Here is a 57671-nt window from a genome sequence, read left to right as displayed (position 1 = left end):
CGTTTCAATCAAGAAAGGGCGAACGCCTTCTATGGCAGCGGCAATAGCTACCCCGCTCAGGCCTTCATGGTTTTGTGTCAGCAAAAGTTCCGAAGGGTTGCTTACTTTCCGCAGGCCATTCTGCCTCATCTCGTAAATACCTAATTCTGCCGTACTTCCAAAGCGGTTTTTAATGCTTCTCAGTATACGGTACATATAATGTTGATCCCCCTCAAACTGAAGGACGGTATCTACAATATGTTCCAGCACCTTAGGCCCCGCAATACTTCCTTCTTTATTTATATGGCCTATCAGCAAGACCGGCACACCGCTTTCTTTCGCATATTTAAGGATGGAAGCGCTGCATTCACGTACTTGCGTAACGCTTCCGGGAGAGGATTCTACCATCTCTGTATGTATAGTTTGAATAGAGTCGACAATCAACAAATCGGGCTGTACATTCTGCGCCTGCACAAAGATCTGTTCCAGATTCGTCTCACTCAGAATATAGCAATCAGGGTTGTTATGCTCAATCCTGTCGGCACGTAGTTTGAGCTGCTGGGTACTCTCTTCGCCGGAGACATAAAGCGTCTTCAAGCCCTTCAGTCCCAATACCGTTTGCAACACCAACGTAGACTTCCCGATACCCGGCTCACCGCCAATCAATACCAGCGAACCCTTTACCAGTCCCCCACCCAATACACGGTTTAGCTCCTCGTCTTGCAAGTCGATACGTGTTTCTTCCGTAGCCGTAATATCCCGCAGCAACACCGGACGCACCTTTTCCCGATCCGCAAGCCCCGGAATCACCCGCTTAGCCGTCGGTTCCTTTGCGATCAGCTCTTCTACATAAGTATTCCATTCGCCACAATTCGGGCATTTACCAATCCACTTGGGGGAGTCAGCTCCACAATTAGAGCAAACGTATACAGTTTTTGCTTTAGCCATTATTCAAACTTTGTTGCCTATTCCGATCATATTTCCTACAAAAGTAATTATCTTTGTTTAAAGTATGTTATGCGGAAATCTAAAGATTACATATTAAATAGCATGCATATGTTTTTCTAATCGCATGGGTGCTTTTTTGAAAACGTATGCATGCGATTTTTAAAACGGATGGGTGCTTTTTGCAGACCATTGTAATTGATTGATATGCAAACAAATGACAGACCCTTACGGATACTGATATATAGATGAAAAAAAATACAAGATCTTTACCTAACAAATAGAAATAGCTCACACGTCATTTATTTTAGCTCACGAAGAAATAAAAATAGCTCGTGGGCCATTTTTATTTGCTAACGTATAAATAAAATACCTATCTTTGTAGAAAACAACTAAGTTCATTTTGATCTTTCTCTCCTTTGCAATATTCCTGTATGCATACCGGACATTCCAACGCAGATATCGACATTTTTAACTTCTTTGTCCGGCTTATATATATTAACTAATAAAATTCAAATGGCAAGACCCGCTTCAACAAGCAAACGAGATAACGAAAAGAAGAAACAGTCAAAGCGTCTGGAGAAACAAAGACGCAAAGAAGACAGAAAAACGAATAATAACAAAGGAGCTACTCTGGAGGATATGTTCGCTTACGTGGATGAGAATGGCATGATCACATCTACTCCACAAGAAGCTAAAGTAGAAGATGAAAATGAAGACATGGGCTTGGACCATATTATGATATCCACCCCTAAAAAGACAGCTACAGAAGAAGACGCCAGACGTAAAGGAAGAGTAGAATTCTTCAATGATTCAAAAGGATACGGCTTTATAAAAGACCTTGACAGTGTGAAAAAATATTTCTTCCACATCAGTGCTGCGCCTAAAGACATAAAAGAAGGCAATTTCGTGAGCTTTGAACTTGAACGCGGAACACGTGATTATAATGCCGTGAATATACAATACAACGAGGGGGAATCCTCCTAATTTAAATAATTAATAATTAAAAAATGAACATTTACATTTCAAATTTAAGTTTCGGTGTAACTGATGCCGACTTAGGCGATTTATTTAGTGAGTACGGCGAAGTAACTTCTGCTAAAGTTATTACCGACAGAGAAACAGGCAGATCCAGAGGATTTGGTTTTGTTGAAATGGCTAACGATGAAGAGGGACAAAATGCAATTGATAAACTGGATGGCGTTGATTACGATGGCAAAACCATTACCGTAAACGTAGCTAAACCACGCGAAGAAAGAAGTGGTGGCGGCTTCAACAGAAACCGCAACAACAACAGAGGCGGCGGTGGCGGCTACAATTCCAGAAGATATTAAGAACAGACTTCTTATCTCTCGTATATAAAACAGAGGAGAAAGGCATCAAGCCATTTCTCCTCTGTTTCTTTTTAGTAAGCAGAGAACTTTTACTTTACAAATTGGTGGAAAAAAAGAGGAAATCACATTCTATTTATTACTTTTGGAAAATAAACTGCCACCTGTTATAAATGAGGAAAAATAAACAAACAGGGTATTGCAGGGTTTTTCCTCAGGGGTTCGATTCCTCGGTGCTTTGGATAAGGCAAGTCATGGTAGATGCAAACAGGCTCACAATCTGTTTAACAAAAAGAAAAGATGAAAAACAGAATGAAAAATTCAGACAAAATATAAGTTTGCAAACCTGGAGATACCGTCGGAACTATTTGTTTCGACTGAACCGGGTTTCCCTTCTTTTTTGTGTTTTTCATCTTTTCAGATTGAATATGAATTTAATTAAATATAAGTATGATTTTATTTAAGAAAAAACACAGCGTAAAACCCAATATGATTGGTTTTTTGTATAGAAATAATACTTTTGAAGAAAAACTATCTCCCGGGGTTTATAAAATCAGAGATTGGAATGATACAACCGAATTATTCTGTCTGCCTGAAACAGCTAAACTGGTAACTGTAACCAATCAGGAAGTATTATCCAAAGACAATATTGCATTCCGTTTTTCTTTCTATTATTTCTACAAGATAGTAGACGGAGAAAAGTTTCTGAGTAATTTTTCGCTCGACAGAAAAACACCTTATATCATAAACGAAGCAGAGGTAATTCTATCAAATATCATGCAACAGCAGATTCGTCAGATCATTGCTGGCATGGACAGTGAAACGCTCAATGAAAAAAGAAACGAAATAGCAAATTTCAAAAGCGAAGAAATGGATAAGCAGGTCGCCGTGTTTGGTGTTGAGATAGAACAGGCACTGCTAAAAGATATTACATTCCCTAAATCGATACAGGATTTGTTTGCCAAACATCTTGAAGCTAAGATCAGAGCTAAAGCCGAGCTAGAGAATGCCCGTACAACAGTTGCAACTGCCAGAGCATTGAAAAACGCTTCAGAATTGATGAAAGGCGACGAAAATATCAAATTCATTCAATGGATGGAAACCATCACCAAAATTGCAGACAAAGGCAAACATACCTTTGTTATCGGCGATCCGGAAAAATAAAAAAAGCTATGCGAACAATCACTGTCCGCATAGCCTAACCAAAAACAATAATTATGAAAAAAAAATTAATCTTGTACGCAGCGTACGGGATAGCCGAACGACCTACCAACATTATCTACTTTTAGACTAGATGTATCGAAGGCTAATCGCACAGCATACTTATCACCCGGGTCTGCTCCCCAACAGCGACCTATCGAACCTTGAAGTTTTGAACTACCACTTCCATGGTTACGATCCCCGGCTGCAGGAATATAAAGTGTTTCCGAGGGATTATCACCTTGAATTTCCAAGCGTTTATCTACGGCATTCCACATAACTTTACTATCCTCACTGCCATAGCCACTACCATTGGCAGTTGCAATGAGCCTCAACTCTGTTCTTGTAGGTACACGCCAGCCCTCCGGGCAAGGACCCTGTTTATTAACGCCCAACCAAAGGTCTTCCTTAGCGGGGCTCAACCAGTTATATTTTACCTCACTTACACCTTTAATATACTTATCCTTGGCATCTCCTGTTGTGGCTGTTTCCCAATCCAATGGACCGGGTGTAGGATAGATATCTGAAGGATTGGCGTTCTCTCCGCCATAGACAAAACCTACATTACGACCCCATTGGAAGAATAATCCATGATGAATAACATCCATTGTTGTACCGATCTCTGTAGCTCCTACGTTTACAGGTGCCCAATAAATATCACCAAACAAGACGGGCTTCTCATTTGTGGTGTCATAGTTCGGGATACCGTTGATATAGAGGGTATCTCTTTCCTCTGGTTTTGAGTTGTTAACCAGTTCTACCCGTGCATGGAGAGGTGCCTTCAATACTGGGATGCTTATACGGTGCTCTTGTACGTAGCTTGCCGAGTATGTCAGCTTAGGTTTAGGGGAGGTGACTGTTAATTTGCTGCTTCCCTGCCCTGTACCGTGTAGGTAAGTGACATCAATACGCGTGCCTACCTTGTTGAAGGTCGTTACCGGTATCCTTATAGTGCCTGCGGTTGTAGCATTAGTGACATCGTAGCTCTTGTCTGTTACCTGGATACCTGCGCCACCTGTCAGCGAGATGGTACCTATGGCCATATCATCCGTTTCCGGCTCGGCGGGAGAGGTACTGCTACCGTCAGTCCAGTCGTCTACAGAGATCTCCAGATCTATCTTGTTCTCGTCTACTTTCTTCACCTTCAATACATAGCGTTTGTTGGCTTCGATCTGCTGGTCGTTCTTCAGGTTGTAGATGCGGCGTTCGCCCATAAAGGTACCTTCAAACGAGATCATAGACTTGCCTTCAGCCATTTCCGTAGGGTACAGGTAGAACAGGCTCTCAAACGATACGGCTGTATTAGCATCTTCCATCTTGCCATATTCTATTTCCGGCAGGTTGTCTGTTAGAAGCTTCTGAACAGGTATGCCTGTAGCATCACCAAAGATATAGCCTTGCAGGTTTGCTTTCCGGATGAAAATCCGGTCTATCGTGAAGTTCGTATGTGTCGCATCATTTACGATGTCGAAACGAGCCACACGGCGTAAGAGCGTCACCTTTTTATCTTCTTCTTTAGGCGTTTCTACATTTTCTATTTTATGACAGGCTGTCATCAGAAGCGGGGTTTCAAGAAGTCCGCTTTGCACATCCGACAGACGTTCCAGAAAGTCTGCTTCCGTAGTAGATCCGGCATCAGCACTCTCTAATGAAGAGGCGTTACCTTTACCATTCGCTACGAAATAGAAGATATGTTTACCCGTACGACCAGTTACATCTATCGTAGCCGTCAAGTCTGTATCCTGCTGGCTAAGATCCGTACTACCTACGCGAAAGACCTTTTGCAATATGTTGGATTCACCTATAGCCGAGCGGTCGTTAAACATGTATATCTCCAACGAATCGATGGCGTTTTCGTTCTCTGAAGCTATCGGTGTGGAATAGCTCTTGATCTGCTTCTTTCCCTGAAACCGGAAGGTAATAGCCCCTTCGCTACTCACCCCTCCGCCCCCCTGAAGGGAGGGAAGTTCTTCCTGGCTGCAGGAAGGTGCCAACATCAGCACCCAAGCAGCCAGTAATATATTTAGTTTTACTATCTTATATTTCATTCTTTTGATCTTTATTTCAATTTATTAATCTTGTACACAGCGGACAGAGAGACCATTCGCACGGAAGTCATTAGCCCCCTTCACTACCGAAGAATTGAAATCCAAACAGATTGCAAGCGTCTTATTAGTACTGTATGACCAATAACGACCTTTCGATCCTTGGAAATACGAAATACCATTGCTGTAGTTCCGGAGCCCTGCAGCAGGGAAATAGAGGATATCTGTTTCGTTATCACCTTTGATTTGTATACTATTTTCAGTTTCATCCCATGTTACAATATCACCACTTCCATAGGCAGACTCAATTAGTATTATTTCATTCAAGTTCGGAACACGCCAGCCATCCGGACAGGGACCCTGCCGATTGTCATTACTCCAAAGACTGTCATCTTTAGGGCTTAACCAGTCAGATATATCCCTTGTACTAATAACAAATAAACCTGCAGCATCACCTTCTGTGGCGACTTCCCAACTCACAGGACCTACTGTGGCGTACACATCCGATGTGCTAACCTTCTCACCATTATACACAAAACCAGTGTTACGTCCCCATTGGTAATAGTAACCCGTGTGTTTCAGTTCTACGCTATTACCAATTTCCGTAGCTCCTACATTTAGGGGGGCCCAATAGATACCTCCAAACAGAACGGGTTTTTCATTCGTCGTGTCGTAGTTGGGAACACTCTTAACGTAGATAGTATCACGTATCTCCGGGCGGGAGTTGTTGATGATTTCTACTCGTGCGTGCATAGGGGTTTTGCCCGGCTTAGGGAGGTTCACCTTATACTCTTGGAAGTATCCGGCAGCATACGTCAGGACAGGTTTGGGGTTGTTGAAGGTTACCTTGCTGTCGCTGTTGCCTGTACCGTGTAAATAGGTAACTTCCATACGGGTACCCGATTTTGTATAGCTTGTTACAGGGATAGTGACTACTCCGGTGCTTGTAGCGTTGGTTATATCGTAGGTACGGCCTGCTTCTACAATGTCGTTACCGCCTGTTAATTCGGCTGCACCAACAAGCATAGCCCTGGCTTCGGCTTCTGTTATGTATTCGCCATTGTCTTCGCCCCAATCCTCTTTTTCCAAGATCACAGAGGGGGTGTTAACGTCTACCGTCTTTACCCTCAAGGTGTAGCGTTTGTTCGCTTCGATTACCTGGTCACTTTTCAGACTATAGATACGACGTTCGCCCATAAAGATACCTTCAAAGGATATTATCGATTTTCCGTCACCTATCTCTGTGGGATACAGGTAGAAAAGACTTTCGATAGGGGTAGCTGTATTGGCATTTGTCTCGCCGGCATAGTTGATCAAGGGAAGGGTGCCTGTAGCCAAGCTTGGTGCAGAAATACCGGTAGCATCCTCAAAGGCATAGCCTTGCAGCTTGACGTTTTCGATGATGATATTTTCTACCGTAAAGTTGGTTTGAGCCGCATTATTCGCTACATCAAAGCGGGCTACACGACGCATCAGCTTTACTTTCAAGTCATCGCCCTGAGCATTTTCCACGTCGGCTATTATCTTACGGGCAGTCATCAGAAGCGGTGTTTTCAACAGGCCGCTTTGTACATCCGACAAACGTTCCAGGAAGTCTGCTTCCGTAGTAGCCCCGGCATTGATATTTGTCAGAGACGAAGCATTATCCTTGCCATTAGCCACAAAATAGAAGATATGTTTACCCGTACGTCCGGTTACATCTACTGTAGTTTCCAGATCGGTACCCTGCTGGTTAAGATCGGTACCTCCTACGCGGAAGACCTTCTGCAGCAAGTTGGGCTGACTATCGGCCGAGCGATCGTTAAACATATATATTTCAATAGAATCTACTGCATTTTCATTGGCAGTAGCTATTGTTGCATAGCTCACAGGCTGTTTCTTTCCCTGAAGCCGGAAGGTAATAAAGCCTTCACGAGCCGGAGTGGCAGGAGTATCCACATACTCCTCCTCATTGCTGCAGGAAGGCGCCAACATCAGCACCAGAGCAACCAGTATCATTATTAGTTTTGTATATTTTGTTTTCATTTTATAAATGTTCTAAGTTTATTTTGTATCAAGGGGTTGGAGCACTTTGCACACAACGTAAAGAATAAGCACGTGCACGATAACCTACTCCAAATTTAAACGCCGAAGAGGAAAACTCCATCATATCTATCATTAGGGTATTTTTAGTATTTTTAGTTGATGACCAATAGAGGCCACTCGCATATCGATTGCTTGTAAGACCCGTTTCCCAGTGCCGAAATCCGGCAGCCGGAAGATAAAGTACTTCCTCATCATTATTTCCTTTGATTTCTACCCGTTTTTCCACAGCATTCCAATTAACCTTACCCGTATCAGAATAACCAATACCATAGGCCACTATCAACAAATTAAGTTCCGCCATTGTAGGAACACGCCAACCTGGAGGACAAGGTTCTTGTGCATTTTCTTCATTCCAACGATTTTCGTCTTGGATATCTAACCAGTCCCAAGGAGTTTTGGAAGCCAGGATAAACTTATTTTTCCCTTTACCTGTTTCGGCTTCCTCGGCACTCATTGGCCCCATTATCGTATCATTAACAGGCTTTAAACCGGCTTCATAAGCAAATCCAACATTACGTCCCCATTGATACAACAAACCATGATCAGTCACCTTAGCATCCGGGCCACTTACGCCTGCATTCACAGGAGCCCAATATATATCACCTACCAATATCGGATACAGCTTCGTATCTGCATAGCGGTTGGCATACAGAATAATCACTTTCTTCTGATCCGGATTGGCTGCATTACGGAGGGTTATCTCCATTTCTACAGGGACATTGCTACCGTCTATGTTCGGAATGTCTATCTCGTATTCCTGGTTGTATGAGGCGCTGCTGTAGGTTAATACAGGTGCTGGGGTATTTATCTTCAAATCGCTATAGGAAGAGGCGTTTCCCCAGTTGTACTTTACTTCTGCCGTAGAGCCCTTCTCATTGAAGGAGGTAGCTGTAAAGGTTAGTTTTCCGGCTTCGGTTACACCTGTCAGGTCGTAGGTATCGTTCCCTTTCGAGACGATGCCTTTTACTGCGGAGTGGTTGATGGCAGAGAAGGTTACCAGGTCTGTTTCAGGATTAGCTGTCTTCTCGCCTTCGTCTTCCCAGTCTGCAACTTTGATCTCCATATCTACCTTGTTCAGGTCTACCTTCTTTACTTTCAGGACATAGCGCTTGTTGGCCTCAGCGGAGACATCCGTGTCTATTTTGAGATTGTATACCTTTGTTTCGCCATTGAAGATACCTTCCAGGGCGATTTCAGTTTTGCCCTCACCGATGATCGTTGGATACAGGTAGAAGACACTATCCAAGCGTACAGGGGCAGTCTCATCCTTTGGTTTGATCTCGATTTCATCGTAATTACCTTCCTCGAAAGACTTTTCAGAGGTTCTGTTCACATTTTCGAAGACATACCCACGTAGCTTGGTTTTAGATACTAATATCTTCTTTACGTCGAAATTAGACACCGAAGGGTCGTTATCGATATCCATACGTGCCATGCGGCGCTTCAACTGCACTTTCAGTTCCAATGGCTTATCGCCAGGGGTGCTAACTTCCGTAATAGTCGTTTTGCCCGACATCAAGAGCGGCGTAGCTAAAGGTTTGGTATGCTTGTTGGTAATCGTCTCGATAAAGTCAGATTCCAGCGTAGCACCTACATTGAGGCGCTCCATATCAGCCAGGCGATCTTTGCCGTTACCAACAAAGTAAAAGATCTTTGTTCCGCTCTTACCCGTTACGTTGATCTTGGCTGTCTGGGCTCCAGCATCATCACCAAACTCTATGTCATCGGGCGTGTGGAATACCTTTTCCAGCTTTTTAGACGCGTCGTTAAACATATAGATGCTAAAGTTGTCGAGGAAATTTTCGCTATTATCGGCTATAGAAGCATAAGACACTACACCTCGACGAAGCGAGGGCAATGTGAAGGTCACTATTCCTTCACCCGATTGTTCAATGGGAGAGGAAAACTCAGTTTCATTGCTGCAGGCCGACATTAGTAAAAGACCAAACAGCAGGCATAAAAAAACGGTCTGTTTTATCATACACGTTAATGTTAATGGTTAATAATTCACAACCCATACCCCCACTTGGCAGTGATGGCAGGTGATGCGGGAACATTCCCTAATCTGCTGCAAACGTACTCTTTTCCGCTTATACGATTATTAACAAAATCGTCCGATTGTTTAAGTAGGCAGAAACAAGCAGCAGATATTTTGCAACCATTCCCTACCCGAATTGTTTTATATTTATAGGTATACATAAATATAGAATCAAAAAATAAATATAAAACAATGAAAGAAATAGCAATTATCGGTGCCAGTGGCTTTGTAGGAAAAGCAATTACTGAGGAAGCATTGAACAAAGGTCATAAAGTAACTGCCATAGTGCGTAATGCAGGAAAAATAAGTATCAAAAATCCCCGGTTGAAAGTAATAGAGGCAGATGTATCCAGCCAGGAAACCGTTGCCGGAATATGCAAAGGCTTCGATACCGTAATCAGCGCCTATAGCCCCGGATGGACAAATCCAAATATCTACGAAGAAACGCTCAAGATATACCCTACCATCCTGCGGGGAGTAAAAGAAGCCGGAGTTAAACGCCTATTGATTGTTGGCGGAGCCGGAACCCTATTTGTTGCTCCCGGCCTGCGCGTTATCGACTCAGGCGCCATCCCCGAATCAATCATGCCGGGCGTAAAGTCTTTAGGCGAATTTTACCTGAATATCCTGATGAAAGAAAAAGAAATAGACTGGGTATTCTTCTCACCCGCCAGAACCATCGCTCCGGGCAAAAGAACCGGAAAATTCCGCCTGGGGAAAGACGACCTGATCATCGATGCCGAAGGAAACAGCAACATATCAGTAGAAGACTACGCAGTAGCTATGCTGGATGAAGCAGAAACGCCCCTACATCATCAGGAGCGTTTCACTATCGGCTATTAAAACAGAAGGTTTTATAAGCGAATATCTAAACGGAAGCTGATTCCGCCCGGGGTTCTGACGCGGCTATACAGATAGTCTTGATAGGCGTAGTATGCTCTGCCCTTGTAGATTACTTTCCGGTAATGCGGCAGGTCGGGGATAATCATCCCGATTTGCGGCCGGATCACTTCGTAGTATCTGTTCGGAAGGGCTCTGTAGTAATTCCCCTGAGCATAATAGTAAACCCCGTTATTATGACGTATCTGACGATATCCGTGAGGTAATACCGTTACTGTCCTTTCGTATCTGTGAGCAGGTGCTCTGTTATTATATCTTTTTTCTACAGTAACCGGCTGACGGTTTTTATTTTTGTTCTTCTTCCAATTCTGAGCCTGCATCCCAATAGGCAATGCTAATACGGCAACCAACAGAAATATAACTTTTGCTTTCATGACTTCTAAGTTTTTAAAGTTAAACCTCCTTTGTTACTTGTTTAGACTACAAGGAAAGCAGAAGGTTTAGTCTATTCAGAAAAGCGTTTGCTGTTTATATACCGGCGGCTCATAAAAACGCATCCCCATATCCAAACCCAGCTTAGCTGTCAAATTCATAAACATATCCGTTAGCACCTTATACTGAGGAGAATTACACATATACTGATCGCCAAAATAAGACTGATACCTCTCTTTACATCCGGCAAAACGCTCGTCTAATGCCTGATAAAAATACTCACGCGACCCTTTACGCAAGGTCACCCCAAACATAGGTATAATATAAGAAGCCCCCGCATCCTTCGCCTGTTGAACAATATGCGTTATATTTTCTACCGTATCATTGATAAACGGAAGCAGCGGCATAAGCGTAACACCTGTATAAATCCCCTTTTTAGCCAATTCCTCCATTGCCTTAAAACGTTTGGAAGAAGGCGGCGCCAAAGGCTCTATCTGCTGCGAAAGGGAATCATCAGCCGAAGTAATGGTAAAGCTAACAGCCGCATACACCTTGGCAATATCCTGTAAAATATCCGCATCCCGCTCCACCAGATTACTTTTAGTTATAATGTGCACCGGAAACCGCTCACGAGCAATCAATTGTAACGCACTACGAACCAATCCTATCTCTTTCTCCAGCGGCATATACGGATCGTTCATAGAACCGGTACCTATCGTAGCTCTGTTTTTCCTCTTCGGAGGCAGCTCTTTTGCCAGCAACTTCAAGGCATTCTTCTTTACCGAAACAGTCGAAATATCATGTATCCCATAACATTCACTCCTGGTATCACAATAGATACATCCATGCTGACAGCCCCTATACAAATTCATATTATAGGCAATACCAAAAAAAGTATCCGCCCCCTTCAACTTAGACAAGATACTCTTCGCCTCAACATATTTCACCTCCAACCCCATTTCACAAAAATACAACATTCCACAGATAATACGACACATTATCCTGTAACGTACGATACATTTTCCCAGCAGCCTTGAGCACTTTTGAGAGAGGAAGTTTCAGATTTGTGTTGAAAGTATCTCTGTTTTTATTTACACCTACCTCTAAATCGGATTACACCTACCTGTAAAATGATTTAGAGGTAGGTATAAATTAATTTAGAGGTACGTGTAAATTATTTCCGGGCATATTTCTGCTACAAAGTATTGGATAAGTGCTGGAAAATCACTACATTGTAGCGAAAACGGATTTTTAACCTATTAGATTTATTGTACTATGGCGATTCTTTATAAACCCCGCAAAATGGTATGCGCCATACCGGGAAAGAAAAAAACAGGGTATTTTGCCGGAAAAGTAACCGGTAATACTATTGATACCAACGATTTATGCAAACGAATCTCGGATAAATGCTCGATTACTGCTGCCGACGTCATGGGAGTGGTTGAGGCACTTATCAAAGAGATGGAACTGGAACTTCTTTCGGGAAGTAATATTCAGGTGGGAGATTTAGGCTATTTCTCGGCTTCTATTACAAGTAAAATAGTTGATAATAAGGATGATCTGAAACCCAAAAAGGTAAGGGTAAAAACAATTACTTACCTGCCCTCGGTTCGCTTGAAAAAGATCATGAGAACAGCCAAATTCATGCGTTTACGCGACTTCAACCGAATATTTAACGGAATAGATGAGGAATAAAAAAAGCTGTCATTGAGACAGCTTTTTTATATGGTAAGGAGTATGTAACCTTATTTAATAAGCTTGGCCTTCAGGTTGGGCATGGGCATGTCTTTGTCCAAGGGGAACATGGGGCGCCTGATGCGTTTGTAGGGCAAATTGGGTAAATCCTGATTTACACCTCCCAAGGTAAGCGCCATCATCCAGTCGGCCTGTATATCATATAGTTCGGGCACTAAATAGCCTAGTTTTACTACTACGATGTCGGCCTGCTTGAGGTCTATATTATGTTTGGTAAATTCCTTTACATAATGGAAGCCTTTCCGCTTCTCTGTAACAATCACATAGATGCTTCCTATCTTGACAACAACTTCCTTATTATCAGGATTATCTAAGTAGATAGAGGTAACCGTTCCTTCCAAGGGTACGGGGGGTGCATAGCGGTTGTCAACGGCAGCTCCGGCAGTTCCTTTCACTTTATTACCTACTCCGGCTTTGATGGCTTTGGCCACAAACTCAGGCCCCGGGATAGAAGCATATACCAGCGTTTTACCTTTATCGGACTTAAATTCCGGACGTTTCAAAAGTTCGGTGATCGTCCATGTAACGTCACCCGCTCCACCGGCTGTAGGGTTATCACCCATATCACTGATGAAATAAGGCTTTTTGGTGCTTGCGATAGCATTTGCCAGACACTCTTCGAGGGTTGCCGTAGGAGCCACAAACTCAAACTGATGTCTGACACTCCAGAAGTGGTGAGCCAAATACTCAGCCGTACGCACCACCATATCTTTATCGTCTCCATAAGCCATCACTACAGCATGGTTACGCGGTTCATCAGCCCAGGCATAGCCAATCCAGATAGCAGCATCAATCACCCCTACCTGTTTGGTAGCCGGGTCGATAGAAGCATACAGCGACTTTCCGGGTTCTACGCGCGTACTGGTCTGTTCGCCTGGTAATAAGATAGGTACAGGTACCCAGGCTTTGTAGGCAGGGCGTCCCTTTCCGGACTCCAGGCGCTCTATCAGGTTTACAACTGTTCTCTCTCTAGAGTCCATCGAATCTTCATGGGGAGCTAGTCGGTAGCAAGTGATCAGGTCTGTATTCTCAGCCAAGCGTTCGGTTACATTCCCGTGCAAGTCCATACAGGTAGAAATCAAGGCGTCTTTACCTACCACTTCACGTACTTTCAGGATAAAATCACCCTCCGGATCATCCATCCCTACAACACTCATCGCCCCGTGAATATCAAAGAAAAGAGCATCATAAGGCGCATTGGCTTTCAGTAGCTCAAGTATCTGTCCGGTAAGCGATTCATACGTTTCCATAGTAAGCGCTCCACCAGGAGTGGCACTGGCCACCATAGCCGGAAACCATTCCGCTTTTTCCCGCATGGGAGCCCCTTCGCGCAGGAAAGGATACGAGTTCAGCAAAGCCTCCCCTGTCCTCTTGCGAAAAGCCTCTTCTGCCGTCCGTGCTGGAGAAAACGTGCTACATTCTATAGCAATCCCCGCAATAGCAACGCGCGGCTTCTTCTGCGCAAAAGACACTGATATTGATGCAATAAGATAGATTGGAATTAAGAGTAGTAATCTAAATTTCATTGTGTTTTTAATTATTTAAATTAGTAAATAAATAGTTTTGATTCACCCGCAAACTTACACAAGAAATCCCATTCCGCATAGCGAAAGACCGAGAAAAACACTAAATTGTAGACCAAATTCAATAAGAATATGAATACAAAAATACCTTGTCAATACTCAATAGAAGAGTTGAAAGAGCGCCTCCGCAAAGGCAGAGACGCCGCTAAAGCCGGAGCCTATAAGACACAAGCTAATATTTTATTTAAAAAGCATCGGAGCTAGCTCTGAAAGGTATAATCTCCAGTTGTTCCATGTATGTCCACCTTCGCTTTCACGATAGGTATATTTCAGACCTACCTCATCGTACAATTTCATTAAGTCAAGTACGCCTTGATAAACGAAATCCGACGTTCCGCAGCCAATCCAATATAATTTCGGATTTTCTTTTTTAAGTGCCTTCAACTGAGCGATATGTGCATCTTTGTTGTAATTGCCGAAGTTTGAAAACGTACCGATACTCATAACTCCTATATAATCAAATGCATCGGGGAACATATTTGTTGTCATCTGCGTTTGATAGCCCCCCATCGAAAGGCCTGACAATGCCCGGTATTCTTTGGTGGTTTTCACCCGGAAATTTGCTTCAACAAAAGGAATGACATCTTTCACAAGGGCTTCGGGGATTGAACCTCCTGCCATGGCACGTGGCATGCCCGCGCCGGCATCCCGTTCTTGTTCTAAGCGCAAGGATAAAGGCATTTCGCCCGGAGCAGAAGTGGAACCTGCATTTCCGTTAGGAATTACTATGATCATTGGTTTGGCTTTGCCCTGTGCAATCAAATTGTCCAGGATGTAATTGGCACGTCCTCTATTGATCCAGCCTTCTTCATCCCCGCCGCCGCCATGGAGCAGATACAAAGTAGGATAGGTTTCATTCGATTTGTCATATCCGGGAGGTGTGTATACCAACATTCTGCGTGTCTTCCCTAAAGTAGGCGAAGGATACCAAACGGAGCTCACCTTTCCATGGGGGACATCCTTTACGTCGTATAGCTCGGTAAGCCCACCGGGAATCATCAAACGGCTCTCAATATGTGAACCGTCACGCATAACTATATTATTGCTTGGATCTAACGTTTTCACTCCATCTACAAAAAATACGTAAGCATACATGTCCGGTTCGAGAGGCCCAACTTTCACTTCAAATATTCCCTCATTATTCTTTGTCATTTCCAAATCGGAAACACCCATCGTCCCATATAATTTCACAGAAGAAGCATCAGGTGCTTTCAGACGGAAAATAACAGAATTATCACCCATGATTTCGGGCGAAATCACTTTTTGTTGTGCTGCTTGTTGAGCAAAAATAGGAAAACAGAAAAAAGCCAAAAGGCATAAAATCAATAGTTTCTTCATGGTTGTTACTTTTAAATTTGTTTTACTCACACGCAAATATAAAAATAAAAGTACAACATACAATTTATTGGGGACATTTCAGGGAAAAGGCATTTTACTTTCGGCGGTCTCTGTTTGGTAATTAGAAGAGATAAGTTATCTTTGTAAGAGTAAATACATGCAATATGGGAAATCTGATTTCATATATATCAATAGATCCGGACATACGATTTGGAAAACCTTGTATTAAGGGTACACGGATTACTGTGAGCGATATTTTAGAATGGTTGGCTTCCGGTATGACTCCTGAAGAAATTATAGAAGATTATCCTTCATTACAAGATGTACACATTCGTGCGGCTTTGTACTTTGCAGCTAATAGGGAAGCACTAATCAAGATCATCACTGCAGCATGAATATTCATTTATTACTTGATGCAAATATTTCATGGCGCTCTGTATCAATACTGCAACAATCATTTGATGGCTGTTCTCATGTAGACAGTATAGGATTAAAAGTTCCGGCCAAGGATAAAGACATTTGGGAATACGCCAGAAAACACGATATGGTAATTGTGTCTAATGATGAGGACTTCCTCAATCTGCTGCTAATAAAAGGCTTTCCTCCAAAAATAATCTTGTTAAAAACAGGAAATCAACGTCGAGATAGAACAGAAAAGTTATTGATAGACGCAAAAAAACAAATAGAAGACTTCATCAACTCCTCTGAATATGGATTATTGGAAATAGTCTAATACTCATCTTTCATAGCATCATTCAATTTATCTACACATCAGACCCTAATTGATTCCATATTTTTGCGTAAATTCGCAGCATCATAGAGATTTGAAAACTTTTATACAATATAACAACGTATGTACAGGACTAAGACTTGCGGCGAATTGCGCGCTTTAAACGTAAATGAAACGGTTACATTGGCCGGATGGGTACAGAAAACACGTAAAATGGGGGGGATGACGTTTGTTGACCTCCGCGACCGGTATGGTATTACACAGTTGGTTTTCAACCAGGATGTGGATGCTGCCCTTTGTGAAAAGGCGAATAAACTGGGACGCGAATTTGTTATCCAGGTTACGGGCGTTGTAAAAGAACGTTCCAACAAGAATATGAATATCCCTACCGGTGAGGTGGAACTGATTGTTTCTGAGTTGAATGTATTGAATCAGTCTATTACGCCTCCGTTTACAATAGAGGATGAAACAGACGGGGGCGACGACCTCCGGATGAAATACCGCTATCTGGATTTGCGTCGCAATACGGTTCGTGCCAATATGGAACTGCGCCACAAGATGAGCATTGAAGTACGTCGCTACATGGATAGCCAGGACTTTATGGAGGTGGAAACGCCGGTATTGGTTAGCTCAACTCCCGAAGGGGCACGCGACTTTGTGGTTCCTTCCCGCATGAATCCCGGACAGTTTTATGCGCTTCCACAATCTCCGCAAACACTTAAACAGTTATTGATGGTGTCGGGCTTCGACCGCTATTTCCAGATTGTGAAATGTTTCCGCGACGAAGACTTGCGAGCCGACCGTCAGCCTGAATTTACACAGATAGACTGCGAAATGAGTTTCGTAGAACAAGACGATATTCTGAACATGTTTGAGGGACTCTCCAAATACCTGTTCAAGACGATACGAGGTATTGAGATAAACGAACCGTTCCAGCGTATGTCTTGGCACGACGCTATGAAATATTATGGTTCGGATAAGCCAGACCTTCGCTTTGATATGCGTTTTGTGGAGTTGGATGATATTTTGAAAGGACACGGATTCTCCGTATTCGACAATGCGGCATATGTAGGTGGTATCTGTGCTAAAGGAGCCGCTCATTATACCCGCAAGCAACTAGATGCCCTGACAGACTTTGTGAAACGTCCGCAAATCGGCGCCAAAGGCATGGTATATGCCCGTGTGGAAGAAGACGGCAACGTGAAATCAAGCGTAGACAAGTTCTATACGCAGGAAGTATTGCAACAAATGAAAGAAGTATTCGGAGCTGAAGCAGGCGATTTGATTCTGATACTTTCCGGAGAAGATGTAATGAAAACACGCAAGCAGCTCAACGAGTTACGCCTGGAAATGGGTAGCCAGTTAGGACTTCGCGACAAAAATAAATTCGTCTGCCTGTGGGTAGTAGACTTCCCGCTATTGGAGTGGAGCGAAGAAGACAATAGATTCTACGCCATGCACCATCCGTTTACCTCGCCCAAACCGGAAGACATCCACTTGCTGGATAGCGACCCGGGCGCTATACGCGCTAATGCCTACGATATGGTAATCAACGGTGTGGAAGTAGGCGGTGGCTCCATCCGTATCCACGACAGCGGATTACAAAACAAAATGTTCAAACTGTTAGGCTTTACCGAAGAACAAGCCGATGCTCAATTCGGATTCCTGATGAATGCCTTTAAGTATGGTGCTCCCCCTCACGGAGGTATCGCTTATGGATTAGACCGCTGGGTATCCCTCTTCGCAGGTCTCGACTCTATCCGCGACTGCATCGCCTTCCCGAAAAACAATTCCGGACGCGATGTAATGCTCGATGCCCCTTCGGTTATTGCACAAGCTCAGCTTGATGAATTACTATTAACGATTAATGAAGATTAAGGATGTAATAAAAGAGATTGAGGCGTATGCACCGCTGCCTTTGCAGGAAGGATTTGATAATGCGGGAGTACAGGTGGGTGATGTGAATCAGTTGGCTACCGGGGCGGTATTGTGTCTGGATGTTACCGAAGAGGTAGTTGATGAAGCATTAGATAAGGGGTATAACCTGATTATCTCACATCATCCATTGGCTTTCAAGCCTTTCAAATCGTTGACCGGACGTACATACGTAGAGCGTTGCATCATGAAAGCCTGCAAGCACGATCTGGTGATTTACGCAGCGCATACTAATATGGACAATGTAGCCGGAGGTGTGAACTTCCGGATTGCAGAGCTGATCGGTCTTCAGAATATCCGCATCCTTAGTCCCCAGAAAAATGCCTTGCTGAAACTGGTTACTTTCGTACCCGAAGACTATGCAGAAACGGTACGAAATGCCCTCTTTAACGCAGGAGCTGGAAGTATCGGCAACTACGATTCATGCAGTTTCAACCTGAAAGGTGAAGGTACTTTCCGAGCCAATGAAGGGAGCAAACCCTTTGTGGGCGAGATAGGTTCGGTACATTACGAAAACGAAGAACGTATAGAAATCATCCTGCCCTCCTTCCGCAAAAGTTCTGTTATGCGAGCCTTGCTATCCGTACATCCATATGAAGAACCTGTTTTCGATTTTTATCCGCTGGAGAATACCTGGAACATGGCAGGCTCGGGCATTGTAGGTGAACTACCTGAAAGTGAAGACGAATACAGTTTCCTGTCACGTATTAAAGATATCTTTAACGTAGGCTGTGTAAAATATTCGCCTTTGACAGGAAAATTGATCCGCGAAGTAGCCGTATGCGGCGGTAGTGGCGCTTTCCTGATACCGGAAGCCATCGCTTTCGGAGCCGACGTCTTTATTACCGGAGAAGCAAAATACAACGATTTTTATGATGTAGAGGATAAAATACTCCTGGCTGTAATCGGACATTACGAGTCTGAAGTATGTACAAAAGATATCTTTTATAATATTTTATCGAAAAAATTCCCTACCTTTGCGTTGCATTTTTCAAATGTTAATTCAAACCCTGTAAAATATTTATAGAATGGCAAAGAAAACATCAGCTGAAAAAGAATATACAGTTGAAGATAAACTCTCCAAGATGTATGAACTTCAGACCTTGGTGACTGAAATAGATAAAATCAAAACCCTACGCGGCGAACTTCCTTTGGAAGTACAGGATTTAGAGGACGAAATTGCCGGTCTGGAAACACGTCTACATAATTATCAATCCGAGATAAAGGAGTTTGATAATTCGGTAACGGATCAGAAAAATAAAATCGTAGATTCCACTGCATTGATCGAAAAGTATAAATCGCAGTTGGACAACGTACGCAACAACCGCGAATTTGACAACCTTTCAAAGGAAATTGAATTCCAGGGACTTGAAATCGAATTCTCAGAAAAGAAAATCCGTGAATTCGGTGAAGCCATTAATAATAAGAAAGAAGAAATAAAAACGCTTAGTGAAACGCTGGAAGGAAGAAAAGCCGACCTGACACAAAAGCGTGGCGAACTGGAAGAAATCGTTTCCGAAACCAAGCAGGAAGAAGAAAAGCTTCGCGAAAAAGCAAAAAAGCTGGAAGCAAGCATAGAACCCCGTCTGCTTACTGCATTTAAGCGTATCCGCAAAGGAGCACGTAACGGTTTGGCCGTTGTTTATATCCAACGTGATGCCTGCGGTGGTTGCTTTAACAAGATTCCGCCTCAAAAACAAATGGATATCAAACTACGCAAAAAGATTATCGTTTGCGAATACTGCGGACGTATCATGATAGACCCGGAACTGGCGGGCATAGAAGAATAACAAAAAAAGCAAGGCACAGCGCCTTGCTTTTTTTATGACCTTTAGTTTATCTCTTTCGATTGGGATGCATTCACAAACAGGACATCCCCTATGTCCTGGAAATCGGTAAAGAATTCTCCGGCATTATGCTTAATCATTTCTTCCCTAAAACCAATGAGGGTTAATCCCGCGTGTTTGGAATGATCTCTGATAGCCTCGCTTACAGTCTGATGTTCGGAAAGCATTACGATTTCGATATTGGCCAACGTTATAGGCAAACGTCCATTCGCTATGCGCTCCTGCAGTTCTTCTTTCGCCAGCTCTACATTGGCTTTTGAACTGGTTATGAATATTTTGATCTTGCTTTTCCGCCAATCGTGGTGCGCCAGGATAATATATCCGAGCAAGATCATCAGATTTGTATTCTTTTCGTCGGTATCCCGTATCCAGACATGGATGCCATTCTTATTGCGGATAGGATAAGTAGAAGACGCAAAAATACAGACATCAAAGTTCCCGGCCCGGGCCAGGTTGATATTATCCAGGATACGGTTTAGTTCTTCGGGATGGTTCTTGTCGAACTCAAAAATTACCATGTTATTCTCCATCCCTGAGATAGAGGGCGTTTGTATCACCTGCGCAATCGCCGATGTATACGAGGGCGAGATCATCGTATCAATATACAAGGCACTTTCATTCTCCTTTTGCAGCTCGACAAGCTGTCGTAAGATTTCTTGTGATTCGGTATATGTTTGCTTACTATAATAGCCTTCAATATAGTGGAAGTAGGTTCCGAAACCATGTTGATGACTAATCCATTTCATTAGCTCCAATACCTTATCCCGTTCAAAGGAATTGGGCGAAATACAGATAGCCGAAGGCCTCCATTCCTCATTCTCAATAGAGGATTGATGCTTCTGCATGAAGACTCTCAAACGCCTGTTGAGCTGAAACAAGGCACCTTCAAAAATATCGACAAGCCCTTTTTCCGCCTTATTATAATGCTCTATAATAATGTATATAATGATAAGCAAGACATAAGACAATATAGTATAAAAAGGATTGATCATAAACATCACCCAAACGGACAAAAGGAAACCTCCTAAGGAGAAGAACCATTTAGATTTAAAGCGGGGACGGTAGGAAGGCGGAGAACCGAAATGGTTCAAAAACGAGATCAGACACAAAACCCCGTATGTAATTAAAAAGAACATAGAGATAATTTCCGCCACCATATTGATACTACCAAGCATCACAAAGCCCAAAGCTATCAGGAATGAAACAAGAGTAGCATTGTATGGCTCATTGCTTTTCCCTTTCCCTCGCGAAAGAAAAAGATTAAGCCGCCTGATAGGAAAACTATTATCCATAGCCAAAGCTTGCAAGGTACGGGGAGCTACCAGTATAGAACTCAGCGCCGAAGAAGAGGTACAGGCGGCAAGCCCCAGAGGAATAACCAAGCTTCCGAATATAGCAATCCGTGCCATGATCAGCTGATCTTCAAGCAGGTCTGCCTGCGACGAAGAAACGGACAGTTTCCAAACCACTAATATATAGACTATCAGACCGGTAATCGTTGCCCCCATCGTACCCAAAGGGATGGATTTACCAGGGTTCTTCAGGTCGCCGCTTAAGCCTACTCCTGCTGTCATTCCGGTAAAAGCCGGGAAACAAATGGCAAACAAAATAAAGAAGTGTTCCCGGTTGAAGAAGCCAAAATTATTACCCGGCAGGCGAGTTAGATCTTCACCCGGATCAATAGGACTCCCCATAAAGAAAAGCAACAAGGCCAGGAACAACATAATATTTACGATATATAGCATCTTCATTCCTACACCGGCTCCTTTTTTCAGGATCAATAAAGCCAGTATCACTAAAGACGGAACACTAATAACCTGACGGGGAAGTTCATAACCAAAGCGATTCTGCCACCAGTCAAAAAAAGGAACAAATGCCTCCGTAAAAGCTATAATGTAAAATGCGACACTAATAACCTGGGAAAAAAACAACGTAATACCGATGGTTGAACCAATCTTTAACCCGAAAGAACGGGATATAATAAAATACTCCCCTCCCCCTTCTACGCGTGTATTGGTGGCTATTTCCGAAATAGCCAGAGCCGTTGGTATCGTGATAAGATGTCCCAGTAGTATGATACCGATAGCTCCCCAGAAACCCAAGGTACCCACTGCAACTCCAAAACGAAGAAACAAGATGGCTCCTAATATTGTAGAAATGGCGGTAAAGTAAACGGGTAAAGTTCCAAATCCGCTACTATTTAATTCCTGTTTTTTTTCTTGTTTCATTCTTGTTTCGTTTTTCGCTGCTTTTTCTTTCTACAAAAATAAAGAAATAAAGTGTTCCCGGTGTACTTCCTATTCTATATATTTGCCTAATGATTCATACGGTACATACCTTTATACATAAATATAGCTTATTGGTGGACGGTAAACCGGTAGTTGTAGGTCTGAGCGGAGGTGCCGACTCCGTAGTTCTACTGGCTATATTGGTGCAATTGGGCTATCCGTGTATAGCGGCTCATTGTAATTTTCATTTACGGGGAAAAGAATCAGACAGGGATGAAATTTTCGCCACGAATTTTGCAAAAAAGCTCCATGTACCCTTTCATAAAAAGGATTTTGATACACATCAATATGCAGAGAAAGAAGGGGTTTCCATTGAGATGGCGGCACGCGAGTTACGCTACCGATGGTTTGAAGAACTACGTCAGCAAACTGATGCACAAGCCATTGCCGTAGCCCATCACAAGGACGATCAGGTAGAAACCGTATTGATGAATCTTATACGCGGAACAGGGATACGAGGGGTACGAGGCATGCTACCGACAAATGGGTATATTATCCGCCCTCTGCTGTCTGCTAGCCGGAAGGAGATTCTATCATGGCTCGAAAAAGAAGGCCTTAATTATGTAACAGACAGCACGAATCTGTCCGATGCTTATACACGTAACTTTGTTCGTTTACGAGTAATTCCCTTGCTGGAAGAAATCAACCCGGCTGCCAGAGAAACAATCTTTCGCACAGCAGAGCATCTAGCTTCCGTAGAGCTTATTTATCAATCGGTTATAGAAGAAGCCAGATCGTCTGTATTAAAAGACAACCGGATTTGCATAGAAAAATTATTGGCCTATCCGGCACCGGAAACCATTCTGTACGAAATACTGACACCTTATAATTTTACACGAACGCTAAGTGAAAGTATCTTTGAAGCATTGGATAAGGAATCCGGCAAAACGTTTTTTTCATCCTCTCACCGCTTAGTAAAAGACAGAAAACACCTGTTGCTCTCCCCTATTGAAAAAAAGGAAATCCCCATTGAACTTTCTTACCGGAAAGTTGTTTTAAAGGAAGAGTTCACTATTGAAAAGGATAAAAATATCGCTTACTTCGATTATGATAAACTTACATTCCCCCTTAGTGTACGAAACTGGCAACCAGGCGACTGGTTTGTCCCATTTGGAATGAAAGGCCGTAAAAAATTAAGCGATTTCTTTTCAGATCAAAAATACAGCCTGCCGGAAAAAGAACAAGCCTGGCTACTCTGCAGCGGAGAGGATATTATTTGGATTATAGGTGAACGAACCGACAACCGCTTTCGTATCGATAAAACAACTAAAAGTATATTGATTGTGAATTTTTCAGTAGGAAAACAGTGATATTCTAAAAAAAATTATACCTTTGCACAAAATTACTTCCGCATTGGTGTTGCTAATATTCAAATTAGTTAAACTATCCGGTTATTACATGAAAATATATTTACCTATTAATTTTTAAGATAACACATTGATTGCATTGTACAAAATAAAGGTACCTAGACCTAAATATGTACAAATTGATTTACACATTTCTTACATATGCAGAAATATAACATTTTAGAGCTAAATGAAAAACTTTTACCCGAACTACAAAAGATTGCGGGTGAGTTAGGAATAAAGAAGATTAGTTCCTTTAAAAAAGAAGAACTGGTATATAGAATCCTTGATGAACAAGCTATTTCTATAGCCGGTATTCAAGCCGAGAAAGCAAAGGAGAAGGAAGCAAAGAAAGAAGCCCAAAAGGCTGAAGCCAAGGCTAAAAAAACCACCAAAGCCAGCACTCCTAAAACGGCAAAAGAAACATCTAAAAAAGAAGAAACAACAGTAACGAACAATTCTCCGCAAAAAAAAGCAGTAAGCAAGAAAGAAACGCCTAAACCGGAAACGGTAAAAGCGGAACCGGCCGAAGCTACCCAAGTGGCAAATCCTGAAACAGAACAGAAAGAACAGCCGGAACGCAAAAAAAGGAATCGTATTGAAAAGAATGAAAAGGTAGCTGCAGCCGCATTGCCAACTGCTAAAAACGAAGAAGTTATAGTTTCAAAAGAGCCAAAGCCAGCAGAAGAAAAACCTGTGGCAAAGGCGGCTGAACAACCTAAAATAGTAAAACAGGTAGAGAAGCCTTTACTTCCTCCGGTAGTAGCTGAGTACGAAGAAGAGATCGTACCGGAAACAGAAGCGGAAGTAAAAGAAGAGATCGCAGAAACTTCGGCTCAAACAGCAGAAGAAAAGAAACGTATCGTATTTAAACATCCAAGTGCTAATTCTTTACTGGATCAGTTATTCCCTTTAAGTCCGTCTAAGCCCGAACCTAAAAAGGCTCAGAAAGAACAAAAGGAACAACCGGAAAAGAAACAAGTCAATCAGCCCCAACAACAGCAACAATCACAACAACAAACGAATAATACTCCTCCTGCACAACAGGAAAAACAGTATGAGTTTGATGGTATACTGACTGGAACAGGGGTACTTGAGATTATGCAGGATGGATACGGATTCCTTCGCTCTTCAGATTATAACTATCTGACTTCTCCCGACGATATATATGTATCTCAATCTCAGATAAAGCTATTCGGACTACGGACTGGTGACGTAGTAGACGGCCCGATACGTCCGCCCAAAGAAGGCGAAAAATATTTCCCCTTAGTAAAAGTAGATCTTATCAACGGACGTACTCCAGAAGAAGTACGCGACCGGGTGCCTTTTGACCACCTGACTCCCCTCTTCCCGGACGAAAAGTTCATGCTTACTGCCCGGAAAGCTCCGAAAGTACATGATAACATCGCCGTACGCGTAGTAGACCTCTTCTCTCCTATCGGTAAAGGACAGCGCGGATTGATCGTAGCTCAGCCAAAGACCGGTAAAACAATGTTGCTGAAAGATATTGCAAATGCTATTGCCGCCAATCATCCGGAAGTATATATGATTATCCTTCTGATTGACGAACGTCCTGAAGAGGTAACCGATATGGCTCGCAGTGTAGATGCAGAAGTTATTGCTTCAACATTTGACGAACCGGCAGAGCGCCACGTAAAAATTGCCGAGATCGTGCTGAATAAAGCTAAACGTATGGTGGAATGCGGACACGATGTGGTAATCCTGTTAGACTCTATTACCCGTCTGGCTCGTGCATACAACACCGTTCAACCGGCATCCGGTAAGGTTCTTTCCGGAGGTGTGGATGCCAACGCCTTGCAAAAGCCTAAGCGCTTCTTTGGTGCTGCCCGTAACATTGAAAATGGCGGTAGCCTCACCATTCTGGCGACAGCTCTTACAGATACCGGCTCTAAAATGGACGATGTTATCTTTGAAGAGTTTAAAGGTACAGGTAATATGGAGCTTCAGTTGGATCGTAAGTTGTCTAACAAGCGTATTTATCCGGCTGTAGACATCATTGCCTCAAGTACCCGTCGCGACGACTTGCTGCAAGACGATGCAACCGTAAACCGCATGTGGATATTACGTAAATACCTATCTGATATGAACTCTATTGAAGCAATGGAATTCGTAAAGAAACGGATGGAGCAAACGTATGATAATATGGAGTTTCTAGCCTCTATGAACGGCTAAACACTTAGATATTTCAAATGGGAAGGTGAAAATTATTCAGATATATACTGAAAATTTTCACCTTTCAATTTTCAATTTTCAATTAATTGTCTATCTTTGCACCGCAATAACGCGAAAGTAGCTCAGTTGGTAGAGCATAACCTTGCCAAGGTTAGGGTCGCGGGTTCGAGTCCCGTCTTTCGCTCTTTGACTTCTTAGATGCCCGGGTGGCGGAATTGGTAGACGCGCTCGTTTCAGGTGCGAGTGTCTTTGCGGACGTGCAGGTTCGAGTCCTGTTCCGGGCACACCTCATTATTATCACAAAACTATGCGCAGGTGGTGGAATTGGTAGACACGCTACTTTGAGGGGGTAGTGCCGGTTACGGCGTGTGAGTTCAAGTCTCATCCTGCGTACGTGTCTAAAAAAACAACGTGTGCGAAAATGAATAGGAAGCATCCTAATTATTTTCGCACACGTTTTATTTTTAGCAGGACGTGAGTCCTGCTAAGTCACTTGTTACAGCGCAAATGCCGGTTTACGGTGAATCCATTGTCCACGAGTAAAGTCCGGGAAATCAACCAGAGCACCGCCACGGGCTATTGACATTTCAGAAAGCCCTGAAATGGCGCTCCAGGCAGCTGCATCGTAGCAGTCCATTGGGGCTGGTTTCTTATTGCGGATAGCATCTATCAAATCATACATCATGATGAAGTCCATACCGCCATGTCCGGCTTCTTTTGCTTTTGCTTCCAAAGAACTCCACAACTTATGGTCGTATTTCTTGAACCACTCATCTGATTCATCCCAACGGTGAGGTTTAGACTGTCCTTCTACATATACATGATTGCCATCATTCATCCAAAGCCCTTCTGTTCCCTGTACACGGAAACCTAAGGAATAAGGACGTGGAGAATTGGTATCGTGCGTTACGATAATAGTCTGTCCGTTTGCACATTTAATCATGGATGTTACGATATCTCCCAAGTTGAAGTTAATCTTTGCATATTCATGATTTGGGCCGCCATTATCAACAACAAACTTATGCAATCCACGAGCTTGAGTAGCCATGGCTGATAAAGAAAGGAAGCGGTTTCCTCTGTTGATATCCATGCAGTTGGCAACCGGTCCTATGCCGTGAGTAGGATATACATCCCCATTGCGAGTGATGGAATGCTGCGTACGCCATTGAGCTTCGGCATAAGCAGTTGGCCCCATACGTAATTCGCCACCTTTTTGGTAAGTATATTTCTTTCCATCGTTGAACTTTACATCGCGTAAGTCATGCTGATAGCCGCAAGTACCATGTAGCAGTTCTCCGAAAAGTCCTTCGCGAGCCATCCGCAAAGCAGCCATCACATCGCGGCGATAGCATACGTTTTCCATGATGTTCAGGTGACTACCTGTAGCTTCAGAAACATTCACCAAGTCCCAGCATTCTTCTACTGTATTGGCGGCAGATACCTCTACGCCAACGTAAGGAACGCCTGCTTTCATGGCAGCTACCGACATGGGTACGTGCCACTCCCAAGGGCTGGCGATAATTACACAATCAAACTCTTCGTTGTTGAGCATTTGCTCGTATGCACGTTCGCTGCCTGTGTAAACTTTAGGCTCTGCAACATTAAACTTTGAAATATGCTTCAAGGTACTTTCCAGCGGGCCTTTTTGTATATCACAGATAGCCACTATTTTATTGTCTGGAATAGCCAATACATTATTGATATGTTCCTTGCATCTGGAGCCTGTTCCTATAAAACCAAAACGAAGTTTGCCATCATCTTTTCCGGTTGTTTTCTTCTTCTGAGGTTCTCCTGCCAGAGCAGCAGTAGCACTATTACTTAGTGTAAGACCGGCTGTCCCTATACCGGCAGCAGTCATCTTTTTAATAAATGAACGACGAGTGTTTTCCATCTTTTATGTGTGTTTTAAAAATTATGCTCAGTTATCAAAGGTATAATATATTTGATAACTGAGCATTATATAATTTAAAATAGTTAATTTGAAGTCGGATTTTGCGTCAACGTACTTCCTTCAGGATATGAATCAATAGCCTGTTGAGGAATAAAGTAGATTGAGCGGTAATCCGTTGGCTGGATAACATCCATAGCGTTGTGAGCTCCCGGATAGTAGCGTGTCAAAGCCCTGCCATTGCGATAAACATCATAACTACGTTCTGCTTGGAAAGCCAACTCCAAGGTACGTTCCTTGTCTATTCTTTCTTCTGCATTACTTGCATTCAAAGATGTATATCCTTCTCCCGGCAATGAGCGTTCACGTATAGTGTTCAGTGCTGCCAGAGCAGTAGCATAATCACCTATTTTGGCAGCAGCTTCCGCTTTGTTCAGATACATTTCAGCTAAACGGGAAATAACCGGTGAATGCAGGTGAGACTCTTCTCCTTCACGTGAACATTTCAACACATAAAACATCAGTATCGCACGATTCAGTTTAATGAATTGATCTACATATCCCTGATAGGTTTTGCCATCTTTATATTTAATACTCCAACTACCCTGTTCTACATCTATCGGAGTTAATGTGTACGTGTTTTCACTGTCAGCACAAGTAGCTGTATTGCCAGTTACTTTTACCGGTAACTGAGTATAAAGAAAACCTGTCTGAGTTCCGCCATCATTGTATAAATCCGAAATAAAACGGAAAACCAATGAATCTTTCGTCTCATACTGAGGTGCGATGAAGTTTGCGCGGGCATCAACAATCTTACCATTGCGCCAATCATTGCGGCCTGTTTCATCCAACAAAGCAAGGTATTTGGCACTGGCATACATTTCGCCCCATCCCATACCGCCTACAACAGCATACATACCATTGAAGTTGTAGTAATGATCGTATCCTGAAAACTCAGAAGCTACACGTTTTACGGCAAAAATAGTTTCCTTGTTATTCTCCGGAGTAAATGTATTATACTTCATAAACGTCTCACGATCCAATAAGCTATATGTACCCGAGTTTATCACTTTGTCGGCATATTCAATGGATTTACGAGCATATTCCTGATTCGGCAGATCATAAGTACCACTCATGAACAAATACACCTTAGAAAGTATTGCCCAGGCAGCTTCTCTGGATCCAAAGATAGGCCCGTTGTTTTCAGTCATCATCTCAGCGCCTTTTTCCAAATCCCTGATAGCTTGTTCGTAGGTTTCTCTTACGTTTGAGCGGTCGGGCAAGTCGCCAAATACATCATCCGGAGTTCCGTTTACAATAGGTACCCCCAGATTTGTTTCCGGACTCTGGTAGAAGGGACGGCCAAAAGCACGCACCAGGTAGAAATAAGACAAGCCGCGCATGAAATAACATTCGCCCAGTTTGTTATCAATATAGGTGCTCTTTCCTTCATCCACTAATTTGATGATATTGGAGGTTTGAGCAATTACTTTATAGCTATAGTTCCAGAAGTTGTTCAAACGATAATTAACCGGGCTTCTTGAATACGAAATAAAATCGAAAAAGGCATCCGTTGATGTTCCGCGAATGGTTATATTATCACCTGCATATTCGCCGCAACGATGCATCGCATCAGACCAGTTTTTCATTTGGGAGTAAACACCATTCATCAGAGGCTCAAAAGAGCCATCCGGGTCATTTGCAATTGATTCGGCAGGGAGGTCTGTATAAGGCAGACGTTCCAGATCGCAAGCTGTAAATGTACAGATAAATGCAACCAATATAATTGATATTATTCTTTTCATGTCTTAAAGTGTCTTATAAAGTAATGTTGATACCAAACATAAATTTACGTGTAGTAGGATAAACAGCAGGTCCAGCTACGTTTACTACAGCATTGTCGCTTGACTTAACCGGTAATTCGGGGTCAACACCTGAATATTCTGTAATAGTAAACAGGTTTTCAGCTGTAAAGAACAAGCGAAGATTAGAGATAGACCATTGAGTCAAATCAAAGTTATATCCTAATGACAAGCTACGCAATTTCAAGAAATCTCCATCTTCCAGATAACGTGACGACATTTTCTGCGATTCGGATTTGTTATTATAAGAAGCAACCGGGTGAGTTGCAATATCGCCTGGCTTTTCCCAACGGCTCCAGCCTTTTTTCAGTTTCATCTGGTTTCTGTCTACATACGCTCCGTCCGAGTCATATTCCTGACGTGCATAGTTGTAAAGCTGTCCGCCTACAGAATAAGAGAATACAGCATTCAGATCAAATTTCTTCCATGCAAAATCAGTAGAAAATCCACCGAAGAAGTCCGGATTCAATGTACCCAGAATAACCCGGTCTGCATCTGCGTATTTAGAAGTAATTTCGCGGGTAACTCCGTCTTCTGCAGTCTTATACCATTGAGGAGCTCCGTTTTCAGGATTTACACCTGCCCATTCATATCCATAGAATGTATCGATATCCTCGCCTATTTTAATCAAACGGTCTACACTACCGGCCGGTCCTCCGAATCCTTGTTCTACAATACCGTTTTGATTGGCTTCTCCATACAGTTTTTTCACTTTATTACGGTTTACACCGATATTGAAATCAACTCCCCAATAGAAATCTTTGTTTTTCAATATATCAGCACCTATGGTAAATTCAAATCCTTTATTTTCTACTTCACCAATATTTTGCCATACCCTCTTATCAACTCCCGTTACACTGGCAATAGGTACCTCAAACAATACATTGCTTGTATATCTGTTATAATAATCAATAGTAGCACGTACACGATCAAATACAGCTATATCCAGACCGATACCCAAGGTGTAGGTCTTTTCCCATGTCAGGTCTTTATTCCCGATTTGATAAATCAAAGTACCCGGCACTCCTTTATATTTGGCATTGGCAGCATATAAATCGTATTGCGGATAATCTTTTCCGGGTAAGTTACCGGTTGAACCATACGAAGCACGAAGTTTCAATTGATCCAGCCAGTCATATTCCATAAAGCTCTCCCGGTGGATATTCCAACCGCCACTGATAGAGAACAGGTTTCCATATCTAACATCTTTGCCTAATTTGGATGAACCGTCACGACGGAAAGAGAACTGTGCCAAGTATTTATTATCGTAGCTATAATTCACATTAAAGATATAAGATTGAACTGCGTTCTCATAGATATAACCGGCAGTTTTTTCAGGAATAGCAGCTACATTCAACACTTCAAATCCCGGTACAAATCCTGTACCAATTGCTTGCAAGTACTGAAATTTATAATCATTAAATTCATAACCAAGAACACCGTTAACCGAGTGCTTATCGAATGACTTATTGAAACGCAACAGTTGGTTTGTATAGCGGCGGATAGTTTCCTGTCTTTGCTCTTCCATACGTCCGTCTACGCCACTACCTGCATTGGAACGAGGATCGGTGTAATTCTTATAGTCATACTCGTTAAAGCTATAACTATTGATTGAAGAGAATGTCAGCCAATCGGTAATACGAACATCAAAGTCAAAATTACCCATAAATGTATGCGTAAGCGATTGCGAATTATTCCACTGTAAATCATATAGATAATTGGTTGAATTGCTATTCACCCAAAGTGACGATTTATGTGGAACAATATTTCCATCCTCATCATAAGGGCTATCCCATGGAAGATTACTATACATCGCTGTAACAGAGTATTCCTTATTCATAATCTCTCTTCTCGAACCACTCATAGATGGTTTGATAGACAACCAGTCATACGGTTTGTATTCGGCATTAAAGCGGAAGTTATAACGTTTGAAATCATATCCTTTAACAGCTCCTTCTTCATCATAAAGATTTAAAGACAAGAAAGATCTGAGCTTTTCCGTACCTCCGGCAATAGATATGTTATAATCCTGTGTAAAGCCTGTTTGAGTGGCAAAATCCCACCAGTCAAAATTCGTGTTACGCAGTTCCTGATTCCAGCGAGGGAAAACAACCTCTTCCTGGTTTGTAAATGCAGCGAATTGATCATATAGTTCAGCACCGTTCATAACCTGCATTTTTCCGGTTGTCAGTGTATTTACACCCAGCTTTACAGATGCGCTGATATTCATTTTATCCGTACGTCCTTTCTTGGTAGTAACTAGAATAACACCATTTGAACCCTGCGCACCATAAATAGCTGTAGATGCAGCATCTTTCAAAATCGTCATGGTTTCGATATCGTTCGGGTTCAAAGCCTGATTAGCTCTATATCCTACGATTACACCGTCTACTACCCATAGCGGATCATTATTACCATTAACCGATGCCTTACCACGAATGATAATACTTCCTTCCGATCCGGGACGGCCATCACCAGGGGCAACCATTACACCGGGAGATTTTCCGGCAATCATATTCTGAACGGAGGGAGTAGTTATATTGGTCAGTTTTTCATTGTTCAGTGTTTGCAAAGCACCTGTTAAACTTTCGCGCTTTTGCACGCCATATCCTACAATTACGACTTCACTTAATGCCTGACTATCTTCTTTTATACGAATGGTCATAGGAGTGTTTGTAGCAGCAACTTCCAGACTATTGTATCCGATATACGATACAACCAGAATGGAACCTGCAGGAGCTTCGAAAGAAAAGTTACCGTCAAAGTCCGTACTTGTGCCGTTTGTAGTACCTTTAACAACAACATTTGCTCCGATAACAGGTTCACCGGTTACAGCGTCGACAACAGTTCCCGATACTTTCGTGGTTTGCTGTACAATTTGTTTTTCAACTGATTTCTCAGCTGGTTTTGTTGCCGATTTATAAACGATAATCCGGTTATCATTTACTACAAATTCGGCGTTTTGATTTTTCAAGGCGTTTTTCAGAATTTCTTCCACCGATTTGTCTTTGGTATCAACAGTGATACGCTCATTCAAATCGATGTCGTTATTCCGGATAAGGAAGGAGTAGTCGAACTTTTGCTCAATCATCTCAAAAAGTTCTTTTAATGTCGCATTCGTCATATCTACCGACACATAATGTGTCTGAAGAGAGGATGCGAAAACCTGATTGGGAGAAAATGGCATAGTCGCCATTAAAATCCCGGCAGCCAACAGTCGAGCTGTCTTCTTTAGATCTCTTACATTCATAAAATTAGATTTAATAAATAATTTAAAGTCCCTCTATCGTTTAAGTCAAAAAATGTATTCTGCTATTATACGTTTATGTAACTTATTTATCTTTAATTATAAAACTGTTTCCTTTCTGAAGCCATACATACTTTTTATCCACATCTACTTCATTCAGAATATCATAGAATGAATAATTGTTTGTAAAACTTCCGGAAAAGATTTCCTTTTTCAAAAAATCACTCTCTATCATTATTTGAATATTATATTTTCGTTCTAGCGTTTTAGCAATTCTTGCAAACGGTTCTTCCGTGAAACGCACTTTTCCATCTTTCCATGCGCTATAATCTTCACTCTTAACCTCTGCAATTTGTATATCGTTTGTTGTTTTATTATACGTCAGCATCTGATTGGGTATCAACAGGTTTTCGTTTGATTTCTCTCCTGTATTTTCTAAAAACACATTCACTCGTCCCGATACTAAAGCAACATCTACCGATTCATCATTATCATAGGCTCTCACATTAAACGAAGTACCCAGTACTTTTATATCCAAATTTCCCGATGAAACAATAAAAGGCTTCAATGTATCTCTTGCTACCTCAAAATAAGCCTCACCATTCAGAGTAACTTCTCTCCTGCTTTCAATCCTATTTTCTCTATACTTAAGAGAAGAACCTGCATTCAGCCATACGATCGAATGATCCGGAAGTGTTAGTTTCACTTGCGAACCATAAGGTACTTCTGTTTCAAAATGAGCCATTTCGTCAGAAGCCGCAGACGTCCCCTTTCCTACATAATAAAACGAAACACTTGTCATCAATAACAGTAAAACAGCCGCTGCTATCTTACCCCAAAGGCTTCTACGAAAAACTCCCTGTTTCCTGACTGCCCCTGCAGGCGTAAGCAAATCGGCAAAATGCTTTTCAAAGTCGGTTTTTACCCCAGACTCATAAAAAGGCACATGTGCCATAGCCCACCAGTCAGCCATGTCGGTTAATCTTTCTTTGTTTGCCTCATTTTCATTCAGCCATTGCACCAACTCTTGTCTTTCCGCATCCGTAAGTTGACCGGAAAAGTACGCCAAGAGCAGCGCATCTACTTTCTCGTCTTTCATCTCTTTTTATAAATTCAATCGTATGTTTACATGCTCCTTCACATAAATACACAAGTAGCATTCTTTTCGTTTAAGAAAAAAAACATTTTTTTCGCTTTTCTTGAAAATATGCTAAAATAAGGTATTAGGATATATAGTATATAAACAGCCCGAAGGGTTGAATTTTCATTTTGTCAAATTGTTAATTTAGCTATCGTTTGCGGGCTGTATTTCGGAGTAAAAACGGAAATGCTTGTTAGGAAGGTCTTAAATTGACACTTAAGGTTTATCGCATTGAAAGGCTATAGTGGCTCAAATTAAACAGACAGATTTTGTTTGTAAATATTCTTCATTCATCATTCTACATTCTTCATTAAAACTTTGTCTTTTTGATATTTTAAAAAGCAACGAAGTTTGCTGTCTTTTTGGGGTGAAGATTGGTTAAAACAGCTGTTTTTGGGGTGTTGGATAGTGGGGAAAATCGTTGAATGGAGAGGTGAAAGTTTTTTAGAGCTTGTTTGAGTGTGCTCGCTTGATGGAGGGGCTGCGGTTGTTTCAATGGTTCTGTGTGGATATTAAAATGAGTGAGTGTACTCATTTGGAGGTAGAATGGCTTATTTGGCTTTTAAAAGCTTCGTTTTTGAGTATAGAGGGGCAGAATTGCGTTAACGGGAAATGCTTATTTTTGAAATTATGAGACAATATAGAGGATTATAACATCAAAATGATAAGGAGTCAGAGTATGATATGGCTGAGTTGTTCTTTTAGTTTGGCTATACCTATTTTTATTTGTACGCGTACTGTGCTGGAGGCTATTTGGTTAATTTGGGCTATTTCGTCGTAGGTTTTGTTGTGATATAAATGTTGGATGAAGATATCGCGACATTTTTTGGGTAATTTATTTACGGCAGCCAGTAGTTGCTGCTCAAATTCTTTGTTTTCCAACTGTTTCAGGGGGTGTGCATCCTGGGCTATTAATTGTTCCTGCATAACGAATAAATGCTCTTGTACCTCCGTTAGCGGAACCTGCTGTAAGCGTTTTTGACGTAAGTGGTTTAAACAGCGATTCTGCACGGATTTTATCAAATAAGAATTCACAGGAGGTGCAAGCGATTGTCGGTTATTCCATACGCTAAGAAAAACATCGTTCACTATTTCTTTGGCTGCTTCGGCATCATAAATGAATTTTGTGGCAATAGCACATAAATAGACATAGAAGAGTGAATATAACTGTTCAAAAGCTTTGGCATCTCCTCGATTTATTCGTTTTATTATGTTTTCGTCAACAACAAGCACAATAAAATATCTAGTCTACAAAATTACGAATAATTTTGTAGACTAACACCAGAAATAGTAGAAAATGCGTTATTTGTATAATGACTTGGCAATCCCCAATTCCAAACCGCGAAGCTCAGCCAATCCACGCAAACGCCCTATACAGGAATAGCCCGGATTTGTTTTCTTCTTCAGGTCGTCAATCATCTGATGTCCATGATCGGGACGCATGGCGATGGAGCAAGCCCGTCTTTGCTGAAGTTCCAACAAGGCTTTCATTACGCCATACATATCTACATCGCCCTCCAGGTGGTTGGCTTCATAGAAGTTACCTTCTTCGTCCCGCTGTGTGCTACGGAAATGCACAAAGTCGATCCGGTCGCCATAGCGCTGCATGATACCTGCCAGATCATTATCGCTCCGTACGCCAAAAGAGCCGGTACACAGGCAGAGGCCATTGCTTTGATTCGGAACGGCATCGATCAGCTTTTGGAAGTCGGCTTCCGTGCTCAGAATGCGGGGCAGTCCTAAGATGGAATAAGGAGGATCGTCCGGGTGGATCACCATTCTAACGCCTGCTTCATCAGCTACAGGAGCTATCTCGCGAAGGAAGTAGATCAGGTTCGAGCGAAGCCTGTCTTCATCTATGTTGCTATAGCGATCCAACTCTTTGCGGAACTGTTCGATGGTGAAGCTCTCTTCCGAACCGGGCAGTCCGGCGATCATATTACGGGTAAGCAGTTCCCGGTCTGCATCCGTCATGGAGTCGTAACGTGCCTTGGCTTTTGCTTTCTCGGCATTTGTATATTCCTGCTCGGCTGCCGGACGCTTCAATATAAATAGGTCAAAGGCCATAAAGGCAGCTTTCTCGAAACGCAAAGCTTTTGAACCATCGGGCAGTGTGTAAGCCAGATCGGTTCGTGTCCAGTCCAATACAGGCATAAAGTTATATGTCACCACCCGGATGTCGCAGGCTCCCAGGTTGCGGATACTTTCTTTGTAATTCTCGATATAGCGTTTAAAGTCACCCGTTTGTGTCTTGATATGTTCATGCACAGGTACACTTTCTACTACACTCCAACGAAGGCCAACAGACTCAACCTCAGCTTTTCGTTTCAATATCTCTTCTTTTGTCCAGACTTCGCCATTCGGAATATGGTGCAAAGCAGTAACAACTCCCGTTGCCCCCGCCTGTTTGATATCCCACAAACTTACCGAATCATTCGGCCCATACCAGCGCCAGGTTTGCTCACATAAATACATATCTTTAATGATTAATACCCCCCAACCCCCTAAAGGGGGGGCTTTGTGATATATCCCCCCCTTTAGAGGGTTGGGGGGTGTTTCTTTTTAGATGGAGAAGGCATCGAAACCGCCGTCTATGGGGATGACTGTTCCTGTGACGAAGGCTGAGGCGTCGCTGGCGAGCCATTGGAGGGTGCCTAAGAGTTCTTCCGGCTGGCCTAAGCGTCCGAATGGGGTGTGAGCCATTACGGTCTTGCAGCGATCGGAAGGCGTACCATCCAGATTTGTCATCAAGGCCCGGTTTTGCTCTGTCAAGAAGAAGCCGGGAGCCATTGCATTTACCCGAAGCCCTTCGCCAAACTTAAGTGCCAATTCGCCTGCCATATATTGTGTAAAATTACTTACCGCCGCCTTGGCACAACCATAACCTACCACACGTGTAAGTGGGCGCAGAGCCGATTCCGAAGAGATATTGATGATACTTCCCTTCTTTTGTTTTACCATTACTTCGGCAAATACGATGGTAGGTAATACGGTGCCGAACAAGTTCAGCTCCACTACACCACGAAAGGCATCCAGATTCAGGTCGAAAATCGTCTTATCCGGCGGGATTGTTGCTCCGGCCTGATTGCCTCCTGCCAGGTTTACAAGTACATCGATGCTGCCGTATTTGGCCAATATATCTTGTTTGTTTTGCTCCAGTATATCCTTGTTCAATACATCCGACAACAAAAACAGAGCCTCTCCCCCATCCGCTTTGATTTCTCCGATTAACTGATCGCCTAATTCTTTGTTGCGATCCAAGATTACAACACGCGCACCCTGCTTTGCCAGATGCTTTGCCATACATGAGCCAAGTATGCCACTCCCTCCTGTCAGCAATATTACCTTCCCTTTTACACTAAACAATTCGTTCATCTTATTTATATGTAATTATTATAATATGATATATTTTCTTTTATCAGAATATCGATCGGCATATAGTTGACCGCTTCGTCTTTTACATTCAATATCAAGTAGCGGAACAATGCCTTTACACTATTAAGCCCCTGTACCTCCGGGCGCTGAGCGATCAAATGTGTAATCAGCCCGCTATTCAGATAATGTATATTTGCCTCCAGCACATCATACCCTATGAGTTTAAACTCCTTCGTTATGTTCAGCTCGTCAAAATACTCACCCAGCATGGAAGCCCTTGAATTGAAGATGATACCTGTTTTCAGTTGTTTGTTCTCTGTAAAAAAGGATCTTAGATGCTCTTTGTTGTAATCCGTTTCCTCCCCATGTATGTGCAACAGATGTATTTTTCCCTGGTATCCGTTCTGGGAGAGATAATTCCGAAAACCGTCTTCTCTTTTCGTCACCTGAGTAGACGCTTGGTCTCCTTTTCGTATAAAACGAAAAACAACAATATCTTCCTGAGGGTTAATTTGTTCCAACAGCAAACGCCCGGCAATATAGCCCGAATCATACGAATGGGTTCCATAATAGGTAATCGCGTTGGTTCCTTCAATATAGGCATCAATCAACACATAGGGGATCTTCAGATCGTCCAGGCAAACGGTCAGATCCTTCACACCCTCCTGAAAGAGAGTGGAAACAACTACCCCCTGGCAGTCTATCTGTTTAATCTTAGGGATTAATGCATCAAAGCTACTCTTGTCGTACTGGTTGAAATACAGATGCTCTACCGTGATATTATAGCTGAATAGTTCTTCCTGAGCTTTGTTTACCCCTTCGGCTATCTTGGCCCAGTATTCTCCTTCGGCATATTGCGGTATAATGATCAGGAGATGATAGTTTTTCTTTAACGCTAATGAACGGGCTATCAGATTAGGCTGATAATTAATCTCTTTCAACACTTTTTCCACCTTGGCCTGTGCTTCCGGTGAAACCTTTCCTCTATTGTGTAAAATCCGGTCAACCGTCCCGGTAGATACTCCCGACAACTTAGCTATGTCTTTAATTCTGTAGGTTTTATTCATCCTAACATATGTGTTTTATATGTGTTCGAGCACATAGACAAATATAGAGTAAAAATTTAAGGAAGCAAAAGTTTACTAACAAATTTCACCCCCTGAAACAATGATCCCGAAGACAAAAGCCTTCGGGACTATCTTTTATTATATTATATACAGATTATATTCTACCCTCTTCTATTGACTGCAAAGGGGAAGTTAGTTTTCTGAAAATGTAACAATACATCATATACATCAGAGGTATAGCCACAAAAATACCAACTCCAAGCAGAATAATCCCCAATATCGTAATTACGATCATTACCAAAAGGATAAAAAACAAAGGCAAAGCCTGTCCTCTGGTAATTTCCCAACTCCTTTGAAGAGACTCAATAATACCTGCATCTTCTTCTATAATAAATCCGGCAAAAAACTGAAGGCGTAATGCCATATAAAACCCCGGAATCAGTAAAAGGCAAAAACCAGCAAAGACTATAAGAGAATAGAGGATCTGCGCTATGAGATAAGTGAAAATTTTACGAGCCTGTTGCCCATAAGCTGAAAATTGCGGCTCATCGCCATCCAGAGCCTGAAAGAGGTTTTTGAAGTACCCAAGGCTAAATATCAAAGAGATAATTAGTGATATCAATGTAGAAAGGATTTTGCCGGTATACGAAGTTGCCATCGGAGCAAAAATCAGGTTAATTATTAAATTTAAAATCGTAAACCCAAGCAGTAATCCTACGAGTATCCAGAATTGTGATTTAAGGGCATCCCATGAAGTTCTAAGTACTTCTGAAATAGTAAATTTTGCTTCCATAAAGTAGTTTTTTAATTAGTATATTGACAAATATATGATTAATTCCAAAGAAAACAATTCAGAATGATAGTTTTGTTTTTCGCAAACATAAAAAAACCGATACTTTTCAGTACCGGTTTTTAATGATGTTTATCCTTATTATTAAAGGACGTTGATTTCTTTCAATACGGCATTTGTTCCGCGAACTGCAGCAGCACTCTTAGCAAAAAGTTCTTTTTCTTCTGCGTTCAGCTCAAGGCTTACAACCTTCTCAATTCCGTTCTTTCCTAGGATTACCGGAACACCGATACAAATATCCGATTCGCCATATTCGCCTTCCAATGCTACAGAGCAAGGGATCATTTTCTTTTGGTTGTGGATGATAGACTCTACTACCAAAGCTCCTGCAGCACCCGGTGCATACCATGCCGAAGTACCTAACAAGCCTGTCAATGTAGCTCCTCCAACCATAGTAGCTTTTACTACTTCTTCCAGTTTTTCTTTGCTGAGCAACTGTGTTACAGGAATACCTTTGTAGGTAGCCAGGCGAGCCAACGGAATCATTGTAGTGTCACCATGTCCGCCAATAACCATACCTTCTACTTCGTTTGCATTGCAACCCAAAGCCTGAGACAAATAATATTTGAAACGAGAGCTATCCAAAGCACCACCCATACCGATAATACGGTTCTTAGGCAAACCTAATGATTTAAGTGCCAGATACGTCATAGTATCCATCGGATTGGAAATAACAACAACGATAGCGTTTGGCGAATATTTCAAAGCGCTTTCAGCAACGCTCTTTACAATACCGGCGTTTACACCGATCAACTCTTCACGAGTCATACCCGGTTTACGTGGAATACCGGAAGTAATAACAATAACATCAGAATTGGCTGTTTTAGCATAATCGTTCGTGCATCCTACCAATGTTGAGTCAAATCCCAATAATTGGGCAGTCTGCATCATATCCATGGCTTTACCTTCCGATACGCCTTCTTTAACATCAAGCATTACAACTTCGTCTGCCACTTCATTAAAGGCAAGAACATTTGCACAAGTAGCACCTACATTACCGGCACCAATGACTGTTACTTTAGACATAATAATACGTTTTATGTTTATGTGTTATTTATTGAAAAACCAATCTATCAAAATTGAAAGCAAAGGTACAATCTATTACGTAATAAAGAAATTTTTCCATAAATATTTTCAGAGCAAAGTATCTAATTTTATTTGTTGAGAAAATGAAAGTGAGCTTGCGTCGCAGACGCGTTACGTTGATTAACCCCATGTAGAGGCCAAAGGCCGGAACATGGGGTAGGAAAATAGACATCTCTTTGGCCTCGAAGTGGCCGGATTAGTTAAGAAAAAACCGTTCATCCAACTCAACTCCAGTCTCTTCAAACAAAGCATATATTTCTTCCTTGAATGAGAGTTTTCGATGATGAACTTGTTGATTCTTGACATAATCAATTATTGATTGTTTATCTCTGTATGAATAGGTTAAACTACAATATTCCTTTCCCCAACCAACAAATTCAGGGAAGAAATTTGATTTCTTCATCCAAGAGGAACTACTTGATTTAATATTTCTTATATAATCAGCTAAGGCAATTGTAGCAGGAAGACTCGACACAATATGTATATGGTCTTCTATTCCGTTGATACGATACAATACGCCATTGAGATTCTTTATGATGCCCCAGATATAAGCGTAAAGTTTAGGGGCGTATTCCGGGCTAATAGCCCGGCGACTGTATTTAGTCCTGATAATGATGTGATAGACACTTTGATTATACGACATAGTTATGTTGGTTTACGGCAAAGGTAACAATTCTTTTTGTGTTTGACCTCTTTCGAGGCCAAGAAGGAAAGTGTATTCTTCTACCCCATGTTCCGACCTTTGGCCTACACATGGGGTTAATCAACGTCATGCGTCTGCGACGCAAATATCTCAAATTGCACTCATTGGTGTTTAAAAAAGTAGTATAACCTAAACAAATAGAGCTGTTTTTTAGTTTTATTATTAGAGAGGATTATATCTAAAATACTGATAACATGAAACCGCCAACCTGTTTGAGTTTGCAAACGACTCTCCTGTTTATCGTTTTATTCTTTCCCGGAATGAAAGGGTTTTCACAAGTATTAGAGCCATTACCTGAACCTGTAAAATATTATATTTTGCCTGATACTGTAAGGCTTGAAGAGGTTACAGTTATCGGGTATGCCACTGGAAGCGAACGGACCATATCCGGTTCTGTTGCCAAAATAAAAGAACATGAAATGAATAAGGGGCTAAATACGAATCCCCTAGACGCTCTGCGCGGAAAAGTAGCCGGACTAAATATTCCGTATGCCAATAACGGACCTGCTGCTATGTCCTTTGTCCGTATACGCGGAACTACCTCTTTAACAGGTGGAAACGATCCGCTGGTTATCATTGACGGGGTGTTCGGAGACTTAGGTATACTGAACGCCATCTACCCGGCCGATATCGAGAGTTTTACAATCCTGAAAGATGCTTCCGAAACGGCACAATATGGCTCGCGCGGCGCTTCCGGAGTGATTGACGTTACTACCAAGAAGGGTAAAATGGGAGCATTTAGTATCAGTTATGACGGGCATTTCGGCATTGAAACAGTCTACAAAAACATGGAGATGCTATCGGGAAACGAGTTCCGGCAGGTAGCAAAGGAAAAAAACATAAAAATCCTTGATTTGGGGAACAACACCAACTTCCCCAAGGAGATGGTGCGTACCGCATTCTTACAAAACCATCATATCTCGTTCGGGGGTGGATCGGAAACCTCAAACTACAGAGCATCATTAGGCTTTGTAGATCGCCAGGGGGTTGTAAAAAACAACAATTCCAGAAACTTCACCACCAAAGTAGACATCACTCAACGAGCATTCAACAATCATCTGATATTCGACCTGGGCGCTTTCGGCTCACTACTGAATAATCAGTATCTGAATGATTATCAGAAAACATTTTACTCGGGAGCAACTTTTAATCCAACGTTTCCCAATCATAAAAATCCGATGACAGGTAGCTGGGACGGGGTTACGAACGCCAGCCAGATAACCAATCCACTGGCTTGGCTGGAAGTAGACGACGATGAGTCGAATGCGCATGTTAATACGCACCTTCGGCTCATCGTTAACCTGACAAGCAATTTCAAGTTTACAGCTTTTGGCTCCTACACCTACAATGTAGTCGAAAATTCACAATACCTGCCTACATCGGTCTGGGCGCATGGTCAGGCGTATAAAAGTATGAAAAAAACAGAGTTACTTTTAGGAAATCTGATGCTGAACTACAAAGCAGATATAGGGGCTCATCACTTGGATATACTGGGCTTGGGCGAGATTCAAAAAAATACATCTAGCGGCTTTTATACAACTGTCACCAATTTCAGTTCCGATAAGTTCGGGTATAACAATCTGCAGGCAGGGGCTGTACGCTTATGGGAAGGCACCAACTCTTTTTACGACGATCCACATCTGGTATCCTTTCTCGGACGTATCAATTATGTCTACGGAGGACGCTATATCGCCACCTTCAACGCAAGGGCTGATGCCTCCTCCAAGATAGGCAAGAACGACAAATGGGGCTTCTTCCCGTCTGCTTCCGTGGCCTGGACAATCAGCGAAGAAGGCTTTATGAAAGGTATAGAGTCTGTAAACAATCTGAAAATACGCGCAGGATACGGCTTATCGGGTAATCAGGATGCCATAAACTCCTATACCTCCATGAAACTGATGAAGCCCAACGGAGTAGTGTCTGCCGGAGGAACTCCTACCGTTACCATGGGAGTTGTCCGGAATGCCAATCCCGATTTACGTTGGGAAGTGAAGCATACCTTCAATGCAGGGGTCGATATCGGCCTGTTGCTGAACCGGATCATCCTGAAAGCAGAATACTATCACTCCAAAACAAAGGATATGTTGTACTTGTACGACGTTAGTGTCCCTCCTTTTGCCTACAACAAACTACTGGCAAACCTGGGCTCCATGCGCAACAGTGGTTTCGAACTCTCCGCCGGGATCACTCCCCTGCAGACAAAGGATATAGAACTGAACATCAATGTCAATGTAGCATTTCAAAAGACGAAACTTCTCTCTTTGAGCGGAATGTATAATGGCGAAAGAATGTCGGCTCCCGAATACATCAGCATCACCGAATTAAACGGAGCCGGATTCCACGGAGGCTACAATAACATTGTGTATCAGATGGTAGGACAACCTCTGGGAGTATTCTACCTGCCTAAAAGTACCGGCTTAGTCCCCAATCAGACAGGGGGCTATACCTATGGCATTGCGGACTTAAACGGCAAGGGAGTAAGCCTGGAAGATGGAGAAGACAGGTATATAGCCGGACAAGCCATGCCCAAAACACTCTTAGGTTCCAACATCAGCTTCCGCTACAAGCAATTCGACCTCTCGCTTCAAATCAACGGAGCCTTCGGACACAAGATATTCAACGGAACAGCGCTTACCTACATGAACATGAATATATTCCCCGACTACAATGTAATGAAGGGAGCTCCGGAGAAGAATATTCAGGATCAAACGGCTACAGATTACTGGCTTGAAAAGGGCGATTATGTGAACTTCGACTACCTGAATATCGGCTGGAATGTCCCGCTTTCCAAGCTAAAGAAATATATCCAGGCATTGCGCCTTTCCTGCTCTGTGCATAATATAGCAACCATCACAGGCTACTCGGGCTTTTCGCCTATGATAAACAGCTATATCGTAAACAATACCTTAGGAACAGATGACAAACGAAATTATCCGGTATCACGCTCTTATTCAATAGGATTAAGTCTAAGATTTTAAACAGCAAAGCGTATGAAAGCACAACATATTTATATCATATGTGTCATTAGCAGTCTGATAGGTTTGTCGTGCCAGGATTTCCTGAAAGAAACTCCGCTCGATCAAATACCTGAAGAGGAGGCTTTTGATAATGAATCCCAACTATACCTCAACACAGTTGCCACCTTATACAACTATGTAGGGGGATATAGTGATAATCAGGGTTTATCCGGTACATACAGAGGCATATACGACCTGAATACTTTTACAACCGACGAGGCCATCATCCCTACCAGAGGGGGCGACTGGTACGATGGTGGCTTCTGGCAAGGCTTATACTTGCACGAATGGGGTACTAAAAGCCATGCACTGCAAGCCACCTGGGAATACCTCTATAAGGTTATCGTATTAAGCAACAATTCCTTAGAAAAGCTAAACAATGCCATAACAGAGGCCAATAAAGAAAACATTGAAGCCTATATAGCCGAAGTAAGAGCTTTCCGCGCCATGTATTATTACTACCTGCTCGACTTATTCGGGAGGGTTCCTTTGATCTTATCCTCCTCTACTCCTATGAGCGAAGTGAAGCAAAACGAGCGACAGGAGGTTTTCAACTTTGTGGTTGGAGAACTACAGGCTGCTACCCCCTTCTTAAGTACGGCACGCAGTAACTTCTTAGGCGACTATTACGGGCGTATCACCCGTCCGGTAGCCTATTTTCTATTGGCCAAACTGGCGCTAAATGCCGAAGTTTATACAGATAATAACTGGACGGATCAGGCACATCCGGATGGAAGAAACATCCTCTTCACCATTAATAATCAAACCTATAACACCTGGGAAGCAACAAAGGCCTATTGCGATTCCGTTAGCAGTCTCGGATATCAGTTGGCCACTGATTACGAAGCCAATTTCTCCGTATATAACGAAACATCCGTAGAGAATATTTTCACCATCCCTATGGATAAGCACTTCTATACCAATCAGATGATGTACCTATTCCGCTCTCGCCATTACAATCACGCCAAAGCTTATGGATTAGGCGGCGAAAATGGCTCCAGCGCAACAATAGAGGCACTTAAAACCTTTGCTTACGATACCGATAGCGTAGACTCCCGCTTTGACAAATGTTATTATGCCGGCATCGTATATGACTTAAACGGAAATGTAGTCCGGCTGGACAACGGCAGCATACTGGCATACCTGCCTTGGGAGATCGGCCTAGATATCTCCGGAACAGCAAGCGAAAAAACAGCCGGAGCCCGCATGAAGAAATACGCTATCGACAAAAATGCCACCAAAGATGGCAAACTGCAAGACAATGACATTGTACTATTCAGATATGCCGATGTGTTATTAATGAAATGCGAAGCAAAAGTACGTAACGGAGAGGATGGCGACTACGAACTGAACCTTGTCCGCCTGCGAGCCGGTTCTCCGCAAAGGAAAGCCACTCTGGAAAACATCCTGAGTGAAAGGCAACTCGAATTTGCCTGGGAAGGCTGGAGGAGACAGGATTTGATCCGCTTTAGACTGTTTACCCGCCCCTACAGCAACCGTCCGCAATTACCAAATGAGGAAAGCGGCTATACCACTGTCTTCCCCATTCCTGAAAATATTCTTACACTGAATAAAAACTTATCGCAAAATCCGGGATATTAACAAGCACTACATCAGTTCTTTCATGCTAACTACCGGGATGTCTTTGATAGGGTCTGTAGGGTAGTTCGGGCGCTCGTCATGGTAGGTATAGCCTTCGTTTTCCTTCAGTGGCCAAACGATGGGTGCCAGGCATAATGTAGCGGCTTTGAAGCCTTGCATCGTCGCGCCGATATTGCCGGTGTGAGAGGACAAAACAGCTTCATTTTCAATAACAAACGGCTTATCGTAACCGGCATGCATCAAGGTTTCCAGGAAATCGCGCCAATCCATGCTGTCGTAGCCGCCAAAGCCGGGAAGCATGGCCTCGAAAGGATGTCTGTCCCAGTCGTGCTCTACGATAGGCACACCGGCTCTTCCGGCCAGTTCCGGGTTTACATACTGTTTGGGATACATCGCTCCCCAATAGATACTGCTTTTATTCCTCAGGTTGCGGGTAGCCTTTACATGCACCCGGTGCAGACGGCTCATATCGGTTTCCTTGATCACGTCAGCCGGGTTAATATGCTGCCAGATATCGTGTGAAGGATCATAGGTTTCACCATGCGACCTACTGGGTATCAGAGTGTACATTAGTTTGCGGGCTGCCAATGTACCCGTCAGGTTGTTATAGGTATACGGCCAGGTCTTTGAACGCCAACCTTCCATCGGGCAATTTTCATATATAATAGTAACTCCCAGATCTTCGGCATATTTGATAATCGGGCTGAAAACCCGTTGATATTCATACAAGTTCTTTTCAAAACCTCCATCCTGTACGCCGAGCTCGTCATTGTAGCCTACAAACGTCCCGACCTTGATATCCTGAGCATCCCCTCCGCAGAGGTGGGCAATGCGGATCAACTTCAACAGGTGGTTCTGATTCACCAGACGCTCTGCCGGATCACCTCCTATAAGATTCTCGTAAGATCCGATGGAAAAACGCAGACCGGCATTATTGAAAGATTCCAGCAAGCGCCTGGCCTGCTCGGCATCAAAGCTCTCATAATCAATATGAGTTGCTACATGGTCGCTCCAGGAACCACCGCGCGGAAACACACATACCTCAAGTCCCTGTACTCCGGTCTCCTTAGCTTTCTCCATGATCTGATCAAGCGAATAGGGTTTAAAGGCCGATGTCATCAGCCAGATCTGATTATTCATTGGATCTTATTCTACATATAGAACCAAACCTTTCAGGTATTCTCCTTCTGGATGGTAGATATTTACCGGGTGGTCGGCCGGTTGGGTGAGCTGGTGCAATATCCGAACGTTCCTGCCGGACTGGGCAGCGGCGCTGAATACTGCCAGGCGGAAGTTTTCACGGCTTACTACCTGCGAACAGGAGAAGGTAAACAGAATACCGCCGGGTTGTATCTTTTCAAAAGCGATGGCATTTAATTTGCGATAACCTTGCAGGGCATTGCGAAGCACATTCTTATGCTTGGCAAAAGCAGGAGGATCCAGGACAATCAGGTTGTATTGATCCCCCATCTTGTCTAAATATTTAAAGGCATCTTCGGCAAAGGCTTCATGCCGGGGATCGGCCGGAAAATTCAGTTCTACATTCTGCTTGGTCAGGTAAATAGCCTTGGATGAGCTATCTACCGAATGAACCAGCTTGGCTCCTCCACGCATGGCGTAGAAAGAAAAGCCGCCTGTATAGCAGAACATATTCAATACTGAACGGCCTTTGGCGTAATGCTCCAGCAGGGAGCGATTGTCCCGCTGATCTACGAAAAAGCCGGTCTTTTGCCCCTTCTGCCAGTCTACATGAAACTTCAGGCCGTTTTCCAGAGCCGTGTCATCCGCTTCGCCGCCGTATAAATAGCCGGCTTCGTTGTCCAGATTAGCTTTGAAGGGTAAAGTAGTATCTGATTTGTAGTATATGTTTTGTATCGTATCGCCCAATACAGCCCGCAAAGCGTCGGCTATCTGATGCCGGGCATGGTGCATACCCACCGAATGAGCCTGCATCACCGCCGTACCGGCGTATATATCAATGATTAAGCCGGGCAGGCTATCCCCTTCTCCGTGTATCAGCCGGTAGGTGTTATTCTCCTCGGTTCCGGCCAGCCTTAATGCTAAACGCATCGTATAAGCCGCCTGTATACGCTCCTGCCAAAAGGCATTATCTATCTCAATCTGCGTGAAAGAGAGTACCCTTACGGCAATACTGCCTATCTGGTAATGGCCTGTAGCCAAAAAACGTTTATCTGAACTGTATACATCAACCACATCCCCCTCCTGAGGCTTTCCGTCAATGGATTGTATCGCTCCCGAAAATATCCAGGGGTGGAAACGTAAAAGGGATTCTTCCTTTTTAGGTTTCAGAATAACCTTATAATAACTCATTTATTCTGATTCAATTGATTATATATCTTAAGGCATGCCCAGGCATCCAGTGCTGCGTATTTTTTCTGGGAATCCGACAGTGCATCAGCCTCCCAGTTGGTCAGGCGCTGCCCTTTCGAGATCTTCTTACCAAACAAAATGGCATAAATCTTTTGCAGGCTAGCATCTTCTATAGCAAACTGTTTAACATAGTTCTGCAAGTCCAGGAAGTTAGCCGGTTCAATATCTGTACGCTTCTTTATTGCCCCAAAATCGTCACGCAGTGAAAGGCCTATTTTCAAGATATCTTTATTAGACAGAAAGGCTTCGAGGTCTGCCGGAATGCCTATGCGGTTCAGCCGAAAAAGGAAGCAAACCTCATCGGTTGATATCTGCATCAGGGCAATCTTAAAACGTTGTCCTTTTTTGAAGCTGGGACGGGTTTCCGTATCGAAACCTACCTGTGTAAATTTCGAAAGGTATTCAACGGCACGGGAGGCATCCTTTTTTGTATCTACTACAATGACACGTCCTTTGTATTCTTCTACGGGAAGAAGAGCCATCTGCTCTTTTGTTATCGAATGTGAATATTCTATCATTCCTCTTCGTTCATTTTCATCAGATTATCATCACTATAACGCACTGCATGAAGCGCTTTCAAGGCATTCAGCAGTCGTTGTCCCCAATACTCGCAAAAGTTTATCTGGCACAAGGCTATCGCATTGCGCATCACTTCCTCATTTCCTTGCCTGAACATAGAAACGAAATTGCCGGTATCCTGATAAACGTCTGCCAGATTTTCGGAAATAAAGGCAGCTATAGGGGTGTCACTGTATTGCATATCCGGATGAAATGTTTCCAGAAAAGAATCTTGTTCTCCCAACAGATCAGCTATTTTGTTTCGTACGGACTCATACATTTCTTCCGTTACGGTATATTCGGGCTCTGCATCATCATCTAACAATATTTCAGGCAACAAGGTAGCCTTCACATATAACAAAGGTAACATCTTTGTTGTTTTGTCTACGAATGAAAACATAGATAATTGCCCGACTGATTCCATCAACGAACAATATTCCAATGCTACTGTTACAAATTCCAGCGTATTCCGTTCATATATAGGATTATCGCTCTTATCCATTATTTACTTCCTTTGTTTAGTATGCAAAAGTAGTAAATTAATTACATAATGAGAAGAACAAGAAACTTATTATCTTTTCCATCGTTTATGAGTCCATAGCCAATCGCTGGGGCTCTCGAGGATATTTTGTTCCAGAAGTTCGGAATAGCGTTGGATAATTTCGACGGGAGCTGTTTCTTTCGGATTCAGGCAGATTGGTTTGCAGGTTGCCTGGTATTTTCCTCGTTCGGAACGTGTTACGTGCATATACATGACTGCCGCATTGGTGGAGTGAGCCAGTTTTTCTGTTCCTGAAAACATACTTGTCTGTTGGTTGAGAAAATGAACCTTATATTGCTCTTCTATCAACTTCGGACATTGGTCGGCAATAAAGAAATAGACAGACGGCTGATGCGTATGTGTGAGGATATGCCTTACAATTGACCTTGCCGGCACCAAGCCCATACCAAAGCGACCTCTGAGCTTTATAAACAAACGGTCTACCGATTTATTTCTCAAAGGTTTATAGATGGCATACATATGGGTATCGATATGAATGGGCAGGGTATTCAGTATTTCCCAGTTGCCGCAATGTCCCATACATACGATTACATTCTTACCTTCCGATAGCTGTTCTTTAATCAACTCCATCCCGCTTACTGTAAGTTTATCCATCTGATTACTATGGGAAATAGAGAGTGATTTAAGTATTTCTGCCACATTATCTGTAAAAGAAAGATAGAACCCTTTCATGATATGGTCTATCTCTCTATAATTCTTGTCGGGAAATGAGCGGGAAAGATTCTGAACCACCGTTTGCTTCCGATAAGAAAAAAGATAGAGTATCATCAATGATGTAATAGATGAAAGCGCGTACAATACCCGCATAGGAAACAAGCTTACAGCATATATGCTCACAAAAAGAAGTCCAAACAGGACATTACCAAATAGTCGATTCATATTTTTTTTTGTTCATTAGTGGGTACATGTAGCTATTCACTAACGCCAACTTACATCATATATTATAATAAGTATTACAACAAGAGTAGTTTTTGTTTATTCCAGCCTCTTTTTTAAACGATGCTGCAAGTGCCGTTCTTTTTCCAACAGCCTGTTTTGCTTTTTTTCGTCTTGCGAATTTCGTTTTTAGTTGGAGGTACTTCAAAAATAATTTAGAGGTACGTCTAAATCCAATTAGAGGTAGGTGTAAAATAATTTAGAGGTAGGTCTAAATCAATTTAGACCTACCTCTAAATATTTTTTGCCCGCCAAATTCTCAAAAGTTGACAGTTAATCCGGCTGATACATAGGGCGATATCTGAAAATAGTAGTTGTTATCCGATTTAAACATGGCTTTCAGCGTACGGTCGGAGTAATAGGCAGAGCGCATGGCGTTTATTCCGGCTGTCAGGGGGATAGATACTGTTTTGCCTATCTTTATTTCAGGCCGTAATCCGGTTACCATATATTGGTGGGTGAACATGACATCCTTTTCGTCTTTCTCTAATAGGGCCATCTGTCCATTCATTTCTCCAATTAAGGATAAGCTCAGGAAGTTATTCAGCTTCAGGCCTAGTCCGATATTCAAGCCATTGGTCATTGACAGATTGAAGTCAAATTTACCTTGCAGCCTCCAGTTCAGATACATGGCGGGGAATGCCATCGGGTAACCGAATGTACTGTTGACAGCGATACCACCTCCCAACTCCATATTGGGCCTTACCTGGCAGACAAATATTGCATGCATACTACCCAGCACATGCTTCCAGGAAATTCTGGAAAATTCGGAAGACGAGGTATATATCCCACCTCCTATTCCTGCCATTAAGGACCATTTATCACTAATCGGGCGGATATGCTGTATTCCCAGCTCTATATTTACAATTTCGGAGATCACCAGGTTTTCCGTAAAATTCTTATTGTCAAGAGAAACGTACGAGCCACCCACGCCAACACCCCATATGATGGGCTTTCCGTTTTTATTGGTTTTTACAGAGACAGGGATATTCAGATTTGCCTGAAAAACCTTGGCAGACCCTTCGGCATTACCGATCTTTTCGCGGGGATCTTCGCCTTTATCAAGCCAGTAGCTTGAGCTCCCAAAACACTCTGTTTTAATGGATAACTGCGCGGATAAGCCCGTAGATACAAGTAAGGATATAGCAGCTGCGAATACGATTTTTACATTCATACGTTTGTTATTATTGGATAAATTTTTCCGTTTTTTGCAAGACAAAAGTCAGAGAATAGTCTGATGTTATGAAAAGATTTTGACGGTTGGGAGATACGTTATGACGGTTGGCAACAGCCTTCTGAATTAAACAATTACCTTTGCAGCATGATAAAATACCTGTTCAAAGACTATAATCGCTTTATTATTGCTGTTTGGGTGGCAATATTCATTGTGTTTTTCGTTCAATTCGCCTATGGTTCTGCAGTTGCAGCTGAGGCAGCTTTATTATCTATGGGGATTGTCTCTATATCTTATTTCTTCACTACCTACCTGAGTACTACTTTGTTGCAAAATGCAATAAAGAAAAAGAAAATGAAGAAATTTGCTTTTCAGTTCATTCTTACTACAATCACGATATCGGTGCTGATTACTGCCTGGCTTTTGCTTTTTTCTTATCTGGCAAAACAAGAAATCCTGTCACCTTATTTTATTATCGAAAAAAACAGCTCCATCTTACGAGAATCTATCGGTGCAATGGTTACATCAACACTGATCAACTTTGGCTTTTGCGGACTCAGGTTTTATGAGCTGAATTTGAAACTGCAAAAGGAATTGCTCGAATCCCAGTTGCAAATACTTCAGGAACAGATCAATCCTCACTTTATGTTCAACGTATTGAACCACGTACATGTACTGATCAGGAAAGAACCGGAACTGGCTGATTCGCTGCTGTTACAATATACCGATATCTTACGCTACCAGTTATACAATGGAAAAAAAGAGTATATCAGCATTGAAAAAGAGGTGCAATTTCTTAAAAATTTCATTGATGTAGAGAAGGTTAGATGGAAAAACAAACTGGATATTCAGTGCACCTGGAAGGTGGAAGACCCTACGATGGAGTTTCCTCCCTTACTGCTGATTACCTTTATAGAAAATGCCTTTAAGCATGTATCGCGTTCAAGTAGCGAAAAAGGCTATGTAATGATTGATTTTGAGCAAAAAGACAAGCAGGTACGTCTGGAGGTAGAAAACTCTAACTCAGGAATTAAACCAACAGAAAAAAGCGATTCGGGTATAGGATTGACGAATATAAAAAAACGCCTGGATATCATATTCCCCGATAAATACAGTCTGGAAGTAAAGTATAATGATGTTACATATTCTGTGAAACTTATAATTAATACATAGTGATGGCAAATTTTATTTCAACACCAACGAATACCCAGCTTTTAAAGTGTTTAATAGTCGATGATGAAGAAATTGCCATCGACGGCATAATAGACTATATGGAAGACCTGGAATATCTTCAGCTGGCAGATTCGTGTGCATCGGCCATCGAAGCTATGGAGATACTGAAAAACAAAGAGATAGACTTAATGTTTCTGGATATAAATATGCCTCGGCTAAGCGGATTGGAGCTATTGGAATCACTGGAAAAGCCACCGCTAACCATCCTGACTACCGCCTATTCCGAATACGCCCTGGATGGCTTCAGACTGCATGTTGTAGACTATCTGTTAAAGCCTTACACCTTTCAGCGCTTCATACAGGCAACCCAAAAAGCCGTAGAGCTGTTTCAATCACGCCTCATACTGGAAAAAGAAGACAGCAACAAGAATATCGACATGTATATACGCCAGGGAGATGCCTTCCAGCGGATTAACTGGGAAGACATCTTGTTTGCCGAAGCCATGCAAAACTATGTAAAACTGCACTTTAGAGACAAAACCTTTGTCATACACCAAACGATGAGCTCCCTGGAAGACATCCTACCCAAGGAGTATTTTTTCAGAATACACAACTCCTTCCTGGTGAACGTCAGCCGGATAGAAACAGTATCCGGAGGCCGCCTCTTCATCAACGGACAAGAACTCCCTATCTCCAAACACAGAAAAGATGCCTTCCTCAACTCCGTAGTCTACAAAAACCTTATTAGCAAGTAGGATGGTTTTTAACAGAAAAATTATACGATATTTTCTCATAAAAGAGTAGAACACAGCATATATAATATTACCTATTCTTCTGTTTTAACAATTGAATCTGTCATTTTTATATTGCGGTACAAAAAAATGGGGAGTTTTTTAGTGGTATTCCATTTTTTTGTTACCTTTGAAGCCTCACTTAGATGTCAAATTGCTAATTAGTGGGAAACACTTTTTTAAAATTATAGATATGGCGAAAGTAAAAGGTGCTGTTGTTGTGAACACAGAACGCTGCAAAGGGTGTGATCTTTGTGTAGTAGCCTGCCCTTCGGATGTGCTGGAGTTACATCCCCGAGAAGTCAACAACAAAGGATATCACTACGTGTATATGAAGAATCCGGAAGACTGTATTGGTTGTGCCAATTGCGGTTTGGTATGTCCGGACGGTTGTTTAACAATTTATAAGGTGAAGTTAACCAGTTGAAAGATATGGCAGAAGAAGTAAGTTTGATGAAGGGTAATGAAGCAGTAGCGTATGCAGCCATACGTTGCGGTGCAGACGGATATTTTGGATATCCGATTACTCCCCAATCTGAGATAATGGAAACATTGATGGTAGAAAAGCCTTGGGAAACAACCGGTATGGTTGTATTGCAGGCTGAAAGCGAAGTAGCAGCCATCAATATGGTATATGGTGGCGCTGCAAGCGGAAAGCGGGTAATGACTTCGTCATCTAGCCCCGGTATCAGCCTCAAGCAGGAAGGTATTTCTTATCTGGCCGGTGCAGACCTGCCTTGCCTTATCGTGAATGTGATGCGTGGTGGCCCCGGACTGGGTACTATACAGCCAAGCCAGGCCGATTATTTCCAGACAGTAAAAGGTGGCGGACATGGTGACTACCGCTTAATTACACTGGCTCCTTCATCCGTTCAGGAGATGGCAGACTTTGTATCTCTGGGTTTTGATCTGGCCTTCAAATATTCCAATCCCTGTATGATCCTGTCTGACGGTATCATCGGGCAGATGATGGAAAAGGTAGTTTTACCTCCTTATAAGAAACGGAAAACGGAAGCGGAAATTCGCGAAGAATCTCCCTGGGCTACACAAGGTAAGCTTAAAAGCCGTAAGCCGAATATTGTCACATCATTAGAGTTGGATCCGGCCATCATGGAAGAAAACAACATCCGTTTCCAAGCCAAATATAAAAAGATAGAAGAAGCTGAAGTACGATACGAAGAGTTCCATTGTGAAGATGCGGAGTATCTGCTGATAGCCTTTGGTTCTTCAGCCCGTATCTGCCAGAAAGTAGTAGAGCTGGCACGGCAGGAAGGGATAAAACTGGGCTTGTTGAGACCTATTACCTTATGGCCGTTCCCTAAAGATGCAATCGCAACTTATGCCAACAAGGTGAAAGGGATGCTATCGGTGGAACTGAATGCCGGACAGATGGTGGAAGATGTACGACTTGCTGTAAACGGCAAGATACCGGTAGAACACTTTGGCCGCCTGGGTGGTATTGTATTCACACCGGATGAAATACTGGTAGCATTAAAAGAAAAAATTATAAATAAGTAATTGTATGTTTCGGGGAAGTAAAGCTGACGAGGTATTGACACTGTTATTCATGTTACTTGCTATTGGAGCAATCGTTTGCTATTTTGCAGTAAGTAACCGGGGAGTATTCCTGGCTGTAGCCGGGGTAGCCGTTATCATGCGAATTGTACAATACCTCATGAGGTACTTCAAGTAACAGACTTATTTTTAACCATTCAACTTTCAAAAAATATGGAATTAATCGATATAATAAAACCGGAAAATCTGGTATACGATAAACCGGCATTGATGAACGACAATCCCATGCACTATTGCCCGGGATGCAGCCATGGCGTGATTCATAAACTGATAGCTGAGGTGATTGAAGATATGGGCATGGAAGAAAAGACCCTTGGAGTATCTCCTGTGGGATGTGCCGTATTTGCTTACAATTATCTGAATATCGACTGGGTAGAAGCCGCACACGGACGTGCTCCGGCTGTTGCCACAGCTTTAAAACGCCTGAACAAGGATAAGATGGTCTTTACATACCAGGGAGATGGTGACCTGGCCGCCATTGGAACAGCCGAAACAATACATGCTGCCAACAGGGGCGAAAATATCGTAATTGTCTTTGTAAACAATGCCATTTATGGTATGACAGGAGGCCAGATGGCTCCTACTACACTTGAAAATATGCCTACCGCTACCTGCCCTTACGGACGGGATACGGAACTGCATGGCCACCCACTGAAGATATCGAACATACTTGCATTGCTGGAAGGTACCTGCTATGTTACCCGCCAAAGTGTACAAACCGCTGCTGCCGTAAGGAAAGCAAAGAAATCGCTCCGTAAAGCGTTTGAAAATTCCATGGCCGGAAAAGGAACCTCTGTTGTAGAATTTGTTTCTACCTGCTCTTCCGGATGGAAAATGACTCCCGCACAATCCAATACCTGGATGGAACAAAACATGTTCCCGTTCTATCCGCTGGGCGATATAAAGAATGTTGAATAATAACAGATGAAGAAATGAAACAGGAAATTATTATAGCCGGTTTTGGCGGACAAGGTGTATTGTCTATGGGTAAGATATTGGCATACTCAGGCCTGATGGAAGGGAAAGAAGTAAGCTGGATGCCTTCTTATGGTCCGGAACAACGCGGAGGAACTGCGAATGTAACGGTAATCCTGAGCGACGATCCCATCAGTTCTCCCATCTTAAACCAATATGACATTGCTATTATATTGAATCAACCTTCACTGGATAAGTTTGAAAGCAAAGTAAAACCCGGAGGAATTTTGATTTATGACGGATACGGAATTCACGGTAAAGTCAAACGTACGGATATTAACGTATACCGGATTGATGCGATGGATGCCGCCACAGAACTGAAGAACGAGAAAGTATTCAATATGCTGATCCTGGGTGGTCTATTAAAAGTAGAACCTATGGTAACATTAGAGAGTGTTCTTCTGGGATTGAAAAAATCACTTCCCGAGCGCCACCACAAACTGCTTCCCGTAAACGAAGCCGCCATAAAAAAAGGAATGGAGATCATCCAAAAGGTATAAATGTGTAACCCTTACCGGATAACGATGTCGCGGATAACGTTTGACCCGGCATAATCGTTCAGGCTTTTCATCAGCTTTTCACGATTCAGGATTAGTTCATTACGCAATACGGAAGAGGTAAGGGATACATATAGTACGCCATTTTTCACATAAAGATTACGTGTATATTGTTTGATCATGGGGCCCAAGACTTCGCCCCATGCACGTTGTATCCGGATTTCGAGTACTTGCTTGTGTAGTTCGGCATTATCCGCCAGAAAGTCTTTTAATACTTCGCCAATGCTTTGTGTGTTTCGCCTTCTCATATTTTTTCCATCGCTTGTACCTGCCCTTGCTCTACCTGGAACAACGCATAATCGTGCTTCATGGCCGATAATATCTCATCGAGGTATTTACGGTTTGTATCTGTAATAAATATCTGTCCAAAGGTATTTCCACTCACTAATTGAATGATCTGCTCTACCCGATTGGCATCCAGCTTATCAAAAATATCATCCAGCAATAACATCGGAGTCGTTTGTCCTTTCTGCAGGAGGAATGCAAACTGTGCCAGCTTTAGAGCAATCAGGTAGGTTTTGTTTTGCCCTTGCGAACCTACGCGGCGAATTAACGAGTGGCTCAAGGTCATCTCTAACTCGTCTTTATGGATACCGACAGAGGTATACCCCAAAATACTGTCGCGTTCCCTGTTCTGGGCAAGCATTTCCTGCAAAGATGCTTTTTCAAGTGGAGAAATATAGCGTAAACCGACCTCTTCGGACGACTGGCAGATGATTTGATAATAATTATTGAAGATAGGGGTAAGTTCTTCAGCCAGAAGCAATCTTTTTTCGTAAATCGACTTGCCGTACATATCCAACTGCATTTCCAGCACCTCGTATAAAGAATTGTCCTTCGACTGGTTTTTCAGCAGGATATTCCGTTGCGTCAACGCCTTATTATATTGTATTAAAGCATGCAGGTATTGGCTATCATGCTGAGAAATAATCAAGTCGAGAAAACGGCGTCGTTCGTCACTCCCCCCCTGTATCAGGTTAGAATCTGCTGGCGACACCATGACAAGAGGCAGCAAGCCAATATGTTCCGACAGCTTATCGTACTCTTTCTTATTGCGTTTGAACTGTTTTCGCTGCCTGCGGCGGATGGCACAAAAAATCTCTTCTTCCCTCCCCTCGTAATCATACTCACCCTGTATCACACACATATCTTCGGTAGTATATATGATCTGATTGTCGGGGGTATTGATATGACTCTTACAAAATGAAAGGTAGTATATAGCATCCAGCAA

At 42.6% G+C, this 57671-nt stretch carries 50 protein-coding genes and 3 tRNA genes (2 of these 53 running past the window's edge); 25 read left to right on the top strand and 28 right to left on the bottom strand.

What is annotated here, in order from left to right; translation table 11 throughout:
- Nucleotides 1-927, bottom strand: partial view of a DNA repair protein RadA gene (gene radA / locus M2470_RS00725; RefSeq protein ID WP_280743222.1) — the 5' portion only. 444 nt of this gene lie to the left of the window's left edge; 927 of the gene's 1371 nt are visible here — the first part of the coding sequence; the start codon lies at nucleotides 925-927; its stop codon lies off the left edge, out of view.
- 513 nt (nucleotides 928-1440) lie between these two features.
- Here radA and M2470_RS00720 point away from each other — a divergent pair.
- The 3 genes from M2470_RS00720 (at nucleotide 1441) to M2470_RS00710 (ending at nucleotide 3419) form a co-directional block, all read left to right on the top strand.
- Complete coding sequence (locus M2470_RS00720; RefSeq protein ID WP_280743223.1) at nucleotides 1441-1911, top strand: cold shock domain-containing protein; 471 nt, start codon at nucleotides 1441-1443, stop codon at nucleotides 1909-1911.
- 23 nt (nucleotides 1912-1934) lie between these two features.
- Nucleotides 1935-2258: an RNA-binding protein gene (locus M2470_RS00715; protein WP_280743224.1), complete on the top strand. Its 324-nt coding sequence runs from the start codon at nucleotides 1935-1937 to the stop codon at nucleotides 2256-2258.
- A gap of 447 nt (nucleotides 2259-2705) precedes the next feature.
- A complete protein-coding gene (locus tag M2470_RS00710) occupies nucleotides 2706-3419 on the top strand; it encodes a slipin family protein (protein WP_280743225.1) in 714 nt (237 codons plus the stop codon).
- Nucleotides 3420-3484: 65 nt separating this feature from the next.
- Here the strand turns inward: M2470_RS00710 and M2470_RS00705 are convergent, their stop codons facing one another.
- Genes M2470_RS00705 through M2470_RS00695 form a run of 3 tightly spaced genes read right to left on the bottom strand, consistent with a single transcriptional unit; the run spans nucleotide 3485 to nucleotide 9566 of the window.
- Nucleotides 3485-5503, bottom strand: coding sequence for a hypothetical protein (locus M2470_RS00705; protein WP_280743226.1), 2019 nt, complete (start codon nucleotides 5501-5503; stop codon nucleotides 3485-3487).
- Between the two features lie 24 nt (nucleotides 5504-5527).
- A complete protein-coding gene (locus M2470_RS00700; protein ID WP_280743227.1) occupies nucleotides 5528-7525 on the bottom strand; it encodes an FISUMP domain-containing protein in 1998 nt (665 codons plus the stop codon).
- Nucleotides 7526-7553: 28 nt separating this feature from the next.
- Nucleotides 7554-9566, bottom strand: a complete 2013-nt coding sequence (locus M2470_RS00695) for an FISUMP domain-containing protein (protein ID WP_280743228.1) — start codon at nucleotides 9564-9566, stop codon at nucleotides 7554-7556.
- Between the two features lie 249 nt (nucleotides 9567-9815).
- Here M2470_RS00695 and M2470_RS00690 point away from each other — a divergent pair, with 249 nt between their 5' ends.
- Nucleotides 9816-10466, top strand: a complete 651-nt coding sequence (locus M2470_RS00690; protein ID WP_280743229.1) for an NAD(P)-dependent oxidoreductase — start codon at nucleotides 9816-9818, stop codon at nucleotides 10464-10466.
- An 11-nt stretch (nucleotides 10467-10477) separates the two neighbouring features.
- On the opposite strand, the gene M2470_RS00685 is transcribed toward M2470_RS00690, so the two are convergent.
- Nucleotides 10478-10897 carry a DUF6515 family protein gene (locus tag M2470_RS00685; protein ID WP_280743230.1) on the bottom strand — a complete coding sequence of 140 codons (420 nt, stop codon included), beginning with the start codon at nucleotides 10895-10897 and terminating at the stop codon, nucleotides 10478-10480.
- 75 nt (nucleotides 10898-10972) lie between these two features.
- Complete coding sequence (locus M2470_RS00680; protein WP_280743231.1) at nucleotides 10973-11872, bottom strand: radical SAM protein; 900 nt, start codon at nucleotides 11870-11872, stop codon at nucleotides 10973-10975.
- Nucleotides 11873-12170: 298 nt separating this feature from the next.
- Here M2470_RS00680 and M2470_RS00675 point away from each other — a divergent pair, with 298 nt between their 5' ends.
- Nucleotides 12171-12590 (top strand): HU family DNA-binding protein, encoded by a 420-nt coding sequence (locus tag M2470_RS00675; protein WP_280743232.1) that lies wholly within the window; start codon nucleotides 12171-12173, stop codon nucleotides 12588-12590.
- Between the two features lie 50 nt (nucleotides 12591-12640).
- On the opposite strand, the gene M2470_RS00670 is transcribed toward M2470_RS00675, so the two are convergent.
- On the bottom strand, nucleotides 12641-14176 hold the full coding sequence (locus M2470_RS00670; RefSeq protein ID WP_280743233.1) for a M81 family metallopeptidase: 1536 nt from the start codon (nucleotides 14174-14176) through the stop codon (nucleotides 12641-12643).
- A gap of 129 nt (nucleotides 14177-14305) precedes the next feature.
- Between M2470_RS00670 and M2470_RS00665 the strand changes: the two genes are divergently transcribed.
- Nucleotides 14306-14437 carry a hypothetical protein gene (locus M2470_RS00665; protein ID WP_280743234.1) on the top strand — a complete coding sequence of 44 codons (132 nt, stop codon included), beginning with the start codon at nucleotides 14306-14308 and terminating at the stop codon, nucleotides 14435-14437.
- On the opposite strand, the gene M2470_RS00660 is transcribed toward M2470_RS00665, so the two are convergent.
- Nucleotides 14414-15571, bottom strand: coding sequence for an esterase (locus M2470_RS00660; protein ID WP_280743235.1), 1158 nt, complete (start codon nucleotides 15569-15571; stop codon nucleotides 14414-14416). The genes M2470_RS00665 and M2470_RS00660 overlap by 24 nt on opposite strands.
- A gap of 164 nt (nucleotides 15572-15735) precedes the next feature.
- On the opposite strand from M2470_RS00660, the gene M2470_RS00655 reads away from it, so the two are divergent.
- The 5 genes from M2470_RS00655 (at nucleotide 15736) to M2470_RS00635 (ending at nucleotide 20026) form a co-directional block, all read left to right on the top strand.
- A complete protein-coding gene (locus tag M2470_RS00655) occupies nucleotides 15736-15966 on the top strand; it encodes a DUF433 domain-containing protein (protein ID WP_280743236.1) in 231 nt (76 codons plus the stop codon).
- Nucleotides 15963-16304, top strand: coding sequence for a DUF5615 family PIN-like protein (locus M2470_RS00650; RefSeq protein WP_280743237.1), 342 nt, complete (start codon nucleotides 15963-15965; stop codon nucleotides 16302-16304). The genes M2470_RS00655 and M2470_RS00650 overlap by 4 nt, the downstream gene beginning before the upstream one ends.
- Nucleotides 16305-16424: 120 nt before the next feature.
- Nucleotides 16425-18179, top strand: coding sequence for an aspartate--tRNA ligase (gene aspS / locus M2470_RS00645; protein WP_280743238.1), 1755 nt, complete (start codon nucleotides 16425-16427; stop codon nucleotides 18177-18179).
- On the top strand, nucleotides 18169-19263 hold the full coding sequence (locus tag M2470_RS00640) for a Nif3-like dinuclear metal center hexameric protein (protein WP_280743239.1): 1095 nt from the start codon (nucleotides 18169-18171) through the stop codon (nucleotides 19261-19263). Before aspS ends, M2470_RS00640 begins: the two co-directional genes overlap by 11 nt.
- A gap of 1 nt (nucleotide 19264) precedes the next feature.
- Complete coding sequence (locus M2470_RS00635) at nucleotides 19265-20026, top strand: C4-type zinc ribbon domain-containing protein (RefSeq protein ID WP_280743240.1); 762 nt, start codon at nucleotides 19265-19267, stop codon at nucleotides 20024-20026.
- 41 nt (nucleotides 20027-20067) lie between these two features.
- Here M2470_RS00635 and M2470_RS00630 read toward each other — a convergent pair whose 3' ends face one another.
- Entirely contained in the window at nucleotides 20068-22311 is a 2244-nt protein-coding gene (locus M2470_RS00630) for an amino acid permease (RefSeq protein ID WP_280743241.1), read from the bottom strand.
- Nucleotides 22312-22400: 89 nt separating this feature from the next.
- On the opposite strand from M2470_RS00630, the gene tilS reads away from it, so the two are divergent.
- The 5 genes from tilS to M2470_RS00605 all read left to right on the top strand — a co-directional run bounded on the left by tilS (nucleotide 22401) and on the right by M2470_RS00605 (nucleotide 26303).
- Complete coding sequence (gene tilS / locus M2470_RS00625) at nucleotides 22401-23681, top strand: tRNA lysidine(34) synthetase TilS (protein WP_280743242.1); 1281 nt, start codon at nucleotides 22401-22403, stop codon at nucleotides 23679-23681.
- A gap of 198 nt (nucleotides 23682-23879) precedes the next feature.
- Nucleotides 23880-25910: a transcription termination factor Rho gene (rho, locus tag M2470_RS00620; protein WP_280743243.1), complete on the top strand. Its 2031-nt coding sequence runs from the start codon at nucleotides 23880-23882 to the stop codon at nucleotides 25908-25910.
- Between the two features lie 111 nt (nucleotides 25911-26021).
- A tRNA-Gly gene (locus M2470_RS00615) sits at nucleotides 26022-26094 on the top strand.
- 16 nt (nucleotides 26095-26110) lie between these two features.
- Nucleotides 26111-26194: transfer RNA gene (locus M2470_RS00610), tRNA-Leu, on the top strand.
- Nucleotides 26195-26219: 25 nt separating this feature from the next.
- Nucleotides 26220-26303 (top strand) — tRNA-Leu (locus M2470_RS00605).
- A 103-nt stretch (nucleotides 26304-26406) separates the two neighbouring features.
- Here M2470_RS00605 and M2470_RS00600 read toward each other — a convergent pair.
- From M2470_RS00600 to M2470_RS00550, 11 genes are all read right to left on the bottom strand, one after another.
- A complete protein-coding gene (locus M2470_RS00600; RefSeq protein WP_280743244.1) occupies nucleotides 26407-27801 on the bottom strand; it encodes a Gfo/Idh/MocA family oxidoreductase in 1395 nt (464 codons plus the stop codon).
- A gap of 83 nt (nucleotides 27802-27884) precedes the next feature.
- Complete coding sequence (locus M2470_RS00595; RefSeq protein WP_280743245.1) at nucleotides 27885-29603, bottom strand: RagB/SusD family nutrient uptake outer membrane protein; 1719 nt, start codon at nucleotides 29601-29603, stop codon at nucleotides 27885-27887.
- A gap of 13 nt (nucleotides 29604-29616) precedes the next feature.
- Nucleotides 29617-32910 carry a TonB-dependent receptor gene (locus M2470_RS00590; protein ID WP_280743246.1) on the bottom strand — a complete coding sequence of 1098 codons (3294 nt, stop codon included), beginning with the start codon at nucleotides 32908-32910 and terminating at the stop codon, nucleotides 29617-29619.
- An 82-nt stretch (nucleotides 32911-32992) separates the two neighbouring features.
- The gene (locus M2470_RS00585) at nucleotides 32993-34006 is read right to left on the bottom strand and encodes a FecR domain-containing protein (protein ID WP_280743247.1); all 1014 of its coding nucleotides are present in this window, start codon (nucleotides 34004-34006) and stop codon (nucleotides 32993-32995) included.
- A gap of 714 nt (nucleotides 34007-34720) precedes the next feature.
- On the bottom strand, nucleotides 34721-35281 hold the full coding sequence (locus tag M2470_RS00580; RefSeq protein WP_280743248.1) for an RNA polymerase sigma-70 factor: 561 nt from the start codon (nucleotides 35279-35281) through the stop codon (nucleotides 34721-34723).
- Nucleotides 35282-35350: 69 nt separating this feature from the next.
- Nucleotides 35351-36523 carry a mannonate dehydratase gene (gene uxuA, locus M2470_RS00575; protein WP_280743249.1) on the bottom strand — a complete coding sequence of 391 codons (1173 nt, stop codon included), beginning with the start codon at nucleotides 36521-36523 and terminating at the stop codon, nucleotides 35351-35353.
- Between the two features lie 87 nt (nucleotides 36524-36610).
- Nucleotides 36611-37423 (bottom strand): SDR family oxidoreductase, encoded by an 813-nt coding sequence (locus M2470_RS00570; protein ID WP_280743250.1) that lies wholly within the window; start codon nucleotides 37421-37423, stop codon nucleotides 36611-36613.
- Between the two features lie 5 nt (nucleotides 37424-37428).
- Nucleotides 37429-38490, bottom strand: a complete 1062-nt coding sequence (locus M2470_RS00565) for a substrate-binding domain-containing protein (protein ID WP_280743251.1) — start codon at nucleotides 38488-38490, stop codon at nucleotides 37429-37431.
- 154 nt (nucleotides 38491-38644) lie between these two features.
- On the bottom strand, nucleotides 38645-39283 hold the full coding sequence (locus tag M2470_RS00560; RefSeq protein ID WP_280743252.1) for a hypothetical protein: 639 nt from the start codon (nucleotides 39281-39283) through the stop codon (nucleotides 38645-38647).
- A 141-nt stretch (nucleotides 39284-39424) separates the two neighbouring features.
- Nucleotides 39425-40366, bottom strand: coding sequence for a malate dehydrogenase (gene mdh, locus M2470_RS00555; RefSeq protein ID WP_280743253.1), 942 nt, complete (start codon nucleotides 40364-40366; stop codon nucleotides 39425-39427).
- Nucleotides 40367-40622: 256 nt separating this feature from the next.
- The gene (locus tag M2470_RS00550) at nucleotides 40623-41069 is read right to left on the bottom strand and encodes a transposase (protein WP_280743254.1); all 447 of its coding nucleotides are present in this window, start codon (nucleotides 41067-41069) and stop codon (nucleotides 40623-40625) included.
- Between the two features lie 320 nt (nucleotides 41070-41389).
- On the opposite strand from M2470_RS00550, the gene M2470_RS00545 reads away from it, so the two are divergent.
- Complete coding sequence (locus tag M2470_RS00545) at nucleotides 41390-44107, top strand: SusC/RagA family TonB-linked outer membrane protein (protein ID WP_280743358.1); 2718 nt, start codon at nucleotides 41390-41392, stop codon at nucleotides 44105-44107.
- 12 nt (nucleotides 44108-44119) lie between these two features.
- Complete coding sequence (locus tag M2470_RS00540) at nucleotides 44120-45748, top strand: RagB/SusD family nutrient uptake outer membrane protein (protein WP_280743255.1); 1629 nt, start codon at nucleotides 44120-44122, stop codon at nucleotides 45746-45748.
- Between the two features lie 6 nt (nucleotides 45749-45754).
- On the opposite strand, the gene M2470_RS00535 is transcribed toward M2470_RS00540, so the two are convergent.
- The 6 genes from M2470_RS00535 to M2470_RS00510 form a co-directional block, all read right to left on the bottom strand.
- Nucleotides 45755-46888 (bottom strand): sugar phosphate isomerase/epimerase, encoded by a 1134-nt coding sequence (locus M2470_RS00535; protein WP_280743256.1) that lies wholly within the window; start codon nucleotides 46886-46888, stop codon nucleotides 45755-45757.
- Between the two features lie 6 nt (nucleotides 46889-46894).
- Nucleotides 46895-48079, bottom strand: coding sequence for a class I SAM-dependent rRNA methyltransferase (locus M2470_RS00530; protein ID WP_280743257.1), 1185 nt, complete (start codon nucleotides 48077-48079; stop codon nucleotides 46895-46897).
- Nucleotides 48076-48657, bottom strand: coding sequence for a 3'-5' exonuclease (locus tag M2470_RS00525; RefSeq protein WP_280743258.1), 582 nt, complete (start codon nucleotides 48655-48657; stop codon nucleotides 48076-48078). The genes M2470_RS00530 and M2470_RS00525 overlap by 4 nt, the downstream gene beginning before the upstream one ends.
- Entirely contained in the window at nucleotides 48654-49199 is a 546-nt protein-coding gene (locus M2470_RS00520) for a DUF5063 domain-containing protein (protein ID WP_280743259.1), read from the bottom strand. Before M2470_RS00520 ends, M2470_RS00525 begins: the two co-directional genes overlap by 4 nt.
- Nucleotides 49200-49268: 69 nt before the next feature.
- Nucleotides 49269-50138, bottom strand: a complete 870-nt coding sequence (locus M2470_RS00515) for a lysophospholipid acyltransferase family protein (protein ID WP_280743260.1) — start codon at nucleotides 50136-50138, stop codon at nucleotides 49269-49271.
- 316 nt (nucleotides 50139-50454) lie between these two features.
- Complete coding sequence (locus tag M2470_RS00510; RefSeq protein WP_280743261.1) at nucleotides 50455-51369, bottom strand: DUF6268 family outer membrane beta-barrel protein; 915 nt, start codon at nucleotides 51367-51369, stop codon at nucleotides 50455-50457.
- A gap of 147 nt (nucleotides 51370-51516) precedes the next feature.
- On the opposite strand from M2470_RS00510, the gene M2470_RS00505 reads away from it, so the two are divergent.
- The 7 genes from M2470_RS00505 (at nucleotide 51517) to M2470_RS00475 (ending at nucleotide 56383) form a co-directional block, all read left to right on the top strand.
- The gene (locus tag M2470_RS00505) at nucleotides 51517-52542 is read left to right on the top strand and encodes a histidine kinase (RefSeq protein WP_280743262.1); all 1026 of its coding nucleotides are present in this window, start codon (nucleotides 51517-51519) and stop codon (nucleotides 52540-52542) included.
- 2 nt (nucleotides 52543-52544) lie between these two features.
- Nucleotides 52545-53297, top strand: coding sequence for a LytTR family DNA-binding domain-containing protein (locus tag M2470_RS00500; RefSeq protein WP_280743263.1), 753 nt, complete (start codon nucleotides 52545-52547; stop codon nucleotides 53295-53297).
- Between the two features lie 229 nt (nucleotides 53298-53526).
- A complete protein-coding gene (locus M2470_RS00495) occupies nucleotides 53527-53760 on the top strand; it encodes a 4Fe-4S binding protein (protein ID WP_280743264.1) in 234 nt (77 codons plus the stop codon).
- Between the two features lie 5 nt (nucleotides 53761-53765).
- Entirely contained in the window at nucleotides 53766-54851 is a 1086-nt protein-coding gene (locus tag M2470_RS00490; protein WP_280743265.1) for a 3-methyl-2-oxobutanoate dehydrogenase subunit VorB, read from the top strand.
- A 4-nt stretch (nucleotides 54852-54855) separates the two neighbouring features.
- Nucleotides 54856-55026, top strand: coding sequence for a hypothetical protein (locus M2470_RS00485; protein ID WP_280743266.1), 171 nt, complete (start codon nucleotides 54856-54858; stop codon nucleotides 55024-55026).
- Between the two features lie 35 nt (nucleotides 55027-55061).
- Entirely contained in the window at nucleotides 55062-55826 is a 765-nt protein-coding gene (locus tag M2470_RS00480; RefSeq protein ID WP_280743267.1) for a thiamine pyrophosphate-dependent enzyme, read from the top strand.
- A gap of 14 nt (nucleotides 55827-55840) precedes the next feature.
- The gene (locus tag M2470_RS00475) at nucleotides 55841-56383 is read left to right on the top strand and encodes a 2-oxoacid:acceptor oxidoreductase family protein (protein WP_280743268.1); all 543 of its coding nucleotides are present in this window, start codon (nucleotides 55841-55843) and stop codon (nucleotides 56381-56383) included.
- Nucleotides 56384-56394: 11 nt separating this feature from the next.
- On the opposite strand, the gene M2470_RS00470 is transcribed toward M2470_RS00475, so the two are convergent.
- Both M2470_RS00470 and recF read right to left on the bottom strand, forming a co-directional pair.
- A complete protein-coding gene (locus tag M2470_RS00470; RefSeq protein WP_280743269.1) occupies nucleotides 56395-56688 on the bottom strand; it encodes a DUF721 domain-containing protein in 294 nt (97 codons plus the stop codon).
- A protein-coding gene (gene recF / locus M2470_RS00465) for a DNA replication and repair protein RecF (RefSeq protein WP_280743270.1) crosses the window boundary here: on the bottom strand, nucleotides 56685-57671 show its 3' portion. It continues 114 nt past the right edge of the window; the window shows 987 of its 1101 coding nt (coding positions 115-1101); the start codon falls outside the window, past its right edge — the gene reads right to left on this strand; the stop codon is at nucleotides 56685-56687. The genes M2470_RS00470 and recF overlap by 4 nt, the downstream gene beginning before the upstream one ends.

Source organism: Parabacteroides sp. PH5-46 (assembly GCF_029892785.1).
GTDB lineage: Bacteria > Bacteroidota > Bacteroidia > Bacteroidales > Tannerellaceae > DFXE01.
The sequence above is the reverse complement of the archived record's forward strand: the minus strand, read 5'-3'. Positions and strand labels throughout refer to the sequence as shown.

Bases quoted from the DNA above. Each gene is read 5' to 3' on its own strand.
- M2470_RS00720 (WP_280743223.1), top strand. From the start codon at position 1,441: ATGGCAAGACCCGCTTCAACAAGCAAACGAGATAACGAAAAGAAGAAA.
- M2470_RS00715 (WP_280743224.1), top strand. From the start codon at position 1,935: ATGAACATTTACATTTCAAATTTAAGTTTCGGTGTAACTGATGCCGAC.
- M2470_RS00710 (WP_280743225.1), top strand. From the start codon at position 2,706: ATGATTTTATTTAAGAAAAAACACAGCGTAAAACCCAATATGATTGGT.
- M2470_RS00705 (WP_280743226.1), bottom strand. From the start codon at position 5,503: ATGAAATATAAGATAGTAAAACTAAATATATTACTGGCTGCTTGGGTG.
- M2470_RS00700 (WP_280743227.1), bottom strand. From the start codon at position 7,525: ATGAAAACAAAATATACAAAACTAATAATGATACTGGTTGCTCTGGTG.
- M2470_RS00695 (WP_280743228.1), bottom strand. From the start codon at position 9,566: ATGATAAAACAGACCGTTTTTTTATGCCTGCTGTTTGGTCTTTTACTA.
- M2470_RS00690 (WP_280743229.1), top strand. From the start codon at position 9,816: ATGAAAGAAATAGCAATTATCGGTGCCAGTGGCTTTGTAGGAAAAGCA.
- M2470_RS00685 (WP_280743230.1), bottom strand. From the start codon at position 10,897: ATGAAAGCAAAAGTTATATTTCTGTTGGTTGCCGTATTAGCATTGCCT.
- M2470_RS00680 (WP_280743231.1), bottom strand. From the start codon at position 11,872: ATGTTGTATTTTTGTGAAATGGGGTTGGAGGTGAAATATGTTGAGGCG.
- M2470_RS00675 (WP_280743232.1), top strand. From the start codon at position 12,171: ATGGCGATTCTTTATAAACCCCGCAAAATGGTATGCGCCATACCGGGA.
- M2470_RS00670 (WP_280743233.1), bottom strand. From the start codon at position 14,176: ATGAAATTTAGATTACTACTCTTAATTCCAATCTATCTTATTGCATCA.
- M2470_RS00665 (WP_280743234.1), top strand. From the start codon at position 14,306: ATGAATACAAAAATACCTTGTCAATACTCAATAGAAGAGTTGAAAGAG.
- M2470_RS00660 (WP_280743235.1), bottom strand. From the start codon at position 15,571: ATGAAGAAACTATTGATTTTATGCCTTTTGGCTTTTTTCTGTTTTCCT.
- M2470_RS00655 (WP_280743236.1), top strand. From the start codon at position 15,736: ATGGGAAATCTGATTTCATATATATCAATAGATCCGGACATACGATTT.
- M2470_RS00650 (WP_280743237.1), top strand. From the start codon at position 15,963: ATGAATATTCATTTATTACTTGATGCAAATATTTCATGGCGCTCTGTA.
- aspS (WP_280743238.1), top strand. From the start codon at position 16,425: ATGTACAGGACTAAGACTTGCGGCGAATTGCGCGCTTTAAACGTAAAT.
- M2470_RS00640 (WP_280743239.1), top strand. From the start codon at position 18,169: ATGAAGATTAAGGATGTAATAAAAGAGATTGAGGCGTATGCACCGCTG.
- M2470_RS00635 (WP_280743240.1), top strand. From the start codon at position 19,265: ATGGCAAAGAAAACATCAGCTGAAAAAGAATATACAGTTGAAGATAAA.
- M2470_RS00630 (WP_280743241.1), bottom strand. From the start codon at position 22,311: ATGAAACAAGAAAAAAAACAGGAATTAAATAGTAGCGGATTTGGAACT.
- tilS (WP_280743242.1), top strand. From the start codon at position 22,401: ATGATTCATACGGTACATACCTTTATACATAAATATAGCTTATTGGTG.
- rho (WP_280743243.1), top strand. From the start codon at position 23,880: ATGCAGAAATATAACATTTTAGAGCTAAATGAAAAACTTTTACCCGAA.
- M2470_RS00600 (WP_280743244.1), bottom strand. From the start codon at position 27,801: ATGGAAAACACTCGTCGTTCATTTATTAAAAAGATGACTGCTGCCGGT.
- M2470_RS00595 (WP_280743245.1), bottom strand. From the start codon at position 29,603: ATGAAAAGAATAATATCAATTATATTGGTTGCATTTATCTGTACATTT.
- M2470_RS00590 (WP_280743246.1), bottom strand. From the start codon at position 32,910: ATGAATGTAAGAGATCTAAAGAAGACAGCTCGACTGTTGGCTGCCGGG.
- M2470_RS00585 (WP_280743247.1), bottom strand. From the start codon at position 34,006: ATGAAAGACGAGAAAGTAGATGCGCTGCTCTTGGCGTACTTTTCCGGT.
- uxuA (WP_280743249.1), bottom strand. From the start codon at position 36,523: ATGTATTTATGTGAGCAAACCTGGCGCTGGTATGGGCCGAATGATTCG.
- M2470_RS00570 (WP_280743250.1), bottom strand. From the start codon at position 37,423: ATGAACGAATTGTTTAGTGTAAAAGGGAAGGTAATATTGCTGACAGGA.
- M2470_RS00565 (WP_280743251.1), bottom strand. From the start codon at position 38,490: ATGAATAAAACCTACAGAATTAAAGACATAGCTAAGTTGTCGGGAGTA.
- M2470_RS00560 (WP_280743252.1), bottom strand. From the start codon at position 39,283: ATGGAAGCAAAATTTACTATTTCAGAAGTACTTAGAACTTCATGGGAT.
- mdh (WP_280743253.1), bottom strand. From the start codon at position 40,366: ATGTCTAAAGTAACAGTCATTGGTGCCGGTAATGTAGGTGCTACTTGT.
- M2470_RS00550 (WP_280743254.1), bottom strand. From the start codon at position 41,069: ATGTCGTATAATCAAAGTGTCTATCACATCATTATCAGGACTAAATAC.
- M2470_RS00545 (WP_280743358.1), top strand. From the start codon at position 41,390: ATGAAAGGGTTTTCACAAGTATTAGAGCCATTACCTGAACCTGTAAAA.
- M2470_RS00540 (WP_280743255.1), top strand. From the start codon at position 44,120: ATGAAAGCACAACATATTTATATCATATGTGTCATTAGCAGTCTGATA.
- M2470_RS00535 (WP_280743256.1), bottom strand. From the start codon at position 46,888: ATGAATAATCAGATCTGGCTGATGACATCGGCCTTTAAACCCTATTCG.
- M2470_RS00530 (WP_280743257.1), bottom strand. From the start codon at position 48,079: ATGAGTTATTATAAGGTTATTCTGAAACCTAAAAAGGAAGAATCCCTT.
- M2470_RS00525 (WP_280743258.1), bottom strand. From the start codon at position 48,657: ATGATAGAATATTCACATTCGATAACAAAAGAGCAGATGGCTCTTCTT.
- M2470_RS00520 (WP_280743259.1), bottom strand. From the start codon at position 49,199: ATGGATAAGAGCGATAATCCTATATATGAACGGAATACGCTGGAATTT.
- M2470_RS00515 (WP_280743260.1), bottom strand. From the start codon at position 50,138: ATGAATCGACTATTTGGTAATGTCCTGTTTGGACTTCTTTTTGTGAGC.
- M2470_RS00510 (WP_280743261.1), bottom strand. From the start codon at position 51,369: ATGAATGTAAAAATCGTATTCGCAGCTGCTATATCCTTACTTGTATCT.
- M2470_RS00505 (WP_280743262.1), top strand. From the start codon at position 51,517: ATGATAAAATACCTGTTCAAAGACTATAATCGCTTTATTATTGCTGTT.
- M2470_RS00500 (WP_280743263.1), top strand. From the start codon at position 52,545: ATGGCAAATTTTATTTCAACACCAACGAATACCCAGCTTTTAAAGTGT.
- M2470_RS00495 (WP_280743264.1), top strand. From the start codon at position 53,527: ATGGCGAAAGTAAAAGGTGCTGTTGTTGTGAACACAGAACGCTGCAAA.
- M2470_RS00490 (WP_280743265.1), top strand. From the start codon at position 53,766: ATGGCAGAAGAAGTAAGTTTGATGAAGGGTAATGAAGCAGTAGCGTAT.
- M2470_RS00485 (WP_280743266.1), top strand. From the start codon at position 54,856: ATGTTTCGGGGAAGTAAAGCTGACGAGGTATTGACACTGTTATTCATG.
- M2470_RS00480 (WP_280743267.1), top strand. From the start codon at position 55,062: ATGGAATTAATCGATATAATAAAACCGGAAAATCTGGTATACGATAAA.
- M2470_RS00475 (WP_280743268.1), top strand. From the start codon at position 55,841: ATGAAACAGGAAATTATTATAGCCGGTTTTGGCGGACAAGGTGTATTG.
- M2470_RS00470 (WP_280743269.1), bottom strand. From the start codon at position 56,688: ATGAGAAGGCGAAACACACAAAGCATTGGCGAAGTATTAAAAGACTTT.